This window comes from Vibrio sp. 10N.247.310.98 (assembly GCF_041467395.1).
Classification (GTDB): Bacteria; Pseudomonadota; Gammaproteobacteria; order Enterobacterales; family Vibrionaceae; genus Vibrio; species Vibrio crassostreae_C.
On sequence record NZ_JBFSUL010000040.1, the window covers coordinates 1 to 46206 of the forward strand.

General features: G+C 40.0%; 45 protein-coding genes. 30 read left to right on the forward strand and 15 right to left on the reverse strand.

The window, feature by feature from the left end; translation table 11 throughout:
• Positions 1-81: 81 nt before the first annotated feature.
• Both coaD and AB6E78_RS15370 read right to left on the reverse strand, forming a co-directional pair.
• Positions 82-564, reverse strand: coding sequence for a pantetheine-phosphate adenylyltransferase (coaD, locus tag AB6E78_RS15365; protein WP_010433787.1), 483 nt, complete (start codon positions 562-564; stop codon positions 82-84).
• 1 nt (position 565) lies between these two features.
• A complete protein-coding gene (locus AB6E78_RS15370) occupies positions 566-1648 on the reverse strand; it encodes a glycosyltransferase family 9 protein (protein WP_372133919.1) in 1083 nt (360 codons plus the stop codon).
• Positions 1649-1743: 95 nt separating this feature from the next.
• On the opposite strand from AB6E78_RS15370, the gene AB6E78_RS15375 reads away from it, so the two are divergent.
• Positions 1744-2457 carry a 3-deoxy-D-manno-octulosonic acid kinase gene (locus AB6E78_RS15375; protein WP_372112427.1) on the forward strand — a complete coding sequence of 238 codons (714 nt, stop codon included), beginning with the start codon at positions 1744-1746 and terminating at the stop codon, positions 2455-2457.
• Between the two features lie 308 nt (positions 2458-2765).
• On the opposite strand, the gene waaA is transcribed toward AB6E78_RS15375, so the two are convergent.
• A complete protein-coding gene (gene waaA / locus AB6E78_RS15380; RefSeq protein WP_372112429.1) occupies positions 2766-4028 on the reverse strand; it encodes a lipid IV(A) 3-deoxy-D-manno-octulosonic acid transferase in 1263 nt (420 codons plus the stop codon).
• A 132-nt stretch (positions 4029-4160) separates the two neighbouring features.
• On the opposite strand from waaA, the gene AB6E78_RS15385 reads away from it, so the two are divergent.
• The 9 genes from AB6E78_RS15385 to pseI all read left to right on the forward strand — a co-directional run bounded on the left by AB6E78_RS15385 (position 4161) and on the right by pseI (position 12691).
• Positions 4161-5192, forward strand: coding sequence for a UDP-N-acetylglucosamine 2-epimerase (locus tag AB6E78_RS15385; protein WP_372112521.1), 1032 nt, complete (start codon positions 4161-4163; stop codon positions 5190-5192).
• A 9-nt stretch (positions 5193-5201) separates the two neighbouring features.
• On the forward strand, positions 5202-5993 hold the full coding sequence (locus tag AB6E78_RS15390) for a glycosyltransferase family 2 protein (RefSeq protein WP_372133918.1): 792 nt from the start codon (positions 5202-5204) through the stop codon (positions 5991-5993).
• A 10-nt stretch (positions 5994-6003) separates the two neighbouring features.
• Positions 6004-7083, forward strand: a complete 1080-nt coding sequence (locus AB6E78_RS15395; protein WP_017069247.1) for a glycosyltransferase family 4 protein — start codon at positions 6004-6006, stop codon at positions 7081-7083.
• 79 nt (positions 7084-7162) lie between these two features.
• Positions 7163-8176, forward strand: coding sequence for a UDP-N-acetylglucosamine 4,6-dehydratase (inverting) (gene pseB / locus AB6E78_RS15400; protein ID WP_372112431.1), 1014 nt, complete (start codon positions 7163-7165; stop codon positions 8174-8176).
• Positions 8173-9348, forward strand: coding sequence for a UDP-4-amino-4,6-dideoxy-N-acetyl-beta-L-altrosamine transaminase (gene pseC, locus AB6E78_RS15405; protein ID WP_372112433.1), 1176 nt, complete (start codon positions 8173-8175; stop codon positions 9346-9348). Before pseB ends, pseC begins: the two co-directional genes overlap by 4 nt.
• Complete coding sequence (gene pseF / locus AB6E78_RS15410; RefSeq protein ID WP_372133917.1) at positions 9348-10037, forward strand: pseudaminic acid cytidylyltransferase; 690 nt, start codon at positions 9348-9350, stop codon at positions 10035-10037. Before pseC ends, pseF begins: the two co-directional genes overlap by 1 nt.
• A gap of 3 nt (positions 10038-10040) precedes the next feature.
• Entirely contained in the window at positions 10041-11111 is a 1071-nt protein-coding gene (gene pseG, locus AB6E78_RS15415; protein ID WP_017069251.1) for a UDP-2,4-diacetamido-2,4,6-trideoxy-beta-L-altropyranose hydrolase, read from the forward strand.
• On the forward strand, positions 11092-11649 hold the full coding sequence (gene pseH / locus AB6E78_RS15420; protein WP_371714001.1) for a UDP-4-amino-4,6-dideoxy-N-acetyl-beta-L-altrosamine N-acetyltransferase: 558 nt from the start codon (positions 11092-11094) through the stop codon (positions 11647-11649). Before pseG ends, pseH begins: the two co-directional genes overlap by 20 nt.
• Positions 11642-12691 (forward strand): pseudaminic acid synthase, encoded by a 1050-nt coding sequence (gene pseI, locus AB6E78_RS15425; RefSeq protein ID WP_017069253.1) that lies wholly within the window; start codon positions 11642-11644, stop codon positions 12689-12691. Before pseH ends, pseI begins: the two co-directional genes overlap by 8 nt.
• A gap of 4 nt (positions 12692-12695) precedes the next feature.
• Here pseI and AB6E78_RS15430 read toward each other — a convergent pair whose 3' ends face one another.
• From AB6E78_RS15430 to rfaD, 5 genes are all read right to left on the reverse strand, one after another.
• Positions 12696-13802, reverse strand: coding sequence for a polysialyltransferase family glycosyltransferase (locus tag AB6E78_RS15430; protein ID WP_017069254.1), 1107 nt, complete (start codon positions 13800-13802; stop codon positions 12696-12698).
• Entirely contained in the window at positions 13799-14551 is a 753-nt protein-coding gene (locus AB6E78_RS15435) for a glycosyltransferase family 25 protein (protein ID WP_372133916.1), read from the reverse strand. The genes AB6E78_RS15430 and AB6E78_RS15435 overlap by 4 nt, the downstream gene beginning before the upstream one ends.
• Complete coding sequence (locus AB6E78_RS15440) at positions 14548-15735, reverse strand: O-antigen ligase family protein (RefSeq protein WP_372112437.1); 1188 nt, start codon at positions 15733-15735, stop codon at positions 14548-14550. Before AB6E78_RS15440 ends, AB6E78_RS15435 begins: the two co-directional genes overlap by 4 nt.
• 4 nt (positions 15736-15739) lie before the next feature.
• Positions 15740-16693, reverse strand: a complete 954-nt coding sequence (gene lpxM / locus AB6E78_RS15445) for a lauroyl-Kdo(2)-lipid IV(A) myristoyltransferase (RefSeq protein WP_372112439.1) — start codon at positions 16691-16693, stop codon at positions 15740-15742.
• Positions 16694-16827: 134 nt separating this feature from the next.
• Positions 16828-17769 carry an ADP-glyceromanno-heptose 6-epimerase gene (gene rfaD / locus AB6E78_RS15450; RefSeq protein WP_010433822.1) on the reverse strand — a complete coding sequence of 314 codons (942 nt, stop codon included), beginning with the start codon at positions 17767-17769 and terminating at the stop codon, positions 16828-16830.
• A 152-nt stretch (positions 17770-17921) separates the two neighbouring features.
• On the opposite strand from rfaD, the gene AB6E78_RS15455 reads away from it, so the two are divergent.
• Both AB6E78_RS15455 and AB6E78_RS15460 read left to right on the forward strand, forming a co-directional pair.
• Entirely contained in the window at positions 17922-19085 is a 1164-nt protein-coding gene (locus tag AB6E78_RS15455) for a nucleotide sugar dehydrogenase (protein WP_372133915.1), read from the forward strand.
• Positions 19086-19193: 108 nt separating this feature from the next.
• A complete protein-coding gene (locus AB6E78_RS15460; protein WP_017063104.1) occupies positions 19194-19832 on the forward strand; it encodes a TetR/AcrR family transcriptional regulator in 639 nt (212 codons plus the stop codon).
• A gap of 62 nt (positions 19833-19894) precedes the next feature.
• Here the strand turns inward: AB6E78_RS15460 and AB6E78_RS15465 are convergent, their stop codons facing one another.
• From AB6E78_RS15465 to AB6E78_RS15485, 5 genes are all read right to left on the reverse strand, one after another.
• Entirely contained in the window at positions 19895-21046 is a 1152-nt protein-coding gene (locus AB6E78_RS15465; protein ID WP_265575842.1) for a murein hydrolase activator EnvC, read from the reverse strand.
• Positions 21047-21129: 83 nt separating this feature from the next.
• The gene (cysE, locus tag AB6E78_RS15470) at positions 21130-21951 is read right to left on the reverse strand and encodes a serine O-acetyltransferase (protein ID WP_009847961.1); all 822 of its coding nucleotides are present in this window, start codon (positions 21949-21951) and stop codon (positions 21130-21132) included.
• 47 nt (positions 21952-21998) lie between these two features.
• Complete coding sequence (gpsA, locus tag AB6E78_RS15475; protein ID WP_372133914.1) at positions 21999-23063, reverse strand: NAD(P)H-dependent glycerol-3-phosphate dehydrogenase; 1065 nt, start codon at positions 23061-23063, stop codon at positions 21999-22001.
• 178 nt (positions 23064-23241) lie between these two features.
• Positions 23242-23709 (reverse strand): protein-export chaperone SecB, encoded by a 468-nt coding sequence (gene secB / locus AB6E78_RS15480; protein WP_048607722.1) that lies wholly within the window; start codon positions 23707-23709, stop codon positions 23242-23244.
• A 105-nt stretch (positions 23710-23814) separates the two neighbouring features.
• Complete coding sequence (locus AB6E78_RS15485) at positions 23815-24249, reverse strand: rhodanese-like domain-containing protein (RefSeq protein ID WP_372133913.1); 435 nt, start codon at positions 24247-24249, stop codon at positions 23815-23817.
• Positions 24250-24547: 298 nt separating this feature from the next.
• Here AB6E78_RS15485 and cysD point away from each other — a divergent pair, with 298 nt between their 5' ends.
• From cysD to AB6E78_RS15575, 18 genes are all read left to right on the forward strand, one after another.
• Entirely contained in the window at positions 24548-25462 is a 915-nt protein-coding gene (cysD, locus tag AB6E78_RS15490; RefSeq protein ID WP_050644518.1) for a sulfate adenylyltransferase subunit CysD, read from the forward strand.
• A 53-nt stretch (positions 25463-25515) separates the two neighbouring features.
• The gene (locus AB6E78_RS15495; RefSeq protein WP_372133912.1) at positions 25516-27231 is read left to right on the forward strand and encodes an SLC13 family permease; all 1716 of its coding nucleotides are present in this window, start codon (positions 25516-25518) and stop codon (positions 27229-27231) included.
• Positions 27232-27250: 19 nt separating this feature from the next.
• On the forward strand, positions 27251-27880 hold the full coding sequence (gene cysC, locus AB6E78_RS15500; protein ID WP_372133911.1) for an adenylyl-sulfate kinase: 630 nt from the start codon (positions 27251-27253) through the stop codon (positions 27878-27880).
• Between the two features lie 2 nt (positions 27881-27882).
• Positions 27883-28845, forward strand: coding sequence for a DHH family phosphoesterase (locus AB6E78_RS15505; protein WP_372133910.1), 963 nt, complete (start codon positions 27883-27885; stop codon positions 28843-28845).
• Positions 28846-28898: 53 nt separating this feature from the next.
• Entirely contained in the window at positions 28899-30311 is a 1413-nt protein-coding gene (gene cysN / locus AB6E78_RS15510) for a sulfate adenylyltransferase subunit CysN (RefSeq protein WP_372133909.1), read from the forward strand.
• A 110-nt stretch (positions 30312-30421) separates the two neighbouring features.
• Positions 30422-31198, forward strand: coding sequence for an ABC transporter permease (locus AB6E78_RS15515; protein WP_372133908.1), 777 nt, complete (start codon positions 30422-30424; stop codon positions 31196-31198).
• Positions 31198-32262, forward strand: coding sequence for an ABC transporter ATP-binding protein (locus tag AB6E78_RS15520; RefSeq protein ID WP_372133907.1), 1065 nt, complete (start codon positions 31198-31200; stop codon positions 32260-32262). The genes AB6E78_RS15515 and AB6E78_RS15520 overlap by 1 nt, the downstream gene beginning before the upstream one ends.
• The gene (gene gmhB / locus AB6E78_RS15525; protein ID WP_372133906.1) at positions 32255-32797 is read left to right on the forward strand and encodes a D-glycero-beta-D-manno-heptose 1,7-bisphosphate 7-phosphatase; all 543 of its coding nucleotides are present in this window, start codon (positions 32255-32257) and stop codon (positions 32795-32797) included. Before AB6E78_RS15520 ends, gmhB begins: the two co-directional genes overlap by 8 nt.
• A gap of 20 nt (positions 32798-32817) precedes the next feature.
• On the forward strand, positions 32818-33846 hold the full coding sequence (locus AB6E78_RS15530) for a GDP-mannose 4,6-dehydratase (protein WP_372133905.1): 1029 nt from the start codon (positions 32818-32820) through the stop codon (positions 33844-33846).
• 14 nt (positions 33847-33860) lie between these two features.
• Positions 33861-34895, forward strand: coding sequence for a hypothetical protein (locus AB6E78_RS15535; RefSeq protein WP_372133904.1), 1035 nt, complete (start codon positions 33861-33863; stop codon positions 34893-34895).
• Complete coding sequence (locus AB6E78_RS15540; RefSeq protein ID WP_372133903.1) at positions 34877-35449, forward strand: SIS domain-containing protein; 573 nt, start codon at positions 34877-34879, stop codon at positions 35447-35449. The genes AB6E78_RS15535 and AB6E78_RS15540 overlap by 19 nt, the downstream gene beginning before the upstream one ends.
• Positions 35450-35452: 3 nt before the next feature.
• On the forward strand, positions 35453-36136 hold the full coding sequence (locus AB6E78_RS15545) for a sugar phosphate nucleotidyltransferase (protein WP_372133902.1): 684 nt from the start codon (positions 35453-35455) through the stop codon (positions 36134-36136).
• Positions 36123-36488 carry a cupin domain-containing protein gene (locus AB6E78_RS15550; RefSeq protein WP_372133901.1) on the forward strand — a complete coding sequence of 122 codons (366 nt, stop codon included), beginning with the start codon at positions 36123-36125 and terminating at the stop codon, positions 36486-36488. The genes AB6E78_RS15545 and AB6E78_RS15550 overlap by 14 nt, the downstream gene beginning before the upstream one ends.
• A 3-nt stretch (positions 36489-36491) precedes the next feature.
• A complete protein-coding gene (locus tag AB6E78_RS15555; RefSeq protein WP_372133900.1) occupies positions 36492-38420 on the forward strand; it encodes a hypothetical protein in 1929 nt (642 codons plus the stop codon).
• Positions 38417-39286, forward strand: coding sequence for a sugar nucleotide-binding protein (locus tag AB6E78_RS15560; protein WP_372133899.1), 870 nt, complete (start codon positions 38417-38419; stop codon positions 39284-39286). Before AB6E78_RS15555 ends, AB6E78_RS15560 begins: the two co-directional genes overlap by 4 nt.
• Before the next feature lie 8 nt (positions 39287-39294).
• Complete coding sequence (locus AB6E78_RS15565) at positions 39295-40359, forward strand: sulfotransferase domain-containing protein (RefSeq protein ID WP_372133898.1); 1065 nt, start codon at positions 39295-39297, stop codon at positions 40357-40359.
• A 21-nt stretch (positions 40360-40380) separates the two neighbouring features.
• Complete coding sequence (locus tag AB6E78_RS15570; protein ID WP_372133897.1) at positions 40381-42381, forward strand: hypothetical protein; 2001 nt, start codon at positions 40381-40383, stop codon at positions 42379-42381.
• A gap of 29 nt (positions 42382-42410) precedes the next feature.
• Entirely contained in the window at positions 42411-43403 is a 993-nt protein-coding gene (locus AB6E78_RS15575) for an NAD-dependent epimerase/dehydratase family protein (protein ID WP_372133896.1), read from the forward strand.
• 81 nt (positions 43404-43484) lie between these two features.
• Here AB6E78_RS15575 and AB6E78_RS15580 read toward each other — a convergent pair whose 3' ends face one another.
• Both AB6E78_RS15580 and AB6E78_RS15585 read right to left on the reverse strand, forming a co-directional pair.
• The gene (locus AB6E78_RS15580; protein WP_372133895.1) at positions 43485-44570 is read right to left on the reverse strand and encodes a glycosyltransferase family 4 protein; all 1086 of its coding nucleotides are present in this window, start codon (positions 44568-44570) and stop codon (positions 43485-43487) included.
• Entirely contained in the window at positions 44551-45663 is a 1113-nt protein-coding gene (locus AB6E78_RS15585) for a glycosyltransferase (RefSeq protein WP_372133894.1), read from the reverse strand. The genes AB6E78_RS15580 and AB6E78_RS15585 overlap by 20 nt, the downstream gene beginning before the upstream one ends.
• Positions 45664-46206: the final 543 nt, after the last annotated feature.

The following is a 46206-nucleotide window of genomic DNA, read 5'->3' on the forward strand; positions in this document are numbered from 1 at the left end:
GACTACTTCTTCTTGAAGATAAAAGCGGCTTTCCCCGGAAAGCCGCGATGAACCTATTTTTTTCGGTGTAGGTAAAGAGAATTACTTGGCAGTCTTCAGCTTTATCTCGGCTGCCACCTTTTGTGGTACAAACTGGCTAATATCCCCTCCGTGTATAGCGACTTCACGAACAATGGTTGAAGAGAGGAAAGCATACTCTTCTGAAGGGGTCAGAAATACGCTTTCAAGGCCAGGTAGGAGCTTACGATACATGCTAGTGAGACCAAACTCGTACTCAAAGTCCATGGTTGTTCTTAGACCACGTACTAATACGTTTGCTTGCTGCTGTTTAGCAAAGTCGACTAGTAACCCTGAGAATCCCTCTACAGATACGTTAGGTAAGTGAGACACCGCATCACGTAACAACTCTACACGTTCATCTAACTCAAACATGGTTTTTTTACTTGGGCTCGCTGCTACTCCAACAGTGATATGGTCAAACATGCTAGCGGCACGAACAATGATATCAAGGTGGCCATTGGTCACCGGATCAAAAGTTCCTGGATAAATAACGTGTGTGCTCATTTTAGCTGTCCTTGCTTAATGTAGTGTTCGAATTCGGTGCTTTACTAGAGTTTAAGGCCTTATCGAGTTGCTGCTTTACCATATCGAGTGTGATGTCTTTCATCAGGTCATCGCCTTTAGCACGGGTTCCCCATGGAAGGTCTGCGACTGGTTTACCTTGTTGTGCTTCTACGTGCTGTTGATAAACACTCACTACGATATCGAGATCGTTGTAAGGTCCTGTTCTACGAGGGTCGCTGTGTGCGTACAAGCCGATTACAGGCGTTGACTGCGTAGTTGCCAAGTGGGCTGGGCCAGTATCAGGTGCCAATACCACCGTTGCATGTTTCAGTACGGCAGTCAGTTGCTTCAAGTTCGTTTTGCCAATCAAGTTGGTTACTGGCGACTGGCATAATTTTTCGATGTCGCTACCAAGGTTAACTTCTCTTGGTGCCGGAGAACCACATAACACCACTTGCATGCCTTGTTCGGCAGCATAATCAGCAATAGCTGCATATCGCTCAGTTAACCAATTGCGTGAATCTTTGCTTGCAGCTGGGGAGATAACCAAGGTCGGCTTGTCTGCCATGGTGCTAATTGCGAGTTGTTCATCTTCAGGTGTTAAAGGGATATCCCATTGAGGCTTATCGAAGGGGGCACCAATGTAGCGAGCAAATTCGGCAAAGTTATCCAACACATGAAACTTATCTGAAATAGGTAGATGGTGGTTGGTAAAGAGTGACTGCATTTCACGAGTACGGTTTTTGCCAAATCCCACTTTGCACTTCGCCTTTATTCCCCAAGATAGCACGCTGGCTCTGAGTGCGGCTTGCATATGCAGAAGTGCATCAAATTTACGATCAGATAGCTGACGCCATAATTCACGCATTCCTTTGAAGCCTTGTTTCTTATCGAAAACAATCACCTCAATACCGGGTAGATCGCCGATCAGCATGGCTTCTATTTTCCCGGTTATCCACGTGATTTTCGTTTCAGGCCACTGCTTCTGGATGGCTTGAACCACAGAAATAGCATGACAAACATCACCTATTGCGGATAGACGAAGTATGCAAAGAGATTGAGGTGCAGTTGAGAACAGTGACATAAAGAGTCCGAAAAAGTGAATAACATCAGAATTATGCAGATACTCGCATTAGTTGTAAAATAGCAATGATGAAAAGCGACCCAAAGGCCTCATAGATGGAAACGATTAGCACCAAGAACCAAACAATTTGGTACGACCCTGAACTTTTGGCTCAGGTACCAGAGGGCGATATCGCTCAGATTTTTGAGGCTGAATATTGGCAGCAACAAGACGCCATTTCAGGCAGTGCTCAAGGACGCGGTACCACATGGTTCATTCAGCTTGATGGAATACAGGCCGCATTGCGCCATTATCGCCGTGGCGGATTGTTTGGGAAGCTAGTCGAAGACCAATATCGTTTCTCTGATTGGGAGAGTACTCGCTGCGCTATGGAGCTTAATGTCCTAAAGATATTGGCAAACGCAGGTGTGAATGTACCGAAGCCCATTGCTGCTAGAGCCATTAAAAGCGGACTACTTTATCGAGCGGACTTAATGTCTGAACGAATTCCCAATGCCAAAGATCTGGTTGATGTCTTGGTCAATGGCCCGATAGATGCGGATGTTTATCGTCGAATTGGCCAAGAGGTACGCAAGATGCACGATGCTGGGGTTAATCATACCGATCTCAACATTCATAATATCCTGCTTGATGACTCGCAAAGGGTGTGGATTATTGACTTTGATAAGTGTGGTCAGCAAGCGGGTGATGACTGGAAAGAAGGCAACTTGAATCGCTTAAAGCGCTCGTTCTTAAAAGAAGTGAACAAGCGCCAGATTCAATGGCAAGAGTCGGATTGGGAGCCTCTTTTAACAGGCTACCAAGGCTAACGAAATCGAATGGTTTTAGGGCGTGTTGACCTTTTGCGGTTAAATTTTGTTCGGATAGGGGCGCCTAGTCAAAAGCGTTTTAATCGCGGCGAGGGGGAAGTAGCCTAGTCATTCTAAGCAAATCTCCCTCAACAAAGAGTAAAGCGCTTTTTGCGGGGGCGCCCAGCTCGAACCCTTCGGGCAGCGTTTGCTGGTCATTTCTACTACGTTATCGGCTTATCATGTAGGCTAGCTACACATCAAAGCCTCTGCCTTGTATAAATACCCAGCAACTCGCTGTAAAAATCAGCTCAAAAGAACAACATGCCCTAGTCAATAATGTATTGTAAGGTGTTATCCAACGCCCCTCGATTCTGCTCAACCACTTGATAAGCCGCTAAGCCTTTATCTTTACGTAAGTTAGGTTGTGTGAACAGCTCTTTGAGTTGACCTGCAATTTCATTGCTGTTTTGGCAAATAGTGACAGCTTGAGCTTCAAGCAGTTTGTCGGTGATCTCGCTAAAATTAAAGTAGCTAGGGCCATTCAGTAAGGGTAGCTGTAAAGCTGCTGGTTCTAGCAGATTATGCCCTCCCACTTTATCTCCAATAAGACTTCCGCCCATAAAACAGGCATCAGCGCCGCCGAGTAGTACCAACATTTCGCCCATGGTATCAGCTATATAGACTTCAACATCAGATGTTAATGCTTGCTGACTCGTTCGAGTGACGGTGTTGAAGCCGTGCTGCTTAGCGAGCTCTGTCACTTGGTTGAATCGCTCGGGGTGTCGAGGCACGATGATCAGTAGCGCATTCGGATTGTCTTTTAGAAGTTGCTTATGAGCATCTAAAACAATGTCGTCTTCACCTTGGTGAGTACTAGCCGCAATCCAGACATGGCGATCCAAACTTATCTGCTTCCTCAATGCTTTGCCTTTATTAACTTGGTCAGTAGAGACTTCAATATCAAACTTGATTGAGCCCGTCACATGCACAGATGCTTTATCTAGGCCTAGTCTAACAAAACGCTCCGCATCACTAGGGTACTGGCAGAGTACCTGAGATAGTTTTTTAGCTAGAAGGTTAAATACAGGCTGGAATTTGGCGTAGCGCTGGCATGAACGTTCAGATAGACGAGCGTTGAGTACTGAAATAGGAATCCCAGCTTTCGCGACGAAATGTAACGTGTTTGGCCAAAGCTCTGTTTCCATAATCAACATTTGCTTTGGTTTTACTGATTTAAGGAAGCCTCGCACACACCAAGAAAAATCAATCGGCATGTAGCGATGCTCGACCAAACCACCAAGTTTGTCTATTTGCTCTGCTCCTGTGCTGGTTGTCGTGGTAACAATGATGGCTTGATTTGGGTTTCGCTGCTTCAATTGCTTGATAATAGGTATCGCAGCAATAGATTCACCTACCGACACCGCATGAATCCAGATCGGACTTTTACCTTCAATCTTCGGTGTAATACCGAAATGCTCTTTCCAGCGCTTACCGAAACTTGGTTTGCCGGGTTTGCTCTTATAAAGCCCATAGAGGAGCAGTGGAGAGGCCAATGACAATATAAGAGTGTATATAAGTCGTATAAGCATAAGAACAGTGACACCAGAGGGTAAAATCAGTAATCAGAAGAGTATTTTCTTCAATCTCGAAAGTAAAGAGCGTTATAATTAAATGCTTAGTGACACTTTCAAACGGAAATGGTGAACTCTATCTCATCGCTTATTCAAACCGATCAATCCTATCGTTTTTTGCTCTATGTCGAGCAAAACTACTCATTTGCTATCCTTCGTCCATTTTATAACTACGCGAAGCAACTTGGCCATGACGTAAAGTGGTTGCTCGTTGGTGAGGATGCTTCTGAACATCTCTTATTAGAGCAAGAGCAGCGCGTGTCTTTGACAGAAGCTGTCGCCTATAACCCTTCTGCTGTTTTAGTACCCGGTGATCGCGTTCCTGCTTTTATCCCAGGTTTGAAGGTACAAGTGTTTCACGGTTTAAATGAGAGTAAACGAGGGAACTTATATCCTGAGCGTGGTCTATTTGACTTGTATTGCACAGAAGGTCATGAAAGAACCAACTCGTTGGAACCGTTAGCTAAGCAGCGTGGCTATTTTCAAGTCAAAGAGACCGGATGGTTGAAGCTAGATAGTTTATTAAATTACCAAGCTAGTGATAGTCATTTTGATAGGCATCAAATTCTATTCGCTTCCACTTTTTCGCCAAGTTTATCCTGTGCTGAATTGGTTTATGAAGAACTTAAGCGCCTAAGCAAACTGAGCCAGTGGCAGTGGCTAGTGACATTGCATCCTAAAATGAAGCAAGAGACACGAGAAAAATACCAGGCGTTGGAAGGCGATAACCTTCTGTTCTTCGACAATGATCGAGTGATTGAAATGCAGCACCGTGCTGATGTGATGGTGTGTGACAACTCATCGATATTTCAGGAATTCTTGTTGCTCAATAAGCCTGTTGTCACGGTAAATAATCGAGACCCTCAAGCAAGCTTTATTAACATTACTCAAGCCGAGCAATTAGAGTCAGCAATTCAACAAGCTATGCTGCCTGATGAAACAAGAGATAAAGCCATTGCTAATTATGGTCCGTCAATAACGCCATATTTGGACGGTCAATCCTCAGCGAGAGTTCTGAGTGCTATTACGGATGTGCTAGAAAGCGGTTGGCAGGATAAAAAACCAAAAAATTGGATTCGTAACTTTAAAATCCGTAAATCATTAAACTATTGGAAATTCTAGGGCTGAATAATGAGAAAACATACCCTGTCTGTCATTGTTATTACCAAGAATGAAGAAGACCGAATTGAAACTTGCCTAAAATCTGTGGTTGATATTGCCGATGAGCTAATTGTGTTAGACAGCGGATCAACGGACGCAACCGTTGAGATATGCCAAAAATATACAGATAACGTGACAATCACAGATTGGCCTGGCTTTGGTAAGCAAAAACAGCGAGCGCTAGATAAAGCGACATGTGATTGGATGCTATCAATTGATGCTGACGAAGCTCTCGATAAAGAGATGAGCGACGCTCTTGTTGAACTATTAAAACAAGATCAAATCAAACACACTGCTTATAAACTTCCTTGGGGAGTGACTCTTTATGGCACGACTCTAAAACATGGCCGCAGTGCTCGTGCAGTATTAAGACTGTTTAAGAGAGAAGGCTCTCGATATACGTTAGACGAGGTTCACGAGACCGTCGTTCCGGAGCAAGGCTCTACAGGGATATTGAAGGGATTTCTTCTTCATTACACCCATCGTGACTATGGCCACGGCCTAGATAAAGCAGCGCAGTACGCCTGGCTCGGCTCGCAAAAGTACCATCGTAAAGGCAAGAAATCACACGGCTTATTCCTTGCTCTACTTCGAGCGATGTGGACGTTTTTCCTTGTGTACATTATCCGTCGTGGCTTTATGGATGGTAGTGTCGGTTTCATTATGGCTATGACTTACGCTCAGGTGAATTTCAATAAATATGTCGGCTTGTGGATTCTTGAAAATCGCTCAGAAGACCGTTCAACAGACCAAGCTAAATAGGGACCGATAGATGAAGATTTTAGTTTGTGCATCTTACTTACATGCATGGAATAGTTTGCGTCCAGAAGCTGCGATTTTTATCGAACTAGCTCGTCAAGGGCATCAAGTGACGATAATGACTCAGGGAGAATCTGAGCACGTATCGAAGCTAGAAGAGCATGGTATCCGAGTAGTAGATGGCTATCCGAAACGTAAAATTTGTTTTGACACCATTAAAAAGATTCGCCACGAGCTGAAAACTCATGATTACGACATCTGCTATGCTTTTAACTCAAAGACGATACCTAATGCGGCGTTTGCGTGTATTGGTTTCAACGTTAAATTAGTCGTTTATCGAGGCACTACTGGCGGGTTATATCGACATGACCCTAGTGCTTATTTAACTCAACTTCACCCTCGTGTAGATGGCATAGTCTGTGTTTCAGAAGCGGTGCGACAAGATGTGGTGAAGCGCGTTTGGAAGAACAAAGATAACGTTGTTACCATATACAAAGGGCATGAATTGGATTGGTATAAAGTACCACCAACTGAGCGCTCTGAGTTTGGATTGAATGAAGATGATGTAGTCGCGATTACTGCAGCGCATGTAAGGCCAAGTAAGGGTATTTCTGTTTTACTTGAGGCGACCAAATACATTACAGCACCGAACTTCCACTTAATCTTAGCGGGTAGTGGCTATGAGCCTCACTTTGATGAGATGAAAGCGAGCCCTATGAGTGAGCGAATTCACTACATCGGCCATCGTACTGACATCCCTTCAATTATGTGTATGGCAGATTTTCAAGTTCAGCCATCGATCAGCGGAGAAGGGCTACCGCGTACCATTGTTGAAGCAATGGCAAATGGCACAACTTCTGTTGTTACTACCACAGGTGGAGCTCCTGAACTCGTTGTAGATGGCGAAACGGGTTATATCGTCCCTACGGGTGACGCAAAAGCTTTGGGTGAGGCAATGGACAAACTCGCGCGCGATAAAGATAAGTGCACAGCTATGAGTGAAGCAGCCAAAGAGCGCTTAGATGAAAGCTTTAGTTCACGAGTAACAGTGAAGAAGCACCTGGAGTTTTTTGAGAAGTTGCTAGCCAGCTAAAGTAGCTAGATATCAATTTGGAATTCAAGTACCTAAGTTTAAAACTTAGAGAAATAGAAATATATTAGAGTAGTTGAGTATGCTAAATAACAAGACAGTATTAATTACAGGTGGCACAGGGTCGTTTGGTAAGCAATTTATCAAAACAATTCTGGAACGATACCAAGACGTAAAGAAGATCATTATCTTTTCTCGTGATGAATTGAAGCAGTTTGAAATCAAGCAGCAATATCCTCACAAGGATTTTCCACAATTACGCTTCTTTATTGGCGATGTTCGTGATCGTAACCGTATGATTCAAGCGTGTGAAGATGTTGATGTTATTATCCACGCCGCTGCGATCAAACAAGTTGACACTGCTGAGTACAACCCAACTGAATGTATTCGCACCAATATTGATGGCGCAGAGAATGTGATTAGTGCGGCTCTTGCGTGTGGTGTGAAAGATGTCGTTGCCCTCTCGACCGATAAGGCATGTGCACCAATTAACTTATATGGTGCGACAAAGCTTGCTTCAGATAAGCTATTTGCTGCTGCAAATAATATTAAAGGTTCAAAAGACATTCGTTTTAGTGTCGTACGTTACGGCAATGTGATGGGCTCTCGTGGTTCGGTTATCCCATTCTTTATGCAGAAAAAAGAAGAAGGTTTACTGCCAATTACGCATGAAGAAATGACACGTTTTAACATTTCTCTACAAGATGGCGTGAACATGGTTATGTACGCTCTAGAGCACCATTTAGGTGGGGAAATCTTTATCCCTAAGATCCCATCTTATAAGATTCTAGATATCGCTGAAGCTGTTGCTCCAGGCGTGCCTACTAAAATTGTAGGTATTCGCCCTGGTGAAAAGCTACATGAAGAAATGATCACAGATACTGATTCACTAAATACCATTGATTTAGGTCGTTACTACGCGATTTTACCTTCAGTATCATTCACTTATACAGAATCTGAATACATGGAACACCATAAAGCAGAGAAAGTACCTTTTGGTTTCAAATATAACTCAGGCACGAATGCTGAGTGGGAAACCATTGAAGGTCTGCGAGACCTAATTAAAGAACATGTTGATCCTAAATTTACAGTGTGAGTAAAACAGTGATTCCATACGGCAAGCAAGATATCACTCAGCAAGACATCGATAGTGTAGTTGATGTCCTTAAGTCTGATTTTTTAACGCAAGGTCCGCAAGTACCTGCGTTTGAAAAAGCGCTAACAGAACATACTGGATCTCAGTATGCGTTAGCTGTAAATAGTGCAACATCCGCTCTGCATATTGCTTGCCTAGCTTTAGGCTTAGGCGAGGGTGACTGGTTGTGGACAACGCCAGTCACTTTTGTAGCATCTGCAAACTGTGGTCTTTACTGTGGTGCTAAAGTTGATTTCGTTGATATTGATTCTGCGACTTACAATATGTGCCCTGAAAAGTTAGAGCAAAAGCTAATTACCGCTAAAGCTAACGGAACCTTACCTAAGGTAGTCGTTCCTGTTCACTTATGCGGTCAACCTTGCGATATGGAATCCATTGCTAAATTAGCTAAAGAGTACGGCTTTAAAGTCATTGAAGATGCTTCTCATGCTATTGGTGGTAAATATCATGCTCAACCAATTGGTAACTGTGAACATTCTGATATTACAGTTTTCAGTTTTCACCCTGTGAAAATTGTGACAACGGCGGAAGGTGGCGCGGCGTTAACCAATCAGAAAGAACTGGCGGATAAAATGGCTCTATTACGTAGTCATGGCATCACTCGTGACTCTGAAATGATGACGGAAGCTTCTCATGGTGGTTGGTACTACCAACAGGTTGATTTAGGTTTCAACTACCGCATGACAGAACTTCAAGCGGCGTTGGGTGTCACGCAAATGCAACGTCTTGATGAATTTGTTGCGGCGCGCCATGTGTTGTCTAAGCGTTATAATCAAATGTTATCTGAATTACCCTTGGTACTTCCTTATCAACTTGAAAACACGTACTCAGGTTTGCATTTATTCGTAATTCGTTTGAAGTTGGATGAGATATCATTAACTCATAAACAAGTGTTTGACGCCCTGCGTGAAAATGGTATCGGTGTTAATTTGCATTACATTCCTGTGCATACTCAGCCATATTACCAAGCTATGGGCTTTACTGAAGGGGAATTCCCTGAGTCAGAACGTTACTATCAAGAAGCCATCTCACTGCCAATGTTCCACGGTATGACGGAAGAACAGCAAAATACCGTTGTTCGTGTAGTAACTGACATTTTGACAGGTAAATAATGAACGTTGCTATTATTCCTGCACGTGGTGGCAGCAAGCGTATTCCTCGTAAAAATATAAAGCACTTTCATGGCAAACCTATGATCGCTTACTCAATCGAGGCTGCACTTGCTTCGGATTGTTTTGATAAGGTTATTGTCTCTACTGATGATGCTGAGATAGCCGAGGTAGCGATAAAGTATGGTGCTGAAGTACCATTTTTACGGCCTTCAAATATCTCCGATGACTATGCTACCACTATGGATGTGATACACCATGCAATAACTTGGTGCGCTAATAATGGCTGGGATATTGGTGATGTTTGTTGTTTGTACGCCACTGCTCCGTTTGTTTTACCTGAAGATCTTCAGAAAGGCTACGAGCTACTTAGAGGAAATAGTGTGCAATTTACATTTAGTGCCACATCGTTTCCTTTTCCGATTCAGCGTGCGATTCAGCTTGATGAGCAAGGCTCTGTTTCGATGTTTTCGCCTGAAAACGAACAGGTAAGATCACAAGACTTGGAAGAAGCGTATCACGATGCTGGCCAGTTTTATTGGGGTCGTAAAGATGCTTTCCTGAATAAACTATCGGTGTTTTCCAGCCACTCTAAGGCCGTGATCTTGCCGAGAAAACGCGTTCAAGATATTGATACCCAAGAAGACTGGGAACTGGCTGAATCTCTTTTTTCAGCATTGAGGTTAGGATAAATAATGAAGGTTACCTTCCGAGTGGATGCGTCACTATTTATCGGTAGTGGCCACGTCATGCGCTGTTTGGTGCTTGCTGATATATTAAAAAACAAAGGTTTTTCTGTATGCTTTGCTTGTCTGCCTCAGCCAGGGGACATGATTACATATATCCGTGATAGAGGCTTTGACGTATTAGAGCTGACTCCCTCTTGTCTACAAATGACTCCCTCCCATAGTGCTGATTATAAAGCTTGGCTTCAACGTAGCGTTGAAGAAGATGCAAATGACTTTCTATCTAAAGTTGATTCTTCCGAGTGGGTGATTGTGGATCACTATGCGCTGGACCATGAATGGGAAAGTATCATTATAGGTAAGCTGTCATGCGCTATTTTATCGATTGATGACCTTAACCGTGAACACTGTAGTGATATTATTCTCGACCAAAACCTATGGCCGAACATTTCAAAAAGATATTCGGATTGTTCTGCTACCAAGCTCCTTGGTCCTGAATATGCTCTTTTAAGAGAGAGCTTTTCAACATTGCGGGATTCGCCTCGAGATTCAATATCCAATCAACTCTTAGTCTTTTTTGGTGGAACAGATCCTACAAATGAGTGCGAGAAATTTATTCTTGCAGCAAATGAGTTTAAGAGGCTCCCGTTTAATACTATTTTGATCACGGGGAGAATCAACCCTCGTTTTGATGCTTTGATAAAGCTTAATCAAAAGAGCAATGTTTCTATATACAAAAATTTAGAGAGTTTTGATTTATCTTTAAGTAATAGTAAATATGCAATTGGCGCTTCAGGAGTAAGTAACTGGGAGCGTTTTTGTCTCAGGGTTCCAGCCTCGATAGTTTCTGTAGCGGAGAATCAAGTAATACTTTCAAATTACTTGTCAGATTTAGGGTTTGTTGAATACTTAGGTGAAGGTATAACGACGAGTACCGATACTTATGCACTTGAGCTAGCGCGTTTATGTGAAAGGTGGGATGACATCAAACCTTTTAGTGATTTTGAAGTTGATGGCTTCGGTGCGAATAAGGTCGTTCAAACAATGGAGAGCTTTTGTCGTGAAACAAAGAGTGATTAAATTTAGGCAACTTGAAGAAAGTGATTTAGAAGAAATTCTCGCTTGGAGAAACTCTCCAGATGTTAGAAAAAATATGTACACCTCTCATGAAATCACTATGGACGAGCACAAGTCATGGTTTTCTAGCATGTGTAAGGATAGTTCAAAAGAATATTTTCTAGCAGAGTTAAATGGAGAGCCAGCAGGTGTTGTTGGATTTACTGATATAAATAGAATTCCTGGAATTGCTTCGTGGGCATTCTATGCCTCGCCTAATGCGGTAAGGGGTACAGGATCTTTGATGGAATATCGAGCGCTAGAGCATGCATTTACTGAATTAGATTTGCACAAATTACGCTGTGAGGTTTTAGGTTTTAATCAACCGGTGGTGAAGTTACATTCCAAATTTGGCTTTAAAGTTGAAGGTACTCATCGAGATGCTTTCTTCAATGGGACTGAATATCACGATGTAGTACATTTGGGTATCTTTTCACATGAGTGGAAAGGTATTAGAAACCTTATGAAAGATAAATTGAGAGTATACGAAGAGAATGAATAAAAACATATACATCGATAATCGAGAAATTGGTCCTAATTGTCCTCCATATATTATTGCTGAACTTTCTGCTAACCATAATGGTGATATAAACCGTGCCTTTCAGATTATGGAAGAAGCAAAAAAAGCAGGTGCTGATGCGATTAAACTTCAAACCTATACCCATGAAACAATCACTATGGATAGTGACTCGGAAGAGTTTCAAATTCATGGCGGCTTATGGGATGGCCAAACTCTGTATGAGTTGTATAAAGAAGCGCATATGCCTTGGGAATGGCATAAACCTTTGTTTGAAAAAGCAAAAGAGTTAGGTATTACAATCTTTAGCTCACCTTTTGACTTTACAGCTGTAGACCTATTAGAAGAACTTGATGCACCTGCTTACAAAATTGCGTCTTTCGAAGTGGTTGATTTACCCTTGATTAAGCGTGTTGCTCAAACGGGTAAGCCGATGATCATTTCGACGGGGATGGCTAATGAGGAAGAAATTGCAGACGCAGTAAAAACAGCAAGAGACAATGGGTGTACTGAATTAGTTGTACTGCACTGTGTAAGTGGGTATCCAGCACCAGCTGAACAATACAATTTAAAAACTATTGCCGATATAGCACAACGATTCGAAGTATTGTCAGGCCTTTCTGATCACACTATCGACAATGCTACCGCAGTTGCTTCGGTTACTCTAGGTGCATGTTTGATTGAAAAACATGTCACAATGGATCGTAACGGGGGCGGTGCCGATGATAGTTTTTCTCTTGAGCCTCATGAGTTAGCGGCATTATGTAAAGATGCGAAAACAGCTTGGCAAGCTATGGGGAAAGTCAATTACGAGCGAACAGATGCGGAAAAGGGAAATGTTAAGTTTCGTCGCTCTTTATATGTGGTAAAAGACATAGCGGAAGGTGAATTGCTGACCCCCGAAAACATTCGGAGTATTAGGCCTGGTTTTGGCTTGCCACCAAAATACTATGAAGAGGTTCTAGGGAAAAAAGCTCTAACTAAGATAAATTCAGGAACTCCTTTATCCTTGAATTTATTTATATAGTCAGTTATTTGACATTAGATAGCTGTAGAGATATTAAATCTTGGAGGCTATCTTGTTTTTTTTCTAATTCAATTAATATATTTTCTAAGTCATGAACTTTGCTATCTGGGATTAATTTATATATTTCACAATATTCCTCGATCCCCATTCCGGCTGAAGAGTTAATTGATATTATGTTAACCTTATCTTTGCTAGACAGTAGATAAATCTCCAAAGGTAGCTTATTAGATAAAAATCTCACTCCTTTTTCTTTGAAAGATAAATAATCTGAATTACTTTCCTTTGGGTGCAACTTCAAAATTGGGGTGAAACCTTTACGTTTACTCTCTAATATTAATTCACTATAGATGTCATAAAAGAAATTATTGTCTTTAAGCTTACCTTTTAATTTGTTAAATATGGGTTGTGTGGCGATGATTAATGTATTATTGTCGAAATTACTAGTATTATCAAACTTAAAGCATTGTTGGATCTTTGATATTTTTGCTTTATCTTTTGATAAAACAAGTCTTCTTCCTTTGTGTTGTACTGATTTTGGTAACTTTTCTGGGTGTATTACATAAATGTGGTCACATTGCTTTCTTTCACCAAATACGTAATGCTTAGGCGGTTGATTTGATAGCAAACGAAGTAATTGCTTGGGCTTGTCATCAATCTGGTGCTTAACGTAATTACCCATTCCATCTTCTATCATTGAGTAAGACTTAACTAGAAGGCGAAATAACCTAGACATCTTATTGTTATCATTGAATAAAAATAATTTACTTATCCCACCCTTTAGGTCTACGTTGTTATTGCTTTCATATATTGATGCTACCAAGATTTTTTTAAATTTATCAGGTATTGGCCAACCTCGAAGAGAACAAAATAAAATATACTTCCCAATGTATCCTATTTTTTTTATATCACTAACTAACGATTCCCTATTCATCAGCACCAATTCTATTTTGGGAGGGAGTTGTGTTGTGTCTATGTCTTTAGGGTTTATGTTTTGGTAATCATAGAAATAAATTATGGTCGACGGATTCATCTCATCTTGTGCTTTATACAAACTAAGTAGTAAGTGCCTTACCGTAGAGCAGATATAAATATCTTTATGTGTTGAGTTCATGATTTATTTCTACTCAGTTTGAATTTTATATTATGTAGGTGGCGTTGAATGGTTTCGTTTAAATTGAACCATTCACGCTTACATTTCTTGAATAAACTTCTGGTGCTGGTGCGCTTTTCATATCCGATATCAGAATCAAACTTTGGGTCATTCGTTAAGCAGGGTACCGCAGTGCCGTAGCACTCGACTTCGTTTTGCCAGAATCGGTCCATATAAATATCTACAGCCATATACCACTCTTTTGAGTGTTCAAGGAATTTTCTAGCTCCTGAAGGCCTTAAGAAATAGGCCGTGGCACTCATATGCCCTTTAGTGAACTTGTGAATACTAGTAGATTTCGCTTCGAGCACTTCGTAAGAATCATATTTACGGCGCTTGTTTTTGAATAATCTTATGCACTCTACAGTTTCGGGGATGTCACTAATATCTTGTATGAAGTTAAGGAATGCCTCTTTAAATATAAGAGCATCATCTTCAATTATGACTATTGGTTGATTGAGTTCAACACACTTCTGCCACAATAAGTAATGGCTTGCATAACACCCTAACTGACCAGCGCTTAGTGTTTTTGCTCGGTATGTTTGGCTTAAATCATTATTGTAAAGGTTTAGTAGTGGGTGAGGAGGTGATGTTCTGCCATCCACGGCAGAAAATAGCTCAAAAGGAAGAGATAGTTCGCCCAATTGACGGCTAATATTTTCTTTTCTTTCTGCGGAAGATTCTAGATTTATGACGAAAATTTCTATCATGATGTTTGCTCAGTACAATGTGGATATAATATTAGTAAAAATACTATTAATGTTTGAGGGTGATTGAATGGAACGTCAGTGAGTGAAGCTATAAAATAAAGAGAAATTACACCATAAATTAATGGCTTATCGCAGGGTTGGTGTTTTTTTTGTTCAAATGCAGGGTAAATTAAAATTAAAATCAATAGTACTAAGCCAATTAAACCTGACTTGACTTGTTTATCTAAAAATTGATTGTGGTAATGGGTTGGGTTGAATTCATATAATGATTTTGATATTTCTCCATTCATTCTCAATTTTCTTAATTTATCTCTGTGGCTATCCCCGCTACCAATAAACATACTATCAATAATTAATTTAGGTACGGCTTCCCACATTTGAAGTCTCAACCCTATAGATGTGTATTTTTGACCTGATTCAATTCTTTTTATTTCAAGCCTTGTCTGATCTATTTTAACTTTAATTTCTTTTTGAAATATAAAATACCCACAAGAAGAAGCTAGAGCAATAACTGATAGGAATATAACTATTCCTTTTTTAGTTGTTGGGTTTCTTTTTATGTATGTGATAGAAACAACAAACAATGAAATAAGTAAAGCTAACCATACTCCTCTTGATTGTCCTATCATTATTGTAAAAGAAGCTAGGATTAGGCATATTGAGAGCAAATACTTATTAATCTTGAACGATGTTGTTAACAGCATTGAATAACACATTACTGCAATTGCGGCACAGATTGTTGAGTATGGGATTGGATTCATGTATCCAACCCATCTTACTTCACCTAAATATAGATTATGGTAAGCACTACTTATGGATAGAAGAATACAGCTTGACAGCAGGGTGAAGATTACTATGCGGCGGCTTAATCTTTTTAAAGGGAATGTGGCTAAATATATCGAAATAGCAATTAGAGCTCTCATTTCTCTTGAGCTTGAGCCGTGGTAATAATAACTAAAAATACTATATATTGTTGCTATTATTATGATAATTAAATAAGGGGAAAGTAATCTGTTCTTTATGTCTATATTGTTTACTTTAGCATAAAGTAAGTTTGCCAGTGTTCCAATGATTAAAAACACTGCCATTTTTTTATCACCACTAGGAATAATTAGCATACCTGAAAATGCGAATAGGTAAGGTGTTATAATTAGTAACTTAAGGGCGTTATTATAAATCTTCATATTATTATGTGTACGGGTTAATATCATTATCCGGACGAGTCTTAAGCAGTCTTAAGATCCACATATATTGCTCAGGCTTTTTGCTTACGTAGTCTTCAATACATTGATTCATCATACGCGCGTCCTCCTCTTCGCCTCCTGTTGGGAATGGTAGAGCAGGGTAGAAGTCCAAGGTGTATTGGCCTGTACTGCTATCGTATTGAGCAAACAAGGGCACAATTTTAGCTTTACTCAGTTTTGATAGGCGACCAAGGCCTGAGATAGTTGCTTTTTGAGTCGCGAAAAAGTCAACGAAGACACTGTGCTCACGGCCAAGATCTTCATCAGGGAGGTAGTAACCCAGGTACCCATCACGTACCGACTTGATGAAAGGTTTGATACCACCACTGCGATCATAAACACGACCGCCGTATTGCACGCGTTGTCGGTGCATTAGCCAGTCACTGAGTTTGTTTTTTTGTGCTTTCGCCATCGCAGATACAGGTAAATTGCGTGAAGCTAATAATACCGCTGGGATATCGATAGCCCATGTGTGTGGCACCAGCAAGATCACATTCTCGCCACTGTCTGTAATATCGGTTAGATTGCTCAGGCCGTTTATCGAAGTATTATTCTCTAGCCAAGTTTTACTCTTGAGTGTCAGTGAAGCAAATCCCATCAAAAATGAGATGGAAGTAACGTATGACTGATAGAGAGTTTCTTCGCGCTCTTCGATAGATTGCTCAGGGAAACACATCTCAAGATTCACTCGAGCCCGGCGGTTAGCCTTATTCTTAATTTTTACAGCTTGCTTAGCCATAAACTTAGCTAATGCTAAACGAATGCTATTAGGTAAGAAGCAGACTAAAGACGATAACAAAACAGCAATCCAAGTTCCCCAGTATTTAGGTGCTAGAAAACCCCATTCAAACTCAGGATTGTAAGCTTTTGGATCAAAATCATTGCGTTGTGTGGTCATTCATTCACTACATTATTTAAATCAGAGAGTTAACTTAATATCGGTCACTCTGGGAATGATTATATTCGTTAGACATTCCCAATAATACACGCTAAAAGTAGGGTGTATTATTGGTCCTAATCTGAAATATACCGTTAAGCGTTTACGATCTTCATGTACTCAGCAACGCCATCGGCTACTGCTTTAAACTCGATATCGCAACCTGTACCGCGAAGCTTCGTTAGGTCTGCTTGAGTGAATTCTTGGTAAGCACCTTTTAAATGCTCAGGGAAAGGAATCGTTTCGATTTCGCCTTTACCATGGTGCTTGATAACTGCCTTGGCGACTTCTTCAAACGACTCAGCATTGCCAGTACCTAGATTAAAGAGGCCTGATACCCCATTCTCTAAGAACCACAAGTTTACAGCCGCAACATCACCTACATACACAAAATCACGCTTAAAGGTTTCGCTACCTGCGAACAATTTCGGGTTTTCACCGGCATTCATTTGGTTGTTTAGGTGGAAAGCGACAGAGGCCATGCTGCCTTTGTGTTGCTCGCGTGGACCATAAACATTGAAGTAACGAAACCCTACGATTTGCGAAAGCGTTTCGTTGTGTGCTGCTGCATCCGCGGTTAAGCGACGAACGTAGTTATCAAATTGTTGTTTTGAATAGCCGTAGACATTCAATGCACCTTCGTACTCTCGCTCTTCGATGAAAGTGTCGGTCTCACCGTAAGTTGCAGCTGAAGAGGCATACAAGAAAGGAATTTCACGCTCAACACAGTAATGAAGTAGCTCTTTTGAGTATTCATAGTTGTTGAGCATCATGTATTTGCCATCCCACTCAGTGGTAGCAGAGCATGCTCCTTCATGGAAAACAGCTTCAATATGACCAAAATCATCACCGGCCATGACTTGAGTTAGGAAGTCATCACGATCCATGTAATCCGTGATGTCTAGGTCTACAAGGTTCTTAAATTTCTTACCATCTTTTAAGTTGTCGACGACTAGAATATCGTTGTGGCCCGCTTCATTAAGCGCCTTAACAATATTGCTGCCAATCATGCCAGCACCACCCGTTACGATAATCATAATTTTCTAACTCTTTTGAATACAAAACTGTCACGAGTATAGCAAGGAATGGATAAAGCGGGCTAGTGGAATAATTCCCCAACCAGAGTATGATACGGCAAGCTAAGTTATAAATTATGTTGAGTTAATTACTCAAAACTATAGGTATTATCATGAAGATTGCAGTAGCCGGTACAGGGTATGTGGGTCTATCAAACGCTATGCTTTTGGCACAACATCATGAAGTCATTGCGGTAGATATCATCGATGAAAAAGTGGCAATGCTAAACAATAAGCAGTCACCGATTGTAGACAATGAGATTGAGCACTTTCTATCAAATAAGACGCTGAACTTCATGGCAACAACGGATAAAGCCGCTTACAAAAATGCTGAGTTTGTCATCATTGCAACGCCTACTGATTATGATCCTAAAAACAACTACTTTGATACCAGCTCCGTTGAGTCTGTTATTAAAGATGTGATGGCTGTAAACCCTAAAGCTGTGATGATCATCAAATCAACGGTACCTGTTGGTTATACAGAACGCATCAAGCAAGAACTGAGCTGCGAAAACGTCATGTTCTCACCGGAGTTTTTGCGTGAAGGCAAGGCCCTGTACGATAATCTACACCCATCACGTATTATCGTTGGTGAATGTTCTGAACGCGCTAAAGTGTTTGCGAATCTTCTTGTGGAAGGTGCGGAAAAAGAAAACATCGACGTACTGTTTACTCACTCAACGGAAGCAGAAGCAGTAAAGTTATTCTCAAATACTTATCTAGCGATGCGAGTTTCTTATTTCAATGAGCTTGATTCTTACGCGGAAGCGCATGGCTTGGATTCTCGTCAGATCATAGAAGGTGTTGGCTTAGACCCTCGTATCGGCAATCATTACAACAACCCTTCATTTGGTTACGGTGGTTACTGCTTACCAAAAGACACCAAGCAACTATTAGCAAACTATCAAGATGTACCAAACAACATTGTGGGTGCGATTGTTGATGCAAACCGTACCCGAAAAGACTTCATTGCGGATTCAATTATTAAGCGCTCGCCTAAAATTGTCGGTATTTATCGTTTGATCATGAAGGCGGGCTCTGACAATTTCCGTGCTTCTTCCATCCAAGGGATCATGAAGCGTTTAAAAGCCAAAGGCATCGAAGTCGTCGTGTATGAACCGGTATTGGAAGAAGAGCATTTCTTTAACTCGAAGGTTTATTCTGACCTAGAAGAGTTCAAAGCTGTATCGGATGTGATTGTATCTAACAGAATGGTAGAAGAAATCGCAGACGTTGCAGATAAGGTGTACACACGAGATCTGTTTGGCAGTGATTGATTCGGCTCTATTTTAGCTAATGCTAATTAGACCAGATGTTAACAGCTCGATCTATCCGTTTAGTGGCGATATACTGAACCCCTAAACGGATAGGGATACTAATAACTAATGAAAACACGTGACAAGATTGTTTACGCTGCTCTAGAGCTTTTTAATGAGCACGGTGAGCGTAGTATTACGACCAATCATATTGCTGAGCATATCGAGATTAGCCCTGGTAACCTCTACTACCATTTCCGCAACAAGCAAGAAATTGTCCGTGACATCTTTACTCTCTATTCGACAGAGTTACTTGAAAGGTTCACACCGATTCAAGGCCAACAAGAAAGCCTGACGTTACTAAAGACTTACTTAGATTCTATCTTCACGTTGATGTGGAAGTACCGATTCTTCTATGCGAACTTACCTGAAATATTGTCACGTGATGAAAAACTCCACCTTGATTACATGGCCGTACAAGAAAAGCTGCAAACGAATCTTGTCGATATCATGCGAGCCTTCGTTGAGTTGAACCTGCTCAAAGCAACGGATACGGAAATGAAATCGATGGTGACGTCTCTTCACTTGATTGCATCAGGTTGGTTGGCGTATCAATCTGCGATGTCTCCAAAAGCTCAAATTACCGAGCAAGTGGTTCATCAAGGAATGCTGCAGATGATCGCGACGGTTAAACCGATTGCGACAGCTCAAGGTTTTGAGCAGCTGACATTATTGGAAGATGGTGTAAGGGCGTTGAACTCTAAATAGAAAGAGACGAGTAAGCGGTATACGGGATTCGAAGAAAGATACTCTCATCCCGTATCTGCTCTTTATCGAACCAACCAGCTCTTTGGATTCTGAGCTTGGCTGTTTCTACGAATTTCAAAGTACAATGATGGGCGTGTTTGGCCGCCAGTGTCACCTGCAAGCGCGATGGCTTCACCCGCTTTAACCTTGTCACCTTCTTTCTTCAGTAGTGCTTGGTTAAAGCCATAGAGCGTCATATCACCTTTACCATGGTCGAGAAGAACCACTAAACCATAGCCTCGCAGATACTCGGAAAATACCACCGTACCTGAGTAAACGGATTTTACCTGCTGACCGTACTTGGCGTTGATCACCATGCCTTTCCAGTTAATTTGCCCCGTTTGACGTGAACCGTAGTTATGTAGAACTTTATCTTTGATCGGCCAAGGTAGCTTACCTTTACGTTTTGCTAGGCCATCCATCGGTACTGCATTACGTCGTTCTCGAGCCGCTTTTTCTGCTTTTGCTATTTCAGCTTTCAGGCGAGTTTCATTTCGCTGAAGTTCAGCCAAGTAATTTTTGTCGCCAGAAATATTCTTCTTAATGCTGCCAACGGTTTTCTTACGTTGTGTTTGAGTCTGAGACAACTTGTCACGCTTTGTGGTTTGCTGTTTTAACAATGTTGCAATTTGTTCTTGCTCGAGTTGACGCTGTTTGTGGCTTTCTTCTAATTCGAGTTGCGTCTGTTCAATCGTTTTAATGGTTGCGGAGCGAGCTTTGGCAAGGTGCTGGTAATAATGACTGATGCGATCTTCTTCTACACCGGTGTTGAGAATGTGAGAAGAAGCCTTAGCTCGACTCGTCATGTAGTAAGTCTGAATGAGCTGCTCTAACTTGTCTGTCTGGACTTTTTTCTGTGCAGTGAGCGCTTTAATCTTTGTGTCTAAATTAGCAATATTAGCATTAGCAGTATTGAGCTGCTTTTTACTGTCTAGAATCGCTTTTTCAAGTGAAGCGATGGACAGCTCCTGCTTCTTGAGGTTTGCCTGTAGGCTATCGAGTTTCTTTTGCTGGGAAGAGAGCGCTTTCTGTTGACGAGAGATTTCGCTTGATACGCCTTTCAGTTCACCTTGAGATGCAGCAAATGATGATGAAGACAAAAGAGCAACACCAAGGCTGGCAGATATCAAAAGAACAGTGCTCATTGATTGAACGGGTTTCATCATTATCGTCATTTTGCTCTTATTAATAATCAGCATCTGCTGCGAGTCTTTTCGCATCTCGGCTATCGGCTATTCGTCGGATCCCGAATCTGCTCTTAAATCCCATCACCATGGATGAAGTTCTGAGAGCGACCGTTAAACCCCTGATCCATGTCTAAAGATGGCTTATCAGTTTTCGGCTTTCCAACAATTTTTGCAGGAACACCAGCGACAGTCGTATGAGGCGGAACGGCTTGAAGAACCACAGAGCAAGAACCAATTTTCGCGCCTTCACCCACTTCAATATTGCCAAGTATTTTAGCGCCGGCACCGATCATTACACCTTCTCGGATTTTAGGGTGACGATCGCCACCTTCTTTACCCGTACCACCTAAAGTCACGTCTTGAAGGATCGATACATCATTTTCGACGACAGCAGTTTCACCAATCACGATACCAGTGGCGTGGTCGAGCATGATCGCTTTACCGATACGAGCGGCTGGGTGAATATCCACTTGGCAAGCAACCGAAATTTGGTTCTGTAGGTAAGTAGCAAGCGCAATACGCCCTTGCTTCCATAGCCAGTTAGCCACTCGGTAACCTTGCAAAGCGTGGTAGCCTTTCAGATAAAGCAGAGGCATCGAGTACATCTCGACCGCAGGATCTCGATTTACCGTCGCGCAGATATCACAAGCAGCCGCATCAATAATCGATTGATCTTGCTTGAATGCTTGTTCAACCACCTCACGCACCGCCATTGCGGGCATTGAAGCCGTCTTTAGCTTGTTGGCTAGGATATAACTTAATGCAGCGCCTAAGCTTTCGTGGTTGATAATGGTGGCATGGTAAAAACTCGCAAGCATAGGTTCTTGCTCTGACTGCTGTCGAGCTTCTTTTACGATGCATTGCCAAACTTTTTGTTGTTCACAGTGTTTCATTTTTCCATCCATTTTATCTATTTCATTCCACGACTTAATAAGCGATGTTATCGCTCTGACTTCTTGTCTCGAGCAAGCAGATCTTGCGCAGCTAAGTGTGCATCCTTTCCTTGATACAGCACTTGATAGATTTGTTCAACAATTGGCATCTCAACACCCATACGTTCGGATAGTAACCAAACTTCTTTAGTGTTGCGATAGCCTTCGACCACTTGGCCGATCTCTTCTTGTGCAGTATCGACGTCTTTACCTGAACCTAAAGCCAATCCAAAACGACGGTTACGTGATTGGTTATCAGTACAGGTTAGTACTAGATCGCCCAGCCCTGCCATACCCATGAAGGTTTCTGGTTGCGCGCCAAGAGCAGCACCTAATCGGCTCATTTCAGCCAAGCCGCGAGTGATGAGTGCGGTACGTGCATTAGCACCAAAGCCAATACCATCCGACATGCCTGCGCCAATTGCGATAACATTCTTCACTGCGCCGCCAAGCTGCATACCAATGAAATCTGAGTTTGCGTACACGCGGAATGTTTTACCGCAGTGAATTTTTTCTTGAAGCTCTTCTAGGAAAACTTCATCAGGTGAAGCTACAGAGATAGCCGTTGGCATGCCCATCGCTAACTCTTTGGCGAAGGTCGGCCCGGATAGAACCGCTAAAGAGTAGCCATCACCCAGCACATCGTGCGCGACATCTTTAAGCAGGCGACCTGTTTCAGGTTCTAACCCTTTCGTTGCCCAGCAGATACGAGAGTTATCAGATAAATGAGGCTTTAAACTATTTAAAACGATGCCAAACACGTGACTAGGGACAACGACTAGGAGGTCACGACTGGCTGTTACTGCTTTCTCAAGGTCTGATTCGATGATCAGGCTTTCTGGGAATTCTATATTTGGTAGAAACTCATTATTAGCGCGCTCAGATTCAAGGCGAGCCATATGAGCAGGGTCATGTCCCCAAAGAACAACGTTTGCACCGTTACGCGCTAGAGATATCGCTAAAGAGGTTCCGTAAGAACCTGCACCAATGACAGTCATGGCGATCTCTTTGCCGTAAGCGCTGTCTTTACCGTAAGCGTCTGCCGTATTAGTCGGGCGAGTTGTTTCTGTCATGCTTCCACCTAAAAATAATGAGGGAAATCGAAGAGTTTTGAAAAAGCTATCCACTAAAATAAGAAGAGCTTTCAACTTTAGTACAGTGTAAAGAAAAAATGCACATCGCAGAAGTTGCGATGTGCATTTAAAAGCGAACTAGCGCTTGAATCGTTAGAGTTAAGTTCTACTTTGAGACTTAAGCCTGTTCGCTTTCAGCTTGCTGAGCTTGGTTCTGTAGGTAGTTCATGAACAAAGCATCGAAGTTTACAGGTGCTAGGTTCAGTTGTGGGAACGTGCCTTTAACCACTAGGCTAGAAATTGTTTCACGAGCGTATGGGAACAGGATGTTCGGGCAGAATGCGCCTAGGCAATGAGCCAGTTGACCAGCTTCCATTTCGCTTGCAGAGAAGATACCGCCTTGTTGAACTTCACAAAGGAATGCAGTGTCTTCTGCGTTCTTAACTGTAACCGTTAGACGTAGGATTACTTCGTAAACGCCTTCGCCAAGTTCACGGCTTTGAGTGTCTAGGTCCAGTTTTACATCTGGGTTCCACTCTTTTTGAAACATGTCTGGAGAGTTTGGCGCTTCGAAAGAGACGTCTTTTAGGAAGATACGTTGGATTGCGAAGTTTTGTTGTGCGTCTTGTTGTGCTGCTTCAGCCATTTTCTTGTCCTTAAAAATTTATAATTAGGTCTTGTTCGTCATATCGCCGAACAAAACCTTAAAGTCATATTCGTGTAATCAGGTCAGCTTACTTCTTGCCTTGAACTACTTCTTACCTTTAACCAAAGGCAAGTTAGCTTCGCTCCAAGCCACTAAGCCACTTTTCAGTACGCTTACGTTTTCGAAACCTGCTTTAACCAGCAAGTTCGCGCTTTCTTGAGCGGTTTGACCTGTCTTGCATACTACGATGATTGGGTCTGCTTTGTGGCTTTCAAGGCTACCAAAGCTATTTGCTTTGATGTCTGACGGCAAAATGTGAACTGCGTCCGTAATATGGCCCTTTTTGAACTCATCCTTAGTACGAATATCAACCACAATACCATTTTCACGGTTAATCATTTGTGTGGTTTGCGCTGCCGTAATCTCTTTGTAGGCTGCGTTTGATGTCTTGATAACGTTCGCAATGATGGCAACAACCAAGCCGATCCATACGATGGCTAAAATCATATTCTCTTGAACAAATGGAACTAACTCTTGCATATCTTGAACTCTTATTCGTTATTGGGCGAAAAACTATAGGTCAGGAGTATAGCGAGGTTTTGGGTTTTCTGTATAGGCTTTAGCTCTAAGTCTTTACTACGTAACTTATCGTTGATTTGCCTCTTTGGATATGAAATGCGAGAATGGCCTAATTTTTGAAAGTTACTGATCCCAATAATAGCGTAGTGTAGTTTCGCTTAATACTAATGGGCGGTAGCGTGCCTGGTTAAACTACAATTCGACTATTGCTGCTATATATGGGCGGTACTGGTAGTTGATAAACAAATAGAGTATGACAATGAAGATTACCCCTGAAAAAATGACTCACTTAAAGCAATTGGAAGCTGAATCTATCCATATTATGCGAGAAGTGGCTGCTGAGTTTGATAATCCTGTGATGTTGTATTCTGTGGGCAAAGACTCTTCTGTGATGCTTCACCTAGCACAAAAAGCGTTTGCTCCAGGTACACCTCCGTTTCCACTTATGCACGTTGATACCACGTGGAAATTCAAAGAAATGATTGAATTTCGCGATTACATGGCAGAGAAGGTTGGAATGAAGTTGATTGTTCATCAAAACCCTGAAGGTGTAGCTATGAACATTAATCCGTTTGTGCATGGTAGCTCTAAACATACTGATATTATGAAAACTCAAGGTCTAAAGCAGGCTCTAGATATGCACGGTTTTGATGCAGCCTTTGGTGGTGCGCGACGTGACGAAGAAAAATCTCGAGCGAAAGAACGAGTCTACTCTTTCCGTGATGAACACCATCGTTGGGACCCAAAAAACCAGCGACCAGAGCTGTGGAATATTTACAATGGTAAGGTTAACCAAGGTGAAAGCATCCGCGTATTCCCATTGTCTAACTGGACAGAGTTAGACATCTGGCAGTATATATACCTAGAAAATATTGAAATCCCGGGTTTATACCTATCTAAGCCTCGCCCTGTGGTTGAGCGTGATGGTATGTTGATTATGGTTGATGATGAGCGTATGGAACTTAAAGAAGGTGAAGTGGCAGAGGAAAAAATGGTACGTTTTCGTACCCTTGGCTGTTACCCACTGACAGGTGCAGTTGAATCTGAAGCGACTACTCTCCCTGAAATTATCCAAGAAATGTTACTAACAACCACTTCAGAGCGTCAAGGGCGTGCCATTGACCACGATAGCTCTGGTTCAATGGAGAAGAAAAAACGTGAAGGCTACTTCTAATCGGGTTAGGACTGCTACATCGCCATTTTGAATATTACTTGAGTTATTAAAGTATGATTGTCACCGCATGTGTTCTTGTTGGGTTGATTGCAGCATTAATAAGTAATCGTTTTCGAGCCAGCTACGTGTTTGTTTTTGCTGTGGCGGTGCTCTATATGTTCGGGCAAATTTCTCAAAAAGTAATTTTCTCAGCCGCTACAAATAGTTCAGTGGTCACCTTGCTGCTTTTACTGCTTTCTTCTCTTGTGCTAGAGAGAACAGTTTTACTCAATTGGGCTGCTAAAACTCTATCTCATAGTGATTACTGGCAATCTTTGCTGCGCTTGGGGGCTCTTGGGGCGTTAAGTTCTAGTGTGTTAAACAATACAGCAGTAGTTGCCACTTTAATGGGGAGTGTTCTAAAAAACCCGTTTCACGCTCCCAAAAAACTCCTTATACCCTTGTCATATTTCTCCATTCTTGGGGGAACTTTAACCTTGATAGGAACTGCAACCAACCTTGTGGTCAGCGGTTTACTCGAAGAGCAAGGCTACTCTGGATTGACAATCTTCGCTTTCTTCCCTGTAGGTGTATGTTTGTTACTCGGTTGTGGGTTGATGGTGATGATAGTCTCCCGTTTTCTGCCTGATGAACCCGCGAAGATGGAGTCATCGGGAAACTACTTTTTGGATGCGGAAGTCGAGGAAGGCAGTAAACTGGCGGGTAAAAGCGTATTGGACAACGGTTTACGTTCTCTAGATGGCCTTTTTTTGACCGAGATAATTCGTGATAAACAGCTTATATCTCCCGTATCTCCAAGTGAAAATATATTAGTAGGGGATAAGCTTGTATTTAGCGGTGATGTGTCTGAAGTCAAGCAGCTTACTTCTTTTGATGGATTAAAGCTTTACGTTGAAGAAGAATTTGAGCTTGACAAGAATCTAGTAGAAGTGTTGGTAAGTCCTGAATCTATCTTGATAGGAAAAACTTTAAAACAAGTTGAGTTTCGGTCTCGCTTTGATGCTGCTGTAGTCGCAATAGCACGACAAGGTAAGCGCATCTCTGGCAAGCTCGGGGAATGTATTATTCAGAGTGGTGATAAATTCATTCTTGCTGTCGGAGATGATTTTAAAAAACGACCTAATTTATCGCGAAACTTCTTTTTGTTAAGTGATAAGTCACTAAAAAGTCCTCTATCCAAACCCCAAAATGTATTGGGAATTATAGGTTTTATCTTTTCTATAGTTTTAGCCGCGTGTACTCGTTTAGATCTGATCGAAGCCTTGTCTGGATTCTTGTTGCTATCTTTGGCTAGCAAAATTATTGATGGCACTCAATTAAGGCGGCGTTTCCCATTTGAGCTATTAACGATTCTTGTATCAGCTTTATGTATTGCTAGTGCATTTTCTAGTAGCGGTCTAGCTTTAGCATTAACTCAATCCTTTGAATCGGTTGCAGGATATTTATCGCCATCTTGGATGTTAGTCGGCGTGTTGGTTTTGACTATTCTGTTGACTGAAATTATGACTAATACTGCCGCCGCCGCCATTATGCTACCAATAGCGTTAGCATTGGCTACGACTTTTAATATTGATTATTTACCGCTAGCTATGGCTGTAGCCTATGGAGCGAGTGCCTCGTTTATAAGTCCATTTGGTTACCAAACAAATCTAATGGTGATGAATGCGGGGGCATATTCCTTTTTAGATTTTGTCAAAGTCGGTTGGGTGGTTACTATTTCATATGTAGTAATCGCCACAATTGCTATTCCGATGGTCTTCCCATTTTAGTTTTATATGAGTTGCAATAATGAAATCTCCTTACGTAACAAAAGATAATGATTCTGTCAGCGATGATGTTGTCTGGCATGACTCTACGGTGACACACGAGCAGCGCGCTAAACAAAAACAGCAGACACCAGTAGTTTTGTGGTTTACAGGGTTAAGCGGATCAGGAAAATCAACAGTTGCGAATGCAGTCGAAAGTAAATTATTAAGTTTAGGTAAGCACAGCTATTTACTTGACGGAGATAACGTACGTCACGGTCTAAATAAAGATCTTAGCTTTAGTGATACAGACCGTATAGAGAATATTCGCCGTATTGGAGAAGTCGCGAAGCTATTTGTGGATTCGGGCACCATAGTATTGACAGCCTTTATTTCTCCTTTCATAGCTGACCGAGAACAAGCCCGAGCGTTACTATCGGCAGGAGAATTCCTAGAGGTGTTTATTGATACACCGTTGTCGGTATGTGAGCAGCGTGACCCTAAAGGGCTCTATCAGAAAGCACGCTCCGGTGAGATTAAAAACTTTACAGGCATTGATTCGAAATATGAAACGCCGCTGAATGCTGAGATTCATATTGAGACAGAGGGTAAATCTATAGAAACATGTGCTGAAGCCGTTATTAATCGATTAGCGAAGTTAGGATATATTTAATTATGCATTACGATGTATTCAATGGCGATGCTGATGGGATTATTGCCCTACTTCAATTACGTAAGGCGGAGCCTAAATGCTCAAAACTCATAACCGGTGTGAAACGTGATATTAAGCTTTTACAAAATGTAGCGAAAGAAAGTGATGTCAGTGGTTGTACTATTTTAGATATATCGATGGAGAAGAACATTGATGCACTCTACAACCTAATTGAAAGAGACATCCCTCTTTTCTATTGTGATCATCATCGTACGGGAGAAGTACCCCAAGCAGATAACTTTACTGCTCTCATTAATCTAGATGCTAATACCTGCACAAGTCTGTTAATTAATCAGCATTTAGCCAGTCGGTATGCTGATTGGGCCATAGTTGGTGCATACGGTGATAACATGTTCGTCAATGCTGAGAATCTGGCTGATGTCATCGGGTTAAATCAGGGTGAACGAATATTTTTGAAAGAGTTGGGTACTTTAATTAACTATAACGGTTATGGGGCATCAATTGACGATTTGCATATCGCTCCAGGTGAATTATTTCAACAACTGATGCAGTATTCATCACCTTTTGAGCTCAAAAGAGATAAAAGGTCTCCTTACTACGTGTTAAAGAAAGGGTATGAAGCCGACAATCAACATGTTGACTCGATAGCGCCAATCGATACTTCTGACGTATCAACGATCTACGAGCTACCTTGCGAGCCATGGGCAAGGCGTATAAGCGGTGTATTTGGTAATGCATTAGCTAACCAAGCACCAGATAAAGCACATGCGGTTCTAACGTTGAATGAAAATCAGCGAGACTTTACGGTGAGTGTGCGCGCCCCTTTAAATAATCGAACAGGTGCCGATGAGGTTTGTAGTCAATTCTCGACCGGAGGGGGGCGAAAAGCTGCCGCGGGCATTAATGCTCTACCTATCGATGAGAAAGATAAATTCATTGAAATTTTAAATCGTTTTTATAAATAAGTTTGGTCGGTTTGAAGAATAGAAATTCAAGCCTAGACAAGTAAGGAAATACCATGTCACATAGCTCAGAACTCATCGCTCAAGATATTGAAGCATACTTAAAAGTTCATGAAAACAAAGATTTATTGCGTTTTTTAACCTGCGGTAACGTAGATGATGGTAAGTCGACACTGATCGGTCGTTTACTCTTTGACAGCAAGTTGATTTACGAAGATCAGATGGCCGCAATTGAGAAGGACTCTCAGAAGTTCAATACCACAGATGAATCGTTTGACTTAGCATTGTTAGTTGACGGTTTGCAATCTGAACGTGAGCAAGGCATCACAATTGATGTGGCTTACCGCTACTTCTCTACTGATAAGCGCAAGTTTATTATTGCTGACACCCCAGGGCATGAGCAATATACACGTAATATGGTTACAGGTGCCTCGACATGTGATTTGGCGATTGTGATGGTCGATGCGCGCTACGGTATTCAAACACAGACGCGACGCCACAGTTACATCTGCTCGCTACTAGGTATCAAGCACATTATTGTGGCTATCAATAAAATGGACTTAATGGAATACAGTCAAGATGTATATCAACAGATTAAAGCTGATTATCGTGATATGGCGAAGGATTTCGACATAAATGATATTCGCTTTGTGCCAATTTCAGCCCTGAAAGGCGATAACGTTGTAACACCCAGCGAAAAGATGGATTGGTACCCAGGAGCTACATTGATGAAATTGCTTGAGACGGTGAAAGTTGATCAAGACAAAAATTTAGATTGCATGCGTTTCCCTGTCCAGTACGTGAATCGTCCTAATCTCGACTTTCGTGGTTTCTGCGGTACATTAGCTTCAGGCTTAGTTTGTGTGGGTGATGAAATCACAGCATTACCTTCAGGAAAATCGTCAAAAGTTAAATCTATTTTTACTTATGATGGGGAGCTTGCGTCAGCTCAACCAGGACAAGCAATAACGATTACGTTGGAAGATGAAATAGACGTTTCTCGTGGCGATATGCTTGTACATAAAGGTCATGAACCATCCGTGACAAATAAACTGGATGCTCATATTGTCTGGATGGATGATAACCCATTACGTACACATAAGGAGTACAGCTTTAAGTTCTCAGCAAAGGTATGTACAGGTAAAGTTGGCGAGATTCTACATAAAGTGGATGTTAATACACTTCAGCAGCATGCAGAGAGAGCCGAAAGTTTAGACTTGAATGAGATTGCTTTAACTTCGCTAAGTTTTACTGACAAGATTGCTGCAGATGAGTATGAACACTTGCCTGCGACTGGTTCATTTATCATTATTGACCGTCATACCCATATAACTGTTGGGACGGGAATGATAAAGTCTATTTCATGCGATGAGTTTGGTGCCTCTGAACGTGTATATACAGAGACAGATAAAGCGCTCAATGCTCTTATTCGCCACCAGTTTCCCGAGTGGGGATGTAAAGTCATCTAAATAGCAACAGTTGTAATCACGGGATATTCTTGTGAAATTACTATCTCTGTAAATTGAGATGACGTTAAAAATAAAGCTATCGTAAGATAGCGGTATAATCGATTTAAATTATGTATTCAATAGAGTTTAAAAAAACGATTGAGCTGATCTGGGTTAAGGCAATGATGAACCTAAGATCGGAGGCTTCGGTAAATTATCTTAGCTATGCTTGGTGGGTCATTGAGCCTCTAATGCATATGGTCGTGTATTTCTTGGTTTTTTCATTTTTATTAAATCGAGGAGGAGATGGCTATATAGCATTTTTGTTAACAGGTTTAATTCCTTGGCTTTGGTTTGCCAAAACTATAAGTCATAGTATGGGAAGTATTTTACAAGGGAAGCAGTTAATAAATCAGTTACACATACCAAAGATATTCTTTCCTTTGACATTCGTGATTCAAGATTTCGTAAAACAAATAATCGTATTTTTTTTGCTTCTTGTTTTCTTATATTACTATTTGGGAGGGCTTCCACTTACAACGTTATACGTTATTCCTATTATAGTGATCCAACTGATTCTTTTAGTAGGTTTTGCACTACTTTCGGCCATAGTGGTTCCCTTTATTAGAGATATGACTTTTGTTATACCTACAGGGCTGCAGTTTTTAATGTTCTGCTCTGGCATATTTTTTAGTCATCACGATGTTCCCGTATCACTTCACAGTTATTTTTTTCTTAACCCTGTAGCTGTGTTGTTAGCTGCTTATCGAGATACTCTTCTCGATGGTATGGCACCCAATTTCCTTCAGCTAGGCTATGTGGCGACTTTTGGTTTCATTATGGTATTGCTCGCAGCATACTTATATAAGAAGCTAGAATTTGTTCTACCAAGGGTGGTGCTTGAGTAATGAGCGATTTCCCCAAAACTATGATAGAACTTAATAATGTTGCTATCACTTATAGAGAGCGGAAAACCTTATTTAGGTTTGATGAATATCACGCATTGAAGGACATCTCTTTTAAAGTTTATAAAGGAGAAACACTTGGTATTATTGGTCGTAATGGAGCAGGTAAGTCAACTCTTTTAAGACTTTTGGCCGGTATAATTAAGCCAGATAAAGGTGAAATTAAACATAATACCAAAAGCGTATCTTTAATGGCTTTAGCTGCGGGCTTTGATCCTAATCTTTCTGGCCGACAAAATGCAGTTATTAGCGGTATGTTAATGGGTTATAGGAAGCGTGAGGTTGAATCTGTACTAAGTGAAATCAAAAAATTTTCCGAGCTAGGAGAATTTTTCGATAAACGAACGAAAGCATACTCATCAGGTATGCGAGCTCGGTTAGCGTTTTCTATTGCAATGAATATTTCCCCTGACGTTTTATTAATTGATGAAGTATTAGGGGTCGGAGATGTAAACTTTAGGCAGAAAGCAGAAACAGCACTAGAAAGTAAAATAAGGTCAAATATTACGGTGGTTTTGGTTTCACATTCTGAAAATCAAGTATCTAGACTTTCTGATCGACTAGCTTGGATAGAAAATGGTGTGGTTCGTGCTGTTGGTTTACCAGATGAAATATATAATACCTACAATATGCATTTATTGTTTTCTAAGTTTGGTGTAGAAGTATTGGATTGTGAGGTTTCTGATGATTATATATTTCAAATTGAACCGTTGGAAAATAATGAATCAGAACTTGAATTCAAGTTTAATATTGTGATTGTTGATAAAAAACAAAGACCAATTAAATCTGTGAAGTTAATGCATGAGAACAAAAAAGACTCTATCTGTCTAAGTGGGCCGACAGCATCACCGGCTTATTTTACGAGGTACCCAAAATACGAATCTGCAAAATGCGCACGCTATAGAAATGCTTCATTGCCACTAAATGGTGAGTTTCAAATAATCATTGAGCATGAAGAATGTATTGGCAAAATGTTAAGAATTGAATTTGGAGAAGTCAGTGAGTAAAGCATTTTTTCTGGATAGAGATGGTGTGATTAATGTTGATCATGGACACGTTGGAAGCGTTGAAAAATTTGATTTCATCGAAGGGGTATTTGAAGCGTGTCGAAAAATCAATGAGCTTGGATTTAAAATCATAATAGTAACCAATCAAAGTGGCATTGCTCGTGGTTACTATACAGAAGAAGATTTTAATACTCTAACGAACTGGATGATTGAAGAGTTTGAGAAAAATGATGTAAAAATAGATGATGTTTTCTATTGCCCGCATCATCCCGAAAAAGGGAGCGGTAAATACCTAAGAGATTGTCAGTGCCGCAAGCCAAACCCTGGAATGATATTGGATGCAGCTGCAAAACATAAACTGAACTTAAAGTTGTCGGTTTTAGTTGGAGATAAGGTTTCCGATATTCTAGCCGCAGAGAAAGCGGGATTAGATGAAACCTATCTAATTAATAGTAAGTATTTAACAACGGAGCAGTCCAGAGTATATGATTCGCTACATCATGTTGTTGAAGAATTTAAAAGTAGTTCTATTTGAGCTAAGTTGGAGAATAAAAAGTGAAAAAAGTACTGATAACAGGTTTTACCGGTCAGGTAGGTTCTCAAATGGCCGATTATATTTTAGAAAACACTAGTCTGAATGTAGTAGGAATGATGCGCTGGCAAGAGCCAATGGACAATATTTACCATTTAACTGAACGTATCAATAGCAACGACAGGGTGAGTATTCGCTATGCAGACCTAAATGATTACTCATCGCTATTTAAGTTACTTCTTGAAGAAAAACCGGATTATATTTTCCATTTGGCGGCGCAATCGTTTCCAAGAACATCGTTTGATATTCCATTAGAAACGCTCCAAACTAACATAATGGGTACTGCAAACCTTTTGGAGAGTATCAAAGCCCTGAAGCTAAGTGATGCATACAATCCAGTTATTCACGTGTGTTCTTCTAGTGAAGTTTACGGAAAAGCTGAAGTGGGTACATCTCTCAATGAAGATACTAAATTTCATGGAGCTAGTCCGTATAGCATCAGCAAAATTGGAACTGACTATCTGGGGCAGTTTTATGGTGAGGCATATGGTCTTAAAACATTCGTAACTAGAATGGGGACTCACAGTGGGCCTAGACGTAGTGATGTATTCTTCGAGAGTACAGTGGCTAAGCAGATTGCATTGATTGAAGCTGGCCTTCAAGAGCCTAAAATAAAGGTTGGTAATTTGGCGAGTACGCGAACCTTCCAAGATGCTCGAGATGCGGTCCGCGCATATTACCTCCTTGCCTTAGAGAGTGAAAAAGGAAACGTTCCTTGTGGAGAAGCATTCAATATTGCCGGAGAAGAAGCATATCAATTACCAGAAGTTATAAAGCTCTTAATCTCTTTGAGTACCAAAGAGGATATATCTGTAGTTACGGATGAAGACCGCCTAAGACCTATCGATGCTGATTATCAAATGTTTGATAATGCCAAGATCAAGCAGTTCATTGATTGGAAACCAGAAATCAAAACAAAAGATATGTTCAAAGACCTACTGCAGCACTGGCGAAATGAGTTGAGTAATGGTCGAGTACCGTTGAATAGATAAAAGGATTTAGGAAAATGAAAGTAAGATCTAGAGCTCCCTTACGACTAGGGCTTGCCGGGGGGGGGACGGATGTTTCTCCTTACTCTGATCAATTTGGTGGTTATGTACTTAATACAACTATCTCCCTTTATGCGCACTGCACGATTGAAACGGTAGAGGAGGGAGAGCTCTACTTTCACGCAAAAGATATTGAGGAGACCTGGAATGGTAGTGCAGTCTCGGTACTAGAGTGTACCAATGACAATCTCCAGCTCATAAAAGCTATCTATAACCGAATAGTTAAAGACTACAATGACGGTCAACCTCTATCCGTGGGGGTTACGACTTATGCAGATTCTCCTTTGGGTAGCGGCCTTGGAACTTCTTCTGCAATTACCGTAGCAGTAATCAAAGCATTTCAAGAGTTACTCAATATTCCGATTGATGAATATGGAATTGCAGAACTTGCCTATGATATCGAACGCAAAGATTGTGGCTTGGCTGGAGGTAAGCAAGACCAGTACGCTGCAGCATTTGGTGGTTTTAATTTCATAGAGTTCAAAGAAGATGATGTAATAGTTCATCCATTAAACATAAAACAAGAGTTTAAGAATGAACTTGAAACATGTTTATTGACATACTTTACAGGCTCTTCACGTGCTTCAGCGAAAATTATCGAGGAACAGAAAAAGTCAGTTCACTCAAAAGACAGCTCAGATGCATTAAACGCTATGCATTCAATTAAACAGTCTGCTGTCGATATGAAGGAAGCACTACTCAAATCATCAGTGTCTTCTATGGCTGATATTTTAAAAAGAGCATGGGAAGCTAAGAAGCAAACTTCCAAATCAATATCCAATCCATTAATTGAAGAAATTTATGATGTAGCAGTTAAAAATGGAGCTATCTCAGCCAAAGTGTCTGGTGCTGGCGGTGGCGGATTTGTCATGATGTTTGTAAAACCTACCTACATAATTGATGTTATTACTAACCTAAGTGAATTACCCGGTAGTGCATATCCAGTGAAATTTGAAAGTGAAGGAGCAACAAGTTGGAAAGTTATATCTTAAAGTCGATCAACGATTCGATCGAAACTAAAAAACTGATCTTAGAGAATAAAGAGCTAATTGAATCAATACAAAAAGTTTCTGTATTATGTATTGAAGCATTCAAAAACGGTAATAAAGTTATTTTAGCCGGCAATGGTGGAAGTGCTGCCGATGCTCAACATATCGCTGCAGAGTTCGTTAGTAGATTTGAATTTGATAGACCAGGGCTACCGTCTATAGCTTTAACAACAGATACTTCTATGATTACAGCTATCGGAAATGACTATGGCTTCGACAAATTATTTGAAAGGCAGTTAGAAGCCAACAGTAAACCTGGTGATATATTTATTGGTATTTCTACGTCTGGTAATTCGAAAAATGTCCTCAAAGCTTTTCATAGAGCTAAAGACTTGGGTGTAACAACAGTCGGACTTTGTGGCAATCAAGGTGAAATCCTTTCAATTTCTGATCATGTGCTATCCATTCCATCCAATAAAACGCCTCGTATTCAAGAATCCCATATTCTTGTCGGCCATATTATTTGTGGCATCGTTGAAAATGAAATATTTGGATAAAAGATGGAAGTAATTGTTTTAGCGGGTGGTAAAGGCACCCGCTTACGTAGCGTTATTGGTGAAAGCCCTAAACCGATGGCTTTAATAAAGGGTGTTCCATTTCTTGAGAAGCAGTTTGATTGGTTAATCTCTCAGGGAGCTTCCAAATTAATTGTCTCAGTAGGATATAAATATGAGGTGATCACTGAACACTTTAAGAATGAGTTTAAAGGTGTACCAATACGTTATGTAATTGAAGAGCAACCTCTGGGAACTGGTGGTGCTATTCGTCTGGCCTCTAATGAATGCAAAGAAGACCAGTATTTCGTAGTAAACGGCGACACTTATTACCCAATATCATTAACAGACATGATTGAAAACTACTCGAAAAATGATTTGATGATCGCTACAAAATTCATCGAGGTGGCCGATAGATACGGTTTAGTTAGGACACTTGATGACAAGGTTATAGGATTTGACGAGAAAAAAGTTAAATCATCTGGTGATATCAACGCTGGTGTCTATCTTATGTCTAAGAACCTAATAATAAATATGCCGACAGGAAGTTTCTCATTTGAAGAGTTTATGCAGAGTGGTTTGGAAGGCGCCAGCATTAATGTATCTCGCTATAAACCAATTGACGAAACTGACTTTATTGATATAGGAATTCCAGAAGACTATGAACGAGCACAACATGTCATTGATTGAGTTTATTAAACCTGACTTCGAGTTTAAGGATGAGCGCGGAGCATTAACTCAGCTTTTTAGAGAAGGATGGTCACAAGTAAATTATATTACCTCGGAAGCAGGTGCGTTAAGAGGTGGGCATTATCACAAAAACAATGTGGAAATGTTCTATATCATTTCTGGAGAGATAAGACTAAAGCTCAACACTCTTGATAACAATACAATTGAAGAGCATATCCTTGTAGCTGGAGATATGTTCAAAATCAAGGCTAATATATCTCACAGCTTTGAGTTTCTGACATCATGTCAGCTAATATCAGCTTATGATAAAGGCGTTGAGTCTGACGAAGGAATGGATATTCATCAAGGGTAAAATATGAAGTTTGCAGTATTGGCAGATTGGCCAGAAGTTAAAAATGCAGAGTATGAAGTAATTAAACGCATTCAATTAGCCGCTGAACGTTGTGGTTATGAATGTCTTGTAATTGATCCCCAAGGTTTGGTTATTGAACTTAATGATCAAGGTTATGAAAAGCTTGGACCTCGAGTATGCGACCTAGATGAAGTAGCATTTGTGCTGAATCTTCATTTTGCTTCACCAAAAGTATTTGATAAGTTTACGTTTGCTACAACTTGGAACCCACCTCCATTCTTTTTCGATTGGGGCTATCCAGTAGCAAGTCGTCAGTTCGCAACAGCGGACGATTATCTAGTATACAACTCAAAACCTATACTTTCTCATTTGCAGAACTTAGTAGGCTCTTCCCGGAGAAATATTGACGAAGCTCTTCACATGGTACCTTCGGTACCTTATGTCGAAAGAGAAGTTATGCACGGCCTTGATAGCGACTCTCAAAAAGTATTTTATTCAGGTATAAATTGGGAACGGATTGCTAATAAAAACGGTCGCCATCATGAACTGTTCCAATTGTTGGATCAACAGGGATTTATGCGTTTTCATGGGCCAGAGCTATTTCTTGGACATAAGCCATGGGCGGGCTTTAAGAGTTTTCATGGTGAAATTCCTTTCGATGGGGTTTCAACTATCAAAGTTATACAAGAATGTGGAATATCATTAGTACTTTCTTCAGACACTCATCGTGATAGTCATGCTGCGACTAATAGATTATATGAGAGTTTAGAAGCAGGCGCTGTCATCATTTCTGACGACAATAAATTCGTCATGGATAATTTTGGTGATGTAGTACTACCAATTTCTTATTCAAAAAACTATGAAGAAACCTGCAATCAAATTGTAAGTCATGTTAACTGGATAAAAGCTAATCCAGATGAAGCAAAGCAACTTGCAAGAAAAGGCCATGAGAGATACAGGGAAATATTTGGTCTTGAGCATCAATTGAAGACTATTGTAAATAGCTTCGACGACAGAAAGAAGCAAGTAGAAAGTATTTGTCAGGTTACTGAAGGAAATGTTGAAACAACAACAGTGATCGTGGATGCGACCGCAGGGATTGAAAAGGAGTATTTAGAGCAAACTCTTATTTCCGTAGATAAGCAAACATATCCGAAGGTTAAGACACTCGTTGTAGTGAAAACACAACAAGAATCTGAATTACAGTCGATATTAGAGAATCTTAATGGCGAATACCATATAAAGACTGTAGACCAAGAATCGATTGGGACTACTGTAGAGAAGCAGCGTATTATTCTTAAAGGTAGAGTCTTGCAGGAAATAGCAGCGGAAAACGAACTATCTCTAACTCTGTATATGGTTCAAGGCGATGTAATATTTTCTAATCACTTGAGTTCATTAGCGTACCCAATACTCAATGAAGGAGCTGATGCGGTATGTTCTGGTTGGATAACTGAAGATAGTGAAGGTAAGCGTGAAGTTGAATATTTTGGTGAACCTGCTGCAAGAGAGAGTATGATTAGTTTAGCTCATCGTCCAAGGCTTTCAGCATTAATGTTTAGATACACGAAAGGCTTTAATACTTGGTATCTTGATGAAGAATTACCAAGTGTATTTAGTGCACATGCTGCACTTAACAATACCATGGCATTTAGCAACTCTCCTACAGCGGTTATTAAAGGTTATAAAGCGCAAGATAGAGTTAAATTCGATTTAATAAAGCAGCTGGAAACGATTCGTGATACTTATCGGTTTAATCCTCATGCCGCTATTGCACAGTCGGGAGGAGGCTCAACTAATGTTATTTTAACAGATGAACTATTTGTACGTACTCAAAAAAGGATAATGTGGGAGTTCTTTTCGAAATATCCGACATTCCAACGAGTTTGTCAGAAAATATTTAGGTCCATTAAAGGGGGGCTCAATAAATGATTCATGTAGTAATAGGTGCGAGCGGATATTTAGGTAGTAGCATACTTTCTTGTCTAGCTAATGAAAAACATGTAATTGCAACATATAGAACGAAAAAAGAGCCAATCGCTAATGAAGATTGGAAACAGTTAGATGTTGGTGACGTGGCCTCGATAGACTCCTTCTTATCAGAGCTTGATGCCGATGAGCAGTATAGTTTCTACTATCTGGCTGCACTACATCACCCAGACAAGGTTGAAGAGGATTGGCAGCAGGCTTGGGATATAAATATTACAGGACTGTCTTACTTTGTAAGTAGGCTACCGGAAAACTCAGATCTTATTTACTCTTCAACAGATAATGTTTATGGTGAAAGTATAGACTTTAATGCTTTTAATGAACTTAGCACCTTGAGTCCAGTTAACGAGTACGGAAAACAGAAGCTGCTAGCTGAAAATATAGTATCCTCTAGAGGCTTTAAAGTTGTGAGATATTGTTTTCTTATTGGGCCATCAATTATATCTAAACCTCACTTCTATGATGTTATTAAACAAGCATGTAACACGGATAAGGGAATATCTCTAATGGAAGATTCATTCCGAAGTGTTATTTCTTTCCGTCAGGCGTCGGCGTATACAGTTGAGTTGATGACTAAATTTTGGAAAATCCCTACTGGCGCTATAAATATTGCAACTGATGAAGTGTTAACCAAGTATGAAATCGGTTTGAAAATAGTTGAAAGTAGTAAACATGATCGTATATCAAAAATTTCAATAGATGATTCTGGGATTTTTACAGCTAAAAGACCTAAGAATGTAATTCTATCTAATAGTAAGCTAAAGCGATTATTGTCCTTAACTGAAATAAAAACTGACGGATATTTATAGAGTTTATTATGAATAGAAAAAAATTATATCTTCATATTGGTCAACCGAAGACAGGAACTTCAGCAATACAAGGTACGCTTGTAAAGAGTAGAAAAGTTTTGTTAGACAACTCTGTACATTATCCTGGTGCGGCGTGTTTTCTAGGCCACAACGCTTTAGCGCTATCTATGGTTGGAATAGAACGTTTTGGGGATTTTAATTTTCACCTAGATAGCTTTTATCAAGAAGTCACAATGATGAATGCGAAAACAGTCGTTTGTTCTAGTGAGCATTTTGACCGGGAGGATGTAGTACGTAGTCATAACTTAAAACACTTCCTAGATAGGTTGTCTAAACAGTTTGATATTAAAGTCATAATTTATGTTCGCAACCCCTCAGACTTGATTGAATCTCTTTTCTACCAATTTGTAAAACACAATAATGCAAAATACACATTCGATGATATGGTTAACGACCCTCACTATAAGTCTTATTTAGATATCGAAGGCAAAGTGAATCTTTGGGCCGATGTGGTTGGTAAAGATAATGTTATGGTCAATCTCTTCGATAGAAATACATTAGTTAATGGAGATGTAATTGATGACTTTTTATCAATAGTAGGAATTAATTGCGGAACCATTGAAAGGCCTCGGTTTACGAATAAATCACTCAATTTGGAATCTGCATATTTTTGTTGGTTTATCAATAATCTTGATTTGACACAAGATAACGTAGAAAGATTCAAACCAGTATTTGATGAATTGTCCGAAGGAAAATGTACTGTACCCATTTATTCTGACTTACCCAAACTATATTCGATAGAATTCGCGCAATCATTTTCTTTTTCTGATGAGTTTTTGAAAAGGTATCCAAATTTAAATCAAGTGTTTGAAGAGCAGCCAAACAAGAAATCATTCTCCTTCAGCGATTTTTACATCGATCACAATAACTTTAATGAATATCTAGCTTATCTTATAGAAAACTCTGATCTAACTCGCGATGAACTCAAAAGTGCTATCGATAAGAAAAGAGGACAGTTCTTGGAAAGAGAACGGGATATAGTTGCCTCACTGGAAAGTAAACATCTGTCTTGATCTAAAACGAGTATTTTTATAGTGAATAATATTAGCTTTGGTGTAATTTATCTTTCTCCTGTTCACCCAGAAATGGAGATAATGAGGCGCCTTAGAGTTGCAGCACTGGCCTTAGGTCACAAGTGTTATTTCATCAACCCACGAGGAATTGACGTTGAATCGGGGAATGATATCTCTGAGCTTTTGGATTTTGCTTTAGTTTTTGATCCATCACACCATACATTTATAGATACTGTGCTTTATCATGTCCATTGGTTTTGTCCCGGTATTACATCTTCTCAAGTTAGATTGAATTATAATTACTCCTCATTAAACTGTGATAAGCACTTTATCTTTCCTTCGGAAAGTATTGTTGAACACTATAAAAAACGCCTGCCAGAGAATAATATTAGTGCTCAGTATCTATTTCCATCGGTGCCTCGTAAATATTGTAAAGATGTCGTAGAACGTCTTTCATATAAAGTTTTTTATTGTGGAGTAAATAACGATGGTGCTGGTGGGATCAGGCATGGGGAGTTGTTTTCTCAACTTGATTCTGCCGGGTGTTTAGAAATTTACGGTCCAGAAAAAATTAATGGTAAGCCCAATTGGGAAGGCCTAGTGTCATATAAAGGCCAGATAGCTTTCGATGGTTTTTCCGTTATGAATGTTGCTTCATCGTGTGGTATCTATCTCGTGCTTCAGCACGATTTGCACAATCTATATGGTATGATGACTAACCGACTATTTGAAGCGTGCGCATCAGGTTGCTTAGTGATTTCGGATGATATTGCCTTTGTTCGAGATAACTTTCAAGATTCAGTGTTTTATTTAGATAAGCGAAATAAGTCTGTCGATGAAATTGCAGCACAAATAATTTCAATTGTAGATTGGGCTAATGCTAATCCTGACGCTGCTAGAAATAAAGCTAAGCAAAGTCAGGACATTTTTTATAGCAAGTTTCTTCTTGATGATATTCTCTCTTGTATTGTAGATGACCACAGAAAGCAGGCTCTCTCACCGATAGAATCGTCTGACTCCATTGACATATTTGTAACTTTAAAGCAGATAGGTAATCTGCAAGTACAAAAAAATTTGACATGTCAAACTTACGGCAACTTTAGAGTGGTTGTTGTATTGGAACCTCAAGAACAGCTATCTAGTAGCTTAAAACAGTTCTTAGAAAGTTTTAACTTTGCTATTGTTTATGGGGCAAACTTATTCTCTTCAAATGAACAACAACCAATGCTGAGGGTTGTAAGGGATAACATAACTAGTAGATATTTCATTTTTGTAAATGAGTTAGAGTGTTGGCATAGCCGCCATGTTGAACTCTTAGTCAGTGCTTTTTCTAAACGTGATGATGTTGCTATGGTGTATAGCGGTTCATATATAAGGGAAGCCGAATCTGCTTATAATACTGCGTTAACATTTCGACCTATTAATGGGTTGGAAGAATATGTTTTCAAGTTGTTTCGCGAAGAGTCAAGCATGCTTGAACTTTCACACCTTCTACCCACATCATCAATGATGTTTTCAGTGCGAGTTCTAGAGAAAGAGTACCTCATAGGTTCGATAATTTTAGAGGATCCTAGTTACCTTCTTCTAGCTGCTGCTATCATTGACGGAGATAATGTTTTTTATGGGAATAGAGTTTCTGTGTCGATAGAGCGGGTAAATTTCATTGATTATCTTAATCGTAATACTGAAGTGTTTATTAACAAGAGCTATGCAACATCTAAGGGAGCAATATTAGATACTCTTATTTATAATCCGAATGTCACTCGTGATACGCACTCGTTGTTCCCTACGCATCTAATATCTAGTAATAACTTAGACATAGAAAATAAAACTAAGGAACTTGAACAAGAGCTAGAAAATAGAACAAAGGAATTTGAAAAAGAGTTAGCAAATAAAACTAAGGAACTTGAACAAGAGCTAGTAGATCTAAAGGTCGAAGTTAAAAAGTTCATAAACCAAAGTTCAAAACTTACATTTAAACGTGTTGTTGCACGGTTACTCGCTAAGTTTGGAATTAGATAATTATCGAACTATGAAGTTGATTAAAAAGTATGAAAGAAAATAATAAGGTTATTGTAACTGGTGGCGCTGGATTAATCGGTTCTTATATTAGCGACTATCTCATAAATTCCGGCAGAGACGTCACTGTAATAGATAACTTTTATCGTGGACGAAAGGAATATTTGTCATATTATGAGTCTGTTGATTTTATTGAAAAAGATATCAGGGATTTAACTTGTAGTGACGTAGTCGAAGGGGTTACCCAAGTGATTCACACAGCCAGTAAGGTACTGGGGATAGGGTATTCTGCTTCAAACCAAGTCGAGATGATGACACATAATGATGAAATCACTAATGCGTTACTATCCTATCTTGATCATTTTCCAAATTTGAAAGAGCTGGTAATAATAAGTTCTTCTTGTGTTTATGACGACAATGTTGAGGACTGTAGTGATGAGTATCCGCTTACTGGAACTCCCGAACTTGCAAATGTTGGCTATGGATTAGCAAAACGTTTCTTGGAAGACAAGTGTAGATTGTATGCAAAAGAAAGAGGGCTAAAGTTAATAGTTGTTCGACCATTTAATATTTATGGAGAACGATATACTTGGGCTGGTAAAAACTCTCAAGGTTTGCCATCGCTAGTGAAGAAGCTACTCGACAATAAAGGAAAATTAGAAATTTGGGGGACAGGAAGCCAAAGGCGAAATTATATGCACGCTTCGGATTGTGCTCGAATAATCTGTGAGTTACCCAAGCGACAAACTACAGAATCTGGTACTTATAACGTAGGGCTGAAAGAGACAATTTCCTTGAAGGAACTTGCTGAAAGAATGTGTGCGCTATATGGTTTGGAACCAGAGTTTGTATATCTACATGATATGCCACAGGGCCGTCTCAATAAAATTTGTGACGAAACGTTATTGAGGAATTTATATCCTGATTATGATGATGGATTAGTTTCGTTAGATGAAGGTTTGCTTTCAATGCGTCAATGGTATTTAAAAACGTTTGTTAAAAATAAAAATAAAAATAAATATTAGTGAACCATGCATTAAGCATATTCTGTTCTTTGTATATATTGGTGCCTCCTTACTGATGAAGCACCAATAGTTATTTTTCTGTCAGCCCAATAATTTACTAAGTGTTAACTTTGCCGGTCTTTTCCACGATGCTACTATTTTTGCATGATTAGTAGGGGCTATATCAAGGGTTTTTAGTAGAGCTTCGTGAATGCTCTTATTGTCAGTCTCTGCTATTAAAATATTATCGCCTTGAATTTCTGCTATTGCACTATGCTTTGACACAATGACGTTTTTCTTCATAACTAAGGCTTCTAATGCCGGGAATCCATATCCTTCATATATAGAAGGCATCAATAATGTATGGCAATTTTTGTAAAGCTGTTTAAGTTGGTCATCAGATACAAATCCGCATTGCTCCACTCTCTCTTCAAGATTATATCGACTAATAAGATCGGATATTTTCAAGTCTCCCCAACCATCTCTCCCTACTAAGACAAGGTTAACTTCTTTATTTTTCTTAGAAAACTCGTAAAAGGCTAGAATGATGTTTTGTAAGTTTTTTCTTGGCTCTAATGTCCCAACAAAAAGAAAGTAAGGTGTTGAATCTGATTTAAAGGAGTGATTTTTGCAGTTACTTTGAAGACTACATTCATTTACAAAGCTTCCAGCTCCTGTAGTGGTTATTTTATTTGGGTTAATAGCTAGTTCATTTATCAGCTCTTTCTTTGTGAACTTTGAGAGGGTAATGATGGTATTACTTTGTAGTACGCTAGGTTTGAACAACATTCTTTCTAACAATAGCCCACTTTTATTCATTGTCGAAGGGTGTTTTAACCATACTATGTCATGTATAGTGACGACTTTTTTAATCGATTTATTGAAAGAAAGCATCATTGGTAAGTGATGTCTGGGAGACCAGTAAACGTCAACTTTATCTCTTAGACACCATACAGGAAATAATGTTTGGCTTATTAAAAAGTCAATCAGTTTGTGCCTGACATTACAATGAACAATTCTTACGTTTGCGTAACAACTAAAGTCGGTCAACAATGGTTTACTTGAGTATAGATAGTATTGGTTAATTCTATCTTGTTCAAAAATCTCTCGTAGAACTTCGTTTAAGTACCTTCCAATACCTGTTAGTTTTTCGCTAAGTGGTCTAGCGTCAATTGCTATTTTTTTCACCTAAACCTCTATATATTTGAAAGTATTGTTCGCATTGTTGCTTATTAGTAAATAATCGTTTGAATCTTTCATACGATTTTTGGCCATATTGCTCTGCTAACTTAGGGTTCTCATTCATTTCTTTTAATGCATTTGCAAGAGCTAAGGGGTTGGCAGGTTCAACTATTAGTCCTGTTTTCTGGTGCTGATTCACGTAACTGGAGCCTGTTCCTACTTCGCAGCTAATTAGTGGCTTACCAAATAATTGAGCTTCTAGCAGAGAAACACCAAAAGCTTCACTACGTAAATGAGATGAAAATACGAAAGCTTTGCACAAAGTTAGTAAAGCGACTTTATCGTCTTCGCTTATGAACCCAACGAAAACCACATTTTTCAAGCCAAGTGATTTAGCTTTAGCATGAAGCTGTTTTTCCATTGGACCTTTCCCTGCAATAACAATTGGCAATTTTGATAATGAAGCGGCCTCTAAGAGATGATCTAATCCCTTATAGTATCTTAATACACCTATAAACAGAAAAAACTGTTCGCCAACTTTTTCCTTCCATTTCCTCAATATACTGTTTGAAGGTTGTTTATAATGGCTTTCATCTATACCTAATGGAATTACTTCAACTTTGTTTTTAAATCGAGAAAGATTGTTGCTGGATGTTGCGTACTGGGGCGAGGTTGCGATTAGTTTGTCTACTTTGTCAAGAAAGTTAAGTTCAAGTGGACGATATAAAACCTTTAAAAACTTTTGGCGGATTATATCGGAATGATAAGTAACAATACTTGGCTTATTTAAGAAAAAACCCAATAAGTCACCAGTTGGCCAAGGGTAGTGAAAGTGAATGACATCCGCCCATTTAGCGAGTTCTCGAAATCTTGAAATCAACTGAAATGAAAACCCGTTAGACGCAACCTGAAAACTCTTCTTTACTGTAACGATAGTCACGTTATTTTGCTTATAATCGTCTTTGCTTTCATCTGCCAATGTTAAAACTTTGCTTTCTACCCCATGAGCTATGCACCCTTCGGTAATTGAGCGTATCACTTGCTCAACCCCCCCACTTGTTTCAGGGTAACATGTTCTGTAAACGTGAAGGACTTTCATTTGATCTTGATTCCTAGGTGGTATGTTAAATTCAAATTTTGAAGGTGTTTGAATCGCTGAACTGCATGGATTATAGCTGTGTAAAAATACAGTAACATTGCATGAGATATTCTAGCAATGTTATTATTGACTTATCTAGTACGAACATATGTTTTTCACTCATAACCGAGATTTTTGAGTGGTTTTGTTGCGTAATTAAATTTAGATATAGAGTAACTCTAGGGTTCCAATCTGTTATTTTCGCAGTGTTTCTCAAGTTTTTTGGGTGAAATTTTAAAAATAGGTGGAATGCAGTGAACTGACCTGATCTTATACAGTTTAGATAACAGAATGGAATTAAAAAGGTGAGTTACGACTAATTCAATCACTAAATATGATATTGATCAATAATAATCAGGGCCGAAAAATTACTTATAATTTCTTCGACGTTATATTCTAAGTGGTGACAGCATGCTGTGTGGAATGAAAATCTGGTACGAGGTAAAGCCTCAGGGCAAGATCATGAAAAACCCATATGGAATAAGGGGTAGCGTGAAGTGATGT

Coding starts and splice junctions, on each gene's coding strand:
- AB6E78_RS15505 (WP_372133910.1), top strand. CDS start 27,883: ATGCATTACGATGTATTCAATGGCGATGCTGATGGGATTATTGCCCTA.
- AB6E78_RS15545 (WP_372133902.1), top strand. CDS start 35,453: ATGGAAGTAATTGTTTTAGCGGGTGGTAAAGGCACCCGCTTACGTAGC.
- AB6E78_RS15455 (WP_372133915.1), top strand. CDS start 17,922: ATGAAGATTGCAGTAGCCGGTACAGGGTATGTGGGTCTATCAAACGCT.
- cysN (WP_372133909.1), top strand. CDS start 28,899: ATGTCACATAGCTCAGAACTCATCGCTCAAGATATTGAAGCATACTTA.
- pseF (WP_372133917.1), top strand. CDS start 9,348: ATGAACGTTGCTATTATTCCTGCACGTGGTGGCAGCAAGCGTATTCCT.
- AB6E78_RS15515 (WP_372133908.1), top strand. CDS start 30,422: ATGTATTCAATAGAGTTTAAAAAAACGATTGAGCTGATCTGGGTTAAG.
- AB6E78_RS15465 (WP_265575842.1), bottom strand. CDS start 21,046: ATGACGATAATGATGAAACCCGTTCAATCAATGAGCACTGTTCTTTTG.
- AB6E78_RS15440 (WP_372112437.1), bottom strand. CDS start 15,735: ATGAAGATTTATAATAACGCCCTTAAGTTACTAATTATAACACCTTAC.
- AB6E78_RS15585 (WP_372133894.1), bottom strand. CDS start 45,663: ATGAAAGTCCTTCACGTTTACAGAACATGTTACCCTGAAACAAGTGGG.
- AB6E78_RS15555 (WP_372133900.1), top strand. CDS start 36,492: ATGAAGTTTGCAGTATTGGCAGATTGGCCAGAAGTTAAAAATGCAGAG.
- AB6E78_RS15535 (WP_372133904.1), top strand. CDS start 33,861: ATGAAAGTAAGATCTAGAGCTCCCTTACGACTAGGGCTTGCCGGGGGG.
- AB6E78_RS15565 (WP_372133898.1), top strand. CDS start 39,295: ATGAATAGAAAAAAATTATATCTTCATATTGGTCAACCGAAGACAGGA.
- pseB (WP_372112431.1), top strand. CDS start 7,163: ATGCTAAATAACAAGACAGTATTAATTACAGGTGGCACAGGGTCGTTT.
- AB6E78_RS15395 (WP_017069247.1), top strand. CDS start 6,004: ATGAAGATTTTAGTTTGTGCATCTTACTTACATGCATGGAATAGTTTG.
- waaA (WP_372112429.1), bottom strand. CDS start 4,028: ATGCTTATACGACTTATATACACTCTTATATTGTCATTGGCCTCTCCA.
- AB6E78_RS15485 (WP_372133913.1), bottom strand. CDS start 24,249: ATGCAAGAGTTAGTTCCATTTGTTCAAGAGAATATGATTTTAGCCATC.
- AB6E78_RS15375 (WP_372112427.1), top strand. CDS start 1,744: ATGGAAACGATTAGCACCAAGAACCAAACAATTTGGTACGACCCTGAA.
- AB6E78_RS15575 (WP_372133896.1), top strand. CDS start 42,411: ATGAAAGAAAATAATAAGGTTATTGTAACTGGTGGCGCTGGATTAATC.
- lpxM (WP_372112439.1), bottom strand. CDS start 16,693: ATGACCACACAACGCAATGATTTTGATCCAAAAGCTTACAATCCTGAG.
- AB6E78_RS15390 (WP_372133918.1), top strand. CDS start 5,202: ATGAGAAAACATACCCTGTCTGTCATTGTTATTACCAAGAATGAAGAA.
- coaD (WP_010433787.1), bottom strand. CDS start 564: ATGAGCACACACGTTATTTATCCAGGAACTTTTGATCCGGTGACCAAT.
- gpsA (WP_372133914.1), bottom strand. CDS start 23,063: ATGACAGAAACAACTCGCCCGACTAATACGGCAGACGCTTACGGTAAA.
- AB6E78_RS15520 (WP_372133907.1), top strand. CDS start 31,198: ATGAGCGATTTCCCCAAAACTATGATAGAACTTAATAATGTTGCTATC.
- pseI (WP_017069253.1), top strand. CDS start 11,642: ATGAATAAAAACATATACATCGATAATCGAGAAATTGGTCCTAATTGT.
- AB6E78_RS15435 (WP_372133916.1), bottom strand. CDS start 14,551: ATGATAGAAATTTTCGTCATAAATCTAGAATCTTCCGCAGAAAGAAAA.
- AB6E78_RS15560 (WP_372133899.1), top strand. CDS start 38,417: ATGATTCATGTAGTAATAGGTGCGAGCGGATATTTAGGTAGTAGCATA.
- pseG (WP_017069251.1), top strand. CDS start 10,041: ATGAAGGTTACCTTCCGAGTGGATGCGTCACTATTTATCGGTAGTGGC.
- cysC (WP_372133911.1), top strand. CDS start 27,251: ATGAAATCTCCTTACGTAACAAAAGATAATGATTCTGTCAGCGATGAT.
- cysD (WP_050644518.1), top strand. CDS start 24,548: ATGAAGATTACCCCTGAAAAAATGACTCACTTAAAGCAATTGGAAGCT.
- AB6E78_RS15495 (WP_372133912.1), top strand. CDS start 25,516: ATGATTGTCACCGCATGTGTTCTTGTTGGGTTGATTGCAGCATTAATA.
- cysE (WP_009847961.1), bottom strand. CDS start 21,951: ATGAAACACTGTGAACAACAAAAAGTTTGGCAATGCATCGTAAAAGAA.
- secB (WP_048607722.1), bottom strand. CDS start 23,709: ATGGCTGAAGCAGCACAACAAGACGCACAACAAAACTTCGCAATCCAA.
- AB6E78_RS15550 (WP_372133901.1), top strand. CDS start 36,123: ATGTCATTGATTGAGTTTATTAAACCTGACTTCGAGTTTAAGGATGAG.
- AB6E78_RS15370 (WP_372133919.1), bottom strand. CDS start 1,648: ATGTCACTGTTCTCAACTGCACCTCAATCTCTTTGCATACTTCGTCTA.
- AB6E78_RS15430 (WP_017069254.1), bottom strand. CDS start 13,802: ATGAACTCAACACATAAAGATATTTATATCTGCTCTACGGTAAGGCAC.
- rfaD (WP_010433822.1), bottom strand. CDS start 17,769: ATGATTATCGTAACGGGTGGTGCTGGCATGATTGGCAGCAATATTGTT.
- AB6E78_RS15460 (WP_017063104.1), top strand. CDS start 19,194: ATGAAAACACGTGACAAGATTGTTTACGCTGCTCTAGAGCTTTTTAAT.